Genomic DNA, 55,796 nt, shown 5'->3' on the forward strand with positions numbered 1-55,796 from the left:
GCTCTCCGACGCCGTGCGCGCCGACGCCGCGGGCGAGGAGTTCTCGGCGGCCCGGATGCGCGCCCGCATCGAGGAGACGCTGCTCGGGCCCGCGCTGCCCGAGGACCTCGTCCGGGTCTCGGCCCGGCTCGCGAGCGCGGGCTGGCCGCTGGCCCGCCCGGAGGAGCTCGCGGAGCCGGAGCGCCCGGCCTCCGAGCGCGCGGGACTCGTCACCCGCGTCGTCCGCTGGCTGCGCGCAGGCTACCCCTCGGGGCTGCCCGAGCAGGACTTCGTGCCGCTGCTCGCGCTGCTGCGCCGCCGGCTCTCCGACGAGGAGGTCGCGGAGGTCGCGGCCCGCCTCGCCGCGGAGGGCGGGCTGGCCACGAGCCGCGTCGACGTCGGCACGGCGATCGCCGGGGTCACCTCGGAGCTGCCGTCCGACGCGGACATCGAGCGGGTCCGGCTCTCGCTGGCCGAGCACGGCTGGCCGGAGGAGCTCGCGAGCTGAGCGGCCCGGTGCAGGCCCCTCAGGCCAGCAGCACGCGGTGCGGGTAGGGGTCGTGGCTGAAGCAGAGGATGATCCCCGCGGCCTCGAGGCGCTCCAGCTCGAGCGACGTGCGGTGGTGCGCCTCCGCGTGGTGGCTGATCAGCCGGGGGAGGAAGCGCAGCCGGTCGGACCAGGTCAGGAACTCGCGGCCCCAGGCCGCGTCGCCGGCCAGCAGCACGCGGCCCTCGACCAGAGCGCCGAGGTGGCCGCTCGCGTGCCCGGGCAGCGGGGCGATCACGAAGCGGCCGTCGCCGAAGAGGTCGTAGCCGGCGACGCCGCTGGGAGTCGTCGCCACCGGCTGGTCGTCGACGAGCGTCGCCGTGTCCGCCCAGGTCGGGATCAGCGCCGCGAACACGCCGTCGGTGATCCGGCTCCGCTCGATCGTCGCGAGCTGCCCGCGCGAGAGCACGAGCGTCGCGTCGGGGAACCAGCGCAGGCCTCCGACGTGGTCGGGGTGCAGGTGCGAGAGCACGACCGTGTCGATGTCGGACGGCGCGAGGCCGAGGGCCGCGAGCCGCCGGTCGATCGTCTCGTCGGCGCCGACACGGGCCGGGAGGATCCGCCGGTAGAGCGCGCCGACCGCGCCGGTGCCGCGCAGCGTCGGCGGGTAGCCGGTGTCGAAGAGCACGCGCCGGCCGCTCGGGTGCGTGTAGAGGAAGGCGGCGGAGGGGAAGGTGCGGCGGGCCGGATCGCCGCCGCGGAAGACGCGCGAGAGCGGGAAGCTCGTCTCGCCGCAGGCGAACACCTGGAGGCGCGGCTCACTCATGCGCGCTCCGGTAGTGCTCGCCGACCGTCCGCAGGCCGTCCGCGAGCGGCACGCGCGGCGCGTAGCCGAGCTCGGCGCGCGCCCGCGAGATGTCGAGCGTCTGCGCGTAGGCGAGCGTCGCGACCGTGTAGCGGGTGAACGGCGGCTCCGCGCCGCCCGGGAGCGCCGCGTACACGCGCTCGAGGACGACCGCGAGCGCGCTGAGCACCCCCAGGTCCACCGTCAGGTAGCGCGGCTCCTCGCCCGACGCCTCGAAGAAGCGGTCGAGCAGGTCGCCGAGCGGGGCCGGCTCGCCGTTGGTGATGTTGTAGACGCCGCCGGCTGCGACCGGGGCGTCGGCGGCGAGTCGGAGTGCGAGGGCCGCGTTCTCGACGCAGGTGATGTCGACCGGGTTGCGTCCGCCGTCGAAGAGCGGGACGCCGCGGCGCCGGCTCGCCGCGACGAACCGCGGGATCAGGCTCGGGTCGCCGACGCCGATCAGCCCGCGGGGCCGCAGGATCACCAGCTCCGGGATCCGGCCGGCGGCGTGCGCCTCCTGCAGCAGCCGCTCGGCGGCGATCTTGCTGCGGATGTAGAGGCTCATCCGGTTGCCGGTGTCGACGTCCTCCTCGCGGATGCCGAGCCGGTGGCGCCGGGCGGAGTAGATGCTCGGCGAGGAGACGAAGACGATCCGGCGGATCCCGCAGCGCTCGGCGAGGTCGATCATCGCCGCGGTGCCCGCGACGTTCGCCGCGTGGAACTCGCGCCAGCGGCCCCACGGGCTGGAGAGGGCGGCGGCGTGCACGAGCACGTCGGCGCGGACGTCGCGGGTCGCGAGCTCGGCGAGGTCCGCCTCGATCGTCTCGGCGCCGAGGGCGGCCAGCCGGGCGAGTGCGGCGGCGTTGCGGCCGGTCGCGAGCACCTCGTCGCCGGCGGCCAGGAACTCGGCGACCGCGTGGCCGCCGAGGAAGCCGGTCGCCCCGGTGATCAGGACGCGGCGGGGCCCGGGCTGCTCAGCGGAATCCCGGGCGTCAGCGGACATCGACGACCTCCGCGACGCCCGCGCGGCCCCAGCGCTTGCGGCCCCAGTACCAGAGCAGGATCCCGAGGTAGCCGAGCGCCTTGCCCTTGCGGATCGACATCCGGACGACCGCCTTCCGGTCCAGCCGCGCCTGCGCGCGCGGGATCACCCGGCAGACCTTCAGGTGCAGCTCCAGGTCCTCGTCGGTGTCGTCGATGCTCGAGCGCGGGAAGCCGCCGACCTCGAGGTAGAGGGCGGCGTCGATCGCGAGGTTCGAGCCGGCCGCCATGAACATCCGGTAGCGCTGGCCGGGCCGGCGGTAGAAGACGCCGGGGGCGTGCTCCATCAGGCGGATCATCGCCGTGCCGATCACGCCGTCGTACCAGCGGTAGACCGGCTCGTCGGTGCGCGGCACGAGCCGGCCGCCGATGAAGCGCGCGCCGCCGGCGACGTCCGCCTTGAGCCGCGCCACCCAGTCCGGGGCGGGCAGGCAGTCCGCGTCGGTGCGCGCGACCGTCGTGGCGCCGTGCGCGATGGCGTGGCGGAAGCCGGTGTCCGAGGCGGCTCCGGTGCCCTTCTGCGGCTCGTCGATCACGAGGACCGGACGGTCGGGCCGCCGGGTCCGGAACGCGTCGATCACCGCGCGGGAGCGGTCGGTGCTGCCGTTGTCGACGAGCAGCAGGGTGAAGCCGGGATCCGTCTGGTCGGCGAGGGCGTCGAGGGCGCCGCCGAGCAGCTTCTCCTCGTCGTAGAAGGGCACGACCACCCAGAACGCGCCACGATCCACGCCAGACCCCCCTTCCGTCCCGCCGGAGCCTAGCGCGAGCACGGGCGGCGTCATCGGCGCTATACAGGACCGTGGCCGCTGCGATCCCGCTCCTCCTGCCCGTGCGCGTGCTCGGCACCGGCGAGGCCCTGCCCGCGCGCGTGGTCCCGACCGGCGAGGTCGCCGCGCTCTGCGGGATCGACGCCGGCGAGGCGGCGCGCCGCTCCGGAGTCCTCACCCGGCACTGGCTCGCCGACGACGAGGACCCGCTCGAGCTCGGCCTGCTCGCCGCCCGGCGGGCGCTGGCCGCGGCGGGGATCGACGCGCGCGACGTCGACGTCGTGCTGAACGCCTCCGGAACCCAGCTGCAGGCGATCCCGGACGGCGGCGCGCTGATCGCCGCAGGCCTCGGCCTCGAGGACGTCTCGGCCTACAGCCTCAACGCGACCTGCCTCTCGTTCCTCTTCGCGCTGCAGGAAGCCGGCTTCCTGCTCGCGACCGGCCGCGCCGAGCGGGTGCTCGTCGTCTCGACCGAGGGCGGCAGCCGCGGCATCGACCTCCGCCAGCCCGAGAGCGCGCTGCTCTTCGGTGACGCGGCGGCCGCCGTCGTCCTCGGTCGGGCCGATCGGCCGGAGCAGGGCATCGTCACCTCGCGCTTCGAGACCCGCCCGAGCGGCGTCCGGCACGCCGAGATCCGCGGCTTCGGCTCGCGCATCCGGATCGAGGACGCCCCGGGGCGTCTCGACGACTTCCGCTTCGACATGCACGGCGGCGCGCTGCTCGTGGACGCCCTGCGGCACTTCCCGGCCTTCCTCGAGCGCGTGCGGCCCGGCCTGGGCGCGGGCCTGCCGGGCGTCGACCGCGTCGTGCCGCACCAGACCAGCAAGGCGGGCCTGGAGGGCATGGCGCGGCTCTGGGGTCGCGAGCGGATGGTGATCACCCTGCCCGAGGTCGGCAACACGATCGGCGCGGCGATCCCGCTCGCCCTGCACCGCGCCCGCGTCCAGGAGGGCGAGTCGGTGCTTCTGGTCGGCACCGGCGCGGGCACGCACTACGGAGCGGTGATCCTGCAGGCCTGAGAACGGTCGGATCGAGCGCTCACCAGGCCTGCCCCGCTCACCACGTGCTGACGGTCGTGCGGGTGATCACCCACTCGTCGCCGACCGGCACCAGCCGGCTGGTGAGCTGCAGCCGCCAGGTGGCATGCAGCGAGCCGATCGTCGCCTCGGTCAGCGTGCGTGAGACGAGCACCGGATGCGCTGCCGTGCCGGAGACCGCGCTCTCGACGTGGTCGATCGCGTGGTACTCCTTCAGGCCCTCGGCGATGTCGTCCATCCAGTCGAGCTTCGACTGCACGAGCCCGGTCGGGTGCTCGATCACGAAGCGGGTGTCGAGCAGTGCGTCGAGCACGGGGAGGTCGACGAACACCAGCGCGTCGAAGAGCTCGTCGTGCGCGTCGCGGGGCTCGGCCTCGCCCGGTGTCATGGCGCCCGGTGTCATGTCCTCCGGCATCACGGCGTCCTCCGCATCGAGGGCGGCGCGGTCGTCGCGCGGCGCACCAGCTGGGTCGGCAGCTGCACGTGCAGCGAGGGGGGAGTTCCGCCCGCCATCAGCGTGATCAGCATCTCGGCCGCCGTCGCGCCGAGCGTCTGCATCGGCTGGCGGATCGTCGTCAGCGGCGGATCGAAGCGGGCCGCCTCCGGCACGTCGTCGAAGCCGACCACCGAGAGGTCGCGCGGCACGTCGAGCCCGAGGTGCGCGGCCGTCTCGATGATCGCCAGGGCCGAGACGTCGTTCGCGGCGAAGACCGCGGTCGGCCGGTCGGCCAGGGAGAGCATCGTCGACGCCGGCAGCCGCGCCGTGTCGTGGTGGTAGCTGCCCACCCGGAGCAGGCGCTCGTCGAACGCGATCCCCGCCTCCGACAGGCCGGCGCGGTAGCCGGCCTCGCGCAGCCGGGCCGAGCGCAGGTCGACGCGGCCGGCGACGAAGCCGATGCGCCGGTGACCGAGGGCGACGAGGTGGCGCACCGCCTGGAGCGCGCCGCCGAAGCTGTCGGACTCGACGGTCGGCAGGTCGGCCCGGCCGGTGTGCGGGTCGACGGCGACGAGCGGGATGTCGGACGGGGCGCTGACCACCGTCGGCGTGACCATGATCGCGCCGTCGATCAGGGTGCCGCTGAGCCGGCTGAGCGAGCGCCGCTCCCAGCCCTCCTGCTCGCCCTCGTGCGAGCCGCTGTAGGCGAGCAGGTCGAAGCGCGACCGGCGCAGCACCGAGCCGACGCCCTTGAGGATCTCGGCGCTGAACGGCTCGAAGCCCGCGACGAGCACGCCGATCACGCCGGTGCGCCGCGAGCGCATGCTGCTCGCGACGAGGCTCGACTCGTAGCCGAGCTCGCGGACGATCTCGAGCACCCGGTTCGCCGTCGCCGGCGCGATGCCGTAGCGGCCGTTCACCGCCTTCGACACGGTCGCGACCGAGACGCCGGCGGCGGCGGCGACGTCGTGGATGGTCGGGCGGAGGCTCATGGGCTCGACCATAGACCCCGCCGCCCCGCCCCGTGCCGACGCCGATGAGAGCGCGTTCTCGTGAAATGGAAAATGGTTTCGAAAACGTTTGCCGTTCCCCGCGCCGGATCTGAGACTGAGCCTGCCCGCCCCCGGACGGGTGCACCCCGGCGCCGCTCTCCCTGGCGGCGCCTCTCAGCGAAGAGAACGGTTCGAACGATGAAGTTCACGAGAACAGCATTCAGGAAGACGGCGGTGGCCACCGTGGCCCTGCTCGGCGCGGCGGCGGCGCTCAGCGGCTGCTCCGCCCAGGACGCGGGATCCTCCGACGGCACCGTCGCGATGACCCTGTGGCAGAACTCCACCACCGGCCCCGGCCAGGAGTTCTGGGAGAAGACGATCACCGACTTCGAGGCCGCCAACCCGGGCGTCACCATCGAGTCGCAGGCCATCCAGAACGAGGACCTGGACGGCAAGCTGCAGACGGCGCTCAACTCGGGCGACGCGCCCGACATCTTCCTCCAGCGCGGCGGCGGCAAGCTCGCGGCGATGGTCGCCGGCGGCCTGGTCAAGGACCTCACCGACGGCGTCTCGGACCAGGCGCGCACGGAGATCCCCGAGGGCTCCTTCCTGGCGAACACGCTCGACGACAAGGTCTGGGCGATGCCCGTCGCCGTGCTCCCCGGCGGCCTCTTCTACAGCCAGGACCTCTTCACCGAGGCCGGTATCACCGAGACCCCGAAGACGCTCGACGAGCTCGACTCCGCGGTCACCGCGCTCAAGGGCGCCGGAGCGCAGCCGATCGCGCTCGGCGCGAAGGACGCCTGGCCCGCCGCGCACTGGTTCTACTTCTTCGCCCTGCGCGAGTGCAGCGCGGACACCATGGCCGAGGCGGCCGACTCCAAGGACTTCTCGGACGACTGCTGGCTGAAGGCGGGCGAGGACCTGCAGTCCTTCGCCGGCACCGAGCCGTTCAACGAGGGCTTCCTCACCACCGCCGCCCAGCAGGGCGCCGGATCCTCGGCCGGTCTCCTGGCCAACCACCAGGCCGGCATGGAGCTGATGGGCGCCTGGAACCCCGGCGTCATCGCCTCGCTCACCCCCGACGAGAAGCCCCTGCCCGACCTCGGCTGGTTCCCCTTCCCCGAGGTGGACGGCGGCGACGGCGCACCCGGCTCGATCATGGGCGGCGTCGACGGCTACTCCTGCTCCGCCGCGGCACCCGACGAGTGCGTCGACTTCCTGAACTACCTCGCGACCTCCGACGTGCAGAAGGAGTACTACGCCGCCTTCAACGCGCCGCCGGTGAACACCGTCGCGCAGGAGGCCGTCACCGAGCCCTACCTGAAGGACATCCTCGCCGCGTACAACTCGGCGCCCTACGTCTCGCAGTGGCTCGACACCGTCTACGGCCAGAACGTCGGCAACGCGCTGAACGTCGCCGTCGTCGACCTGCTCGCCGGCAAGAGCGACCCGGAGCAGCTCGTCGAGGCCGTCAACGCCGCCGCGGCCAAGGCCTGACCGTGACGACCACTGCGCTCCGCGAGGACGCGCGCCCCGAGGCTCCGGCGGCGAAGCGACGCCGCCGGGGCCTCGGCTGGTCGGGTCGCCTCGAGGTGGCGATCCTCGTCGGCCCGGCGCTGATCGTCTTCCTCGCCTTCGTGATCTTCCCGGTCGTGATGGCGGCGTACTACGGCTTCTTCAGCTGGCAGGGCTACGGCGTCCCGACCGACTTCGTCGGGTTCAAGAACTACCTGACGATCCTGCAGGACCCGACGTTCCACGAGGCGCTCAGCCACAACGGCACGATCGTGGTGCTCTCGCTCGTGCTGCAGGGGCCGGCCGCGATCCTGATCGCGCTGCTGCTCAACCGCAAGCTGCGCGGGCAGTCGATCATCCGCGTCCTGATCTTCGTGCCCTACGTGATCTCGGAGGTCGTCGTCGGCACCGGCTGGAGCCTGATGCTCCAGACCAGCGGCGCTGTCAACGGCTTCCTGGAGAAGGTCGGGCTCGGCGCGCTGAAGCAGGACTGGCTCTCGGACCCGGCGATCGCCATCTGGACCCTGATGCTGATCATCACGTGGAAGTACATCGGCTTCGCCGTGATCCTCTTCCTCGCCGGCCTCCAGGGCATCCCGGAGGAGCTGTCCGAGGCCGCGTCGATCGACGGCGCCTCCTACTGGCAGGTGCAGCGGCGGATCACCCTGCCGCTGCTCGCTCCGACCCTGCGGATCTGGGCGTTCCTGTCGATCATCGGCGCGCTGCAGCTGTTCGACCTCGTCTACATCATCTGGGGGCAGTACGTGTCCTCCACCGCCGGCACCTCGACCATGGCGACCTACCTCGTCACCAACGGCCGCAACGCCGGCAACTACGGCTACGGCAACGCGGTCGCCGTGGTCCTGTTCCTCGTCTCGCTGATCGTCGCGCTGCTCTATCAGCGCTTCGTGCTCCGGCGGGACACCGAAGGCGCACTGACCGGAGACAAGAAGTGACCGGATCGATCCTGATGGGAGCCGTGCGATGAGCACCCTGACCGCCGTGCCCCCGGGCACCAAGCCCCCCACCGCGACCACTCCGCTCGCGCCGCGGCCGCCGAAGCCGCGCCGCCGCCCGCTGGGTCGCGGCACGATCATCGCCTACGTCGTCGCGATCGTCGTGATCGCGCTGATGCTCGCGCCGGTCGCGTACATCATCATCGGCGGGTTCCGCACGAACGCGCAGATCACCACCGACCCCTCGGGCTTCCCCGCGCCGTGGAACGTGCAGAACTACCTCGACGTGATCACCGGCGGCATCTTCTGGCGCGAGGTCGGCAACTCGGCCATCGCGGCGGGGGCGACCACGCTCGGCGTCGTCGTGCTCGGGCTGATGGCGAGCTACGTGCTCGCCCGCTACAGCTTCAGCGGCCGGGGCGTGTTCTACGCGCTCTTCGCGGCCGGCCTGATGTTCCCGATGACCGTCGCGATCACCCCGCTCTACCTGGTGATCAAGAGCCTCGGCCTGATGAACTCGCTCGCCGGCGTCGTGCTCCCGCAGATCGCGTTCGGCCTGCCGACGACGATCATCATCCTGGTGCCGTTCCTGCGGGCGATCCCCGACGAGATCCAGGAGGCCGCCTTCATCGACGGCTGCAGCCGGATCGGCTTCTTCTGGCGGATGGTCGTCCGCCTGGCGATGCCGGGCGTCATCACGACGGGCATCCTCGCCTTCATCGCGAGCTGGAACAGCTACCTGCTGCCGCTGTTCATCCTCAACGACGAGTCGAGCTTCACCCTGCCGCTCGGCGTGCAGGCCTTCTCGTCGCAGTACTCCGTCGACACGGCGAAGGTGCTCGCCTTCGTGTCGCTGTCGATGATCCCGGCGCTGATCTTCTTCAGCGTCTTCGAGCGCCGCATCGTCGGCGGACTCACCGGAGCGGTGAAGGGATGACCGACATGACTGAAGCACTCACCCCCTCCGCCCGGGTCGCCGACCTGATCGGCCGGATGACGCTGGAGGAGAAGCTCACCCAGCTGGTCGGCTACTGGGTCGATCAGGGCGGCGAGGTCGTCGCGCCGCTGGCCGGCGAGATGGCCACCTCCACCGGCTACGCCGACGCGACCCGCGAGGGCATCGGCCAGCTCACCCGCGTCTACGGCACCCGCCCGGTCGACCCGGTCGAGCGCGCGCAGTGGCTGTGGGCCGAGCAGCGCCGGCTGGTCGAGGAGACGCGGCTGGGCATCCCGGCGATCGTGCACGAGGAGTGTCTGACCGGGCTGGCCGCGTGGAAGGCGGCGACCTTCCCGACTCCGCTGGCCTGGGGCGCCTCCTTCGACCCGGAGCTGGTCGAGGAGATGGCCGCGGCCATCGGCGGATCGATGCGCGAGCTCGGCATCCACCAGGGACTCGCGCCCGTGCTCGATGTGATCCGCGACCCGCGCTGGGGCCGGGTCGACGAGTGCATCGCCGAGGACCCGTACGTCGTCGGCACGATCGGCACCGCGTACGTGCGCGGCCTGCAGTCGACGGGCGTCGACGCGACGCTCAAGCACTTCATCGGCTACTCCGCCTCGCGCGGCGGCCGCAACCACGCGCCGGTGCACGCCGGACCGCGCGAGATCGCGGACGTGCTGCTCCCGCCGTTCGAGATGGCGATCCGCGACGGCGGCGCGCGCTCGGTGATGAACTCCTACGCGGAGATCGACGGCGACCCGGTCGGGGCGACCCCGGCCTACCTCACCGGCGTGCTGCGCGAGCGGTGGGGCTTCGACGGCGTGGTGGTGGCCGACTACTTCTCGGTCGCCTTCCTGCATCTCATGCACGCCGTCGCCGCCGACCTCGGCGAGGCCGCCCAGCTCGCGCTCGAGGCCGGCATCGACGTGGAGCTGCCGACGGGCGACGCGTTCCTCGCGCCGCTCGCCGAGCGGATCCGCTCCGGCGGCGCCGACGAGGCGATCGTCGACCGCGCGCTGCTGCGGGTGCTCGCGCAGAAGGAGCGGCTCGGCCTGCTCGACGCCCGCTTCGACGACGCGCCCGAGTCGATCGACCTCGACTCGCCCGCGCACCGCGACATCGCGCGGCGCCTGGCCGAGGAGTCGCTCGTGCTGCTGACGAACGACGGGGTGCTGCCGCTCGCCCGGCCGGGTGAGACGGCACCGCCGCGCCGGATCGCGCTGATCGGCCCGAACGCCGACAGCGCGCCGGCCCTGATGGGCTGCTACTCCTTCGCCAACCACGTGCTCGCCCACCACCAGGGAGTGCCGCTCGGCTTCGAGATCAGCACGGTGCGGGAGGCGCTCGCCGCGGAGTTCCCCGAAAGCGAGCTCCTCCTCGCCGAGGGCTGCTCGGTGGAGGGCGACGACCCCGCCGCCGACAGCGCCTCCGACGACACCGCAGGGATCGCCGAGGCCGTCGAGGCCGCCCGCGGTGCGGAGATCGCCGTCGTCGTCGTCGGCGACCGGGCCGGGCTCTTCGGCCGCGGCACCGTCGGCGAGGGCAACGACGTCGAGAGCCTCGAGCTGCCCGGCCGTCAGCGCGAGCTGGTCGAGGCGGTCGTCGCCACCGGGACGCCGGTCGCCCTGGTGCTGCTCACCGGCCGCCCCTACGCGATCGACTGGGCGATCCGCGGCGCCTCCGCTCCCGCGGCGGTGCTGCAGGCGTTCTTCCCGGGGGAGGAGGGGGCCGGCGCGATCGCGGGCGTCCTCTCGGGCCGCGTCTCGCCGTCCGGCCGGCTGCCGGTCTCGCTGCCCCGCTCGGCCGGCGCGCAGCCGTTCTCCTACCTGCACCCGATCCTCGGCGGGCCCTCCGACGTGACCAGCGCGGACAGCACCCCGGTGCTGCCGTTCGGGCACGGGCTGAGCTACACGGCGTTCAGCCGGTCGGAGCTGGCGCTGGAGTCGACCGGTCCCGAGGCGGGCGAGGCCCCGACCGGCGGCGCGTTCACCGCGACCGTGCGGGTGCGCAACACCGGCCATCGCGACGGCGTCGACGTCGTGCAGCTCTACGCGCGCGACGTGGTCGCCTCGGTCACCCGTCCCGTCGCGCAGCTGCTCGGCTACGCGCGGGTCGAGCTCGCGGCGGGGGAGGAGGCGCTCGTGCGCTTCGACGTCCCCTCCGCGCGGCTGGCCTTCACCGACCGCCGCGGCGTGCGCTCGGTCGAGCCGGGGCTCGTCGAGCTCTGGGTCGGGCCGGACTGCGCCACGAGGGAGGCGACCGCCTCGGTCGTGCTGACCGGCGAGGTGTCGCCGATCGGCGCCGAGACCCGGCGCACCGTGCTGACCGAGGTCGTGCGCGAGGACGCGCGGGTGGCGGTGCTCTGACAGCCGGGCCAGGCTGGGGCGATGAGCAGTGATCAGAGCAGCATCGATCAGAAGGCCACTCTCCTCCGCTATCTGCAGGAGGGCCGCGACGCCCTCCTGCAGAAGCTCGGCGGCCTGGGCGAGTACGACCTCCGCCGGCCGCTGGTGCCCACCGGCACCAACCTGCTCGGCCTGGTGAAGCACGTCTCGGGGACGGAGGCGGGCTACCTCGGCGCCGTCTTCGGCCGCCCGTTCCCCGAGCCGCTGCCGTGGATGGAGGAGGACGCCGAGCCGAACGCCGACATGTGGGCGACGGCCGAGGAGTCGCGCGAGCAGGTGGTGGAGCGGTACCGCCGGGTCTGGGCGCACTCCGACGCGACGGTCGCCGCGCTCGACCTCGACGCCCCGGGCGTCGTGCCGTGGTGGACGACCCGCGAGGTCACGCTGCACCGGATCCTCGTGCACCTCACCGCCGAGACGCACCGGCACGCGGGGCACGCCGACCTCGTCCGCGAGCTGATCGACGGGCGGGTCGGGCTGCGGACGCCGGGCGACAATCTGCCGCCCGTCCCCGCCGAGTGGTGGCCCGAGCACGTCGCCCGGCTGGAGGCGGTGGCGCGCGCGGCGGAGTAGCGGCGCTGCATCCCGTGGCGGATCCCCCGTACGGGTGGCACTCCGGCTGAGAGGACTCGTAGAGGCTCGGCTGACCGTCAGGTGTCGGTTAGCGTGAGTCGCGTGTCCCCGGAAGGGGGACGCGACCGCCGACGTCTGGAGACGACATGACCACCGCCCCCTCCCGCCGCACCGTCCCCCGCCGCACCCTCACCACTGCCGCCGCCTGGAGCGTCCCGATCGTCGCGGTCGCCGCCGCCGCCCCGCTCGCCGCGGCCTCGACCACCCCGCCGCCCGCGCCGTCGGTCCGCTCGGTCGAGTACACCTCCTTCACCGCCGAGAGCTTCCGCGACGAGCAGATCAACGTGAACCGCCCGCTCGCCATCGCGATCACCGGGCAGCTCACCGCCGGCGAGCTCGTCACCCTGACCGTCGCGCCGCGGATGACCCGCTCCGGCTCCGGCGATTCGCGCGCGACTCCGCTGCGCATCACCGCCGCCGACGGCCCCAACTTCTCGGTCGTCTCCTCGAGCGTCGGCTCCGACGGGTCGCAGACGCTCCTGCTGCGCACCAACCGGGACCTCGCCGACGGCTCGTACCGCAAGACCATCGCCTGGGTCCCGGTCGACGGCCGCACCCAGGAGCAGACCGCCGACCTGCTGCTGACCTGGCCGCTCGGCACCTACACGGCGCCGATCACGGTGATCGTCGCGGGCGTGTCCGGCAGCGAGCAGGCCTACACGCTCAACCGCACGCCGGTCGGCGGCGCGGAGGAGTAGCGGGAGGGGAGTCCTCGGGCCCTCCGTCAAGGGGGTGGGAGCGCCCAGCCCCGCGTCCTAGCGTCGGAAGTCGGCGCGGTCGTGCGCGCGCGAGAGGGGACCACGATGCAGAAGCTGTACTACGCGAGCGGATTCGTGCTGCTGGGGGACGCGGTCTGCACCGCGGTCGTCGAGTACGCCCAGGCCCTGGCGAACGTCGGGAAGTCCGACCTCGTCGTCGTCCCGGGGCTGTCCGACGAGGGGCTGCGCGGTGAGACCCGCCTGCTGCTCGGACCCGCGAGCCAGCTCTTCACCAGCCCGGCCCTCGACCGCGGCACCGACCTCGACGACGACGAGGCGGTCGAGTCCATGCGCGACAAGACGCGGCGGCTGCTGCCGGCCCGGCCCACCACGGAGGCCCGCGCGAGCGAGGACCACGACAGCGGCGGGGACTTCTTCTAGGCGCCGTTCACTTCTCGAGCGTCGTGCTCGGCCGCTCGCCGAAGCGGTGCGCGTACGAGGCCGAGAATCGGCCGAGGTGCGCGAAGCCCCAGCGGCGCGCCACCTCGGTCACGCTGACCTGGCCCGACTCCTTGGCGCGCAGCTCCTTGCGCACGGCGTCGAGCCGGATGCGGCGCAGGTAGTCGACCGCGGTGAAGCCGAACTCGCGGCGGAACTCGGACTGCAGGGTGCGCAGGCCGACGCCGCAGGCCTCGGCGATCGTCTCGGTGCGGATCGGCTCGTGCGCGTGCGCGTACATGAACTCGATCGCGGTGCGCAGGCGTCCGCTGCGGGGGACGGCGAGGTCCGTCGGCGCGGCGAGGGACTCGTGCGGGAACGTCTCGAGCAGCGCGACGGCGACGGCGCGGTCGGCCTCGCGGCGCAGCAGCGGCGAGCTGTCCACGTCGTAGATCACCCGGGCGACCGCGGCGACGGTGGCCGACCAGCGGCGCAGCGCCTCGCCCTCGGGGCGGGCGGTGGTGTCGAACAGCAGCGGTCCGCCGGCCGTGCCCTCCACCTCCTGGGCAACGCTCTCGAGGTAGCCGCCGTCGAAGTGGATGAGGTTCTGCCGGTAGTCGTGGAACTGGAACGCGTTCGGGCGGCCGGTGACGAAGATCGTCGGGCGGCCGTAGACCTGCCGCATCGGCTCGCCGTCGAGATCGGTGACGCCCTCGCCGGCCGTCAGCCAGGAGACGACGTACTCGCCCTCGGTCTGGATCCGGCCCTCGATCGAGCCGGCGAACTGGCTGCCGCGGAGGGTGACGTCGCCGTCGCCGACCGAGGTGTAGCGGTAGGAGAAGTCGTCGCCCGGCTCGACCGTGAAGCGGTGGCCGTTGTACACCGACTCGAGCAGTGCGCGTGCCTGCTCGAAGTCCCGCCCGCCGATGTCGGAGCGGATGACCTCGCCGTTCGAGTCGTCCATCGCGACCAGCGTCGCATGCGTGCGCATCGACGTCGAGCGTCGCTCCGCAGAAGTTCGCTGGGCGGATACGGCGCCGGGCGGGCACGGCGCCGAGCGGAGACGGCGCTAGGCGGCGATCCGGCGTCGGCGCGGTCCGAAGGCCTGCGTCATCGCGTGCACGGTGGCGCCGCGGAACTGCGAGAGCAGCACGACCGAGTGCCGCGCACCCGACTCGACGGCGAGCGAGAACGTGCCGCCCGCCGGAGTGTCCCACCAGGAGCGGATGTCGGCCGCGCGCAGCTGCACGGTCGGCTGCGAGCCGCCGAGGACCAGGACGCCCTCGGTCACGCAGAGCGAGCCGGTGACGCCGCGGAGCGTCGTGGAGCACGCGAAGACCGCGCTGCTGTGGGCGGGCCCGGCCAGCTGGAGGAAGTCGGGGGCCCAGAGGTCGCGATCGTGCGTCGTCGTCGTCATGCGCCTGCTCTCCCTCCCGCTCCCGGACTCCGCGGCGGGATCAGGCTGCGGCGGTGGCGACGGCGGAGTCCGGCTGCTGCGCCGGCTCGGGGACGATGCGCAGGCCGCGGCCGCTGTTGGCCTCCTCCATCAGCGCGCGCACCCAGGCGGCGTTGATGGCGGGGACGCGGCTGCCGTGGAAGGAGAACTGCAGCGGGATCGTCGGGTGCAGCCAGAGCGTCTGCCGGCCGGTGCCGTGCGCGCTCGACGCGTCCAGCTGGAAGGCGAAGGCCTCGTTGCGGCGGAACTTGTTGATCATGACGATCTGCAGGTGCGCCAGAGCGCGGTCGTCGATGTCGTGCGAGGTGGCCGGAGTGCCGTAGAGGAGAGCGCCCATGTGCGGAGCCGCCGTTCTGTGTGGGAGTCGCGGTGTCGGCCGCGACGGGACGTGGGGGAACCGGCGGAGCGCCGGGACGTCGTGCGGGTCGGAGGGGGCCGACCCACCGCCGGACTCGAAGGGCCCAGGCGGCGACTCCCTCTGCCGGGTGCCGGGCGGAGGGGGGAGTCGAGCGAGTGGTCGCAGGAACGACCGTTCTCCGAAGGTACGGGGAGCGGCCCTGGAACGGGGGCCGCTATCCGCTTTGCGAAGCAGCGCCCGGGCACCGCGGGCGGACTCCCAGGATCGTGGTGCCGGGCGCTCAGAACGCGTAGCGGACGCGGCAGTAGGGCAGGCGCTCGGCGAGCAGGGCGAGGAAGCGGTCGAGGGCCGCGCGCTTGAGCTCGCGGCGGTAGCGGATGTTCACGGCGCCGTTCTCGGAGACCTTCGACTCCTGCATGCGGGGCGCCCAGAGCAGGTCCTCGGCCTTCGGGTGCCAGCCGAGGTTGACCTCGTGCAGGCCGGCGTTGTGGGTGAGCAGGATCACCTCGGCGGCGAGCTGCGCCTTCGCCCGAGGGTGCAGGGCCGCGTCGAGCTGCTCGAAGAGCTCGGCCCAGTCGCGCTGCCAGGTCTCGGTGAGGATCACCGGCGAGAAGTTGACGTGCACCTCGTAGCCGGCGTCGACGAAGTCGTTGATCGCGGCGATCCGGTCGGCCATCGGCGAGGTGCGCACATCGGTGACCTTCGCCGTCTCGGCGGGCATCAGCGAGAAGCGGAGGCGGGTGCGGCCGAGCGGGTCCCACTCGAGCAGCTCGCGGTTGACGTACTTGGTGGCGAACGAGGCCTTGGCGGTCGGCGACATCCGGAAGAGGTCGCAGAGGTCGCGGACGTTGTCGCTCAGCAGCGCGTCGACCGAGCAGTCGCTGTTCTCGCCGATGTCGTAGACCCAGGCCTCGGGGTCGCACTGGTTCGCCTCGGTCTTCACGCCCTGCTTCGCGATGTGGCGGGCGAGGTGGCGCTGGATCTGCTCGATGTTCGCGAACACCGTGATCGGGTTGCTGTAGCCCTTCCGCCGCGGCACGTAGCAGTAGACGCAGGCCATCGCGCAGCCGTTGGCGGAGGACGGGGCGATGAAGTCGGCGGAGCGGCCGTTGGGCCGCGTGACGAGCGACTTCTTGACGCCGACGACGAGCGCCTCCGTCTTGATCCGCACCCAGCGCGCGACGTTCGCCTCGTCGCCGTGCACCTCCGGAATGTTCCAGTGCGAGTCGACCGGCACGATCTCGGCCGCCGGCCACCGCTCGACGATCTCCTGCCCGCGGGGCAGCTCGAGCGCGGCCGGCTCGGCGTAGATGCGCCGGACGTCGAGGAGGGCGCGCTGACGGAGGGTGCGCTGACGGGTGCCGGACATGCGTCCGTTCTACCGGCGACCACCGACAGGGCAGGTCGCGGCGCGAGTAGAGTCCGGCGCATGGACGCCGCCGTCACCGAGCTGCCGCCCGACTTCGTGCTCGCTCTCGAGGCCGTCGGCGCGGCGCTGGCCGCGATGGCCGCGGGCGATCCGGAGCCGTACCGCCGCTGCTGGGCCGACACCGCCGACTCCACGCTCTACGGCGCGTTCGGCACGATCGAGCGGGGCCGCGCGGCGATCGACGAGACGCTCGGCTGGGTCGCGAGCCGCTTCGCCGGCGGCGGGCTGACGCCGCACTACGACCTGATCCACGTCGCCGGCGATCTGGCCTACACGGTGGGCCGCGAGATCGGCGCGACGCGGATCGACGGGCGCGAGACGACTCCGCTGGTCATCCGGGTCACCCACGTCTACCGCCGCATCGACGGGCAGGGCTGGCGGATCGTGCACCGGCACGGCGACCACCCGCCGCGCCTGGAGCGCTGAGCGGGGCATCGCGGAGGATGGGGCGTCGCGGAGGATGGGCCGTCGCGGAGGATGGAGGCATGGAGCCGACCGCCGACCGCTACCGCCGCGCCGCCGTCGAACTGGCGCAGACCTCCGAGCTGCAGGTCGAGTGGGCGCTCGCCGTCGCGGCCGACGAGGAGCTGCTGGCGCTCATCGACGAGCTGCCGCCCGCGCACCGGCAGCCGTCGCTGCTGTTCTCGGTGGCGCGGCTGCTCGGGGCGCCGGCGGTGGACGGCCCGCGATTCGGGGAGTGGCTGCGGCGGGAGTGGCGGCGGGTCGCGCCGGTGGCGGTGGAGCGGCTCACCCAGACCAACGAGGCGCTGCGCTGCGCCCCGCTGGTGGCGGCGCTGGAGCGGATCACGGAGCCGGGGGAGCCGGTCGCGCTGGTCGAGATCGGCGCCTCGGCCGGGCTGTGCCTGGCGCCGGAGCGGTACTCGTACTCGTACTCGTACGCGTTCGCGGGGGCGGAGGGGACTGCTCGGCTGGGGCGCGGCGGGCCGGGGCGCGGCGGGCCGGTGCTCGAGTGCGCGGTGACTGGGGGAGCGGCGCCCTCCTGGCTCCCCGACGTGGCGTGGCGGCGCGGGCTGGACCTGCGTCCGCTCGACGTCCGCTCGGCGGAGGACCGCGCCTGGCTGGAGGCGCTGCTGCCGCCGGACCGGCCGGAGCGCACCGAGCGGCTCCGGGCCGCCGTGGCGACGCTGCGGGAGGACCCGCCGGAGATCGTCGCGGGCGACGCGGCGGAGGCGCTGCCGGGCGTGCTCGCCGCGGTGCCGCGGGGGCTGCGGACGGTCGTCGTGTCGCTCGGGACGCTGGTGTACCTGCCCTGGGCGGCCCGCGAGCGCGTGCTGTCGGCGGTCGAGGCGGCGGGCGCCAGCCTGGTGACGCTCGAGGCGGAGGCGCTGCTGCCGTCGCTCCGCGAGCGCGCCGCCGCGCTGACGGCGCCCGAGCGCACGCCCTTCCTGCTCGCGGCGGACGGCGCGCCGCTCGCGTTCGCCGCGGCGCACGGCGGCCGGCTGTCCTGGCTGAGCTGACGCCGACCGCGGGGGTCTCGATACGCCCTGCGGGCTACTCGACCAGCGTGTGGGCGGCACTCCACCTCGGGCGCACCGCAGCGGGGCATCGGCGCACGGCATCGCATCGTGCTGATCGAGTAGCCCGGGCAGCGGGCGTGTCGAGATCCTCCCGTCAGAACGGTGCGGGCAGGTCGACGAAGCGGGGCTTCGGTGGCGGGTCGGGCGGACGGCCGGGGAGCGGTGGCGGCCGGTTGCTGATGCGCCGGCCGGTGGGTGTGGTCCACACGATCGTCCCGTCGCTCTCCGTCCGGTAGGTCCACTGGTCGCCGTGCCGGACGTGGTGGTGCGAGGTGCACAGCGAGACGAGGTTCTCGAGGGAGGTCTCGCCGCCGTTGCGCCACTCGATGGTGTGGTCGGCTTCGCTGGTCGCGGCGGGGCGGGTGCAGCCGGGGAAGCGGCAGGTCTGGTCGCGCAGCTGGAGGTGCAGGCGCATCTGGGACGGCGGGACGCGCCAGGTGCGGCCGACGGAGGTGACGGCGCGGGTGTCGGGGTCGGTGAGGACGCGGCTGAAGGACGCGGCGGTGCGGATCAGCTCGCGGGCGATGTCCGCGGGGACGGGTCCGTAGCCGTCGAGTTCCGCGGGCGCGTCGTCGAGGCCGACGGCGGTGGACGCTGCGAGCGTGAGCCGCACTTCGGCGCGGATGCCGGGGACGAAGGTCGGGTCGGGCCGGTGCTCGGCGTTCGGGGTCGTGCCGGCGATGTCGCCGTCGCAGAGCAGGTCGACCGCGGCGTCGGCACTCAGCTGCTGGAGCGTGCGGGGATCGCCCATGTCGCGGAGGGTGCGGGCGATGCGCCGCAGTCGGTCGTAGGCGCCGGAGACGGCGGGCGCGGGAGCGAAGACGCAGAGCGTGGCCATTCCGTCGACGTCGGGCGTGACCCAGACCGCGCGGTCCTCGCGGGCGCGGGCGTGCCGCTGGGCGAGCGGATCCTCGTGCAGCTCCTCCCGCCAGCGGCGCAGGGCGCGGCGCAGCTGCGTGGTCGTCATGGTGAGAGCGGCGTCGGCGGCACGCCCGTCGAGTGCCGCGCGGGAGGCCTCGGGGAGGCTGCTCGCGGAGGCGCAGATCGCCTCGCCGACCTCCCAGAGGATCCGCGCGTCCCTCAGCAGCGCGCGGGTGAGGGGGAGGTGCTCCATCAGCATCTGCGCGGCCTCGAGCCGACGGGACACCTCCCGCTCGGACACGCCGAACGCTACGGCGAGCTCGGCACGGATTGAGCGCTCGACGAGGTCGCGCGTCTCGCTGCGCGTCGCGCCGCGGGCGAACGCCTCCGGGACGGTGAGCGCGATGCGGTAGCCGCGGTGCATCCGCTCCGCCGCTCGGAGGCGTGTCGGCGAGGCGGCGCGCTCGGCGGCCGCGGCGTCGTCGAAGCAGTCGCGCACCTCCGCGAGTGCTGCCGCGTTCTCGTCTTCTGACATACGAGTATTGAATCAAGGACCACCGACACCGGAGTGGGGAAAGGGGTCGATCGGGGACAGTGCCGTCGCATCGGGGGTTGGGGAGGAGGCTCGCTCCTGAATGTCTCGGCGAGGGTGGGTCTCGATACGCCCTCCGGGCTGCTCGAGCAGCAGGGGGCCGCCCCTGCGAGCTGCTCGAGCAGCAGGGAAGGGGCGCGCCGCTACAGGGCGTCGACGAAGAGCTGGGTGGCCTGGGGGACGTAGGAGGTGTTCGTCGACGGGTCCCAGCCGACGAGGGCGACGACGTCGCCGCCGACGCGGGTGGTGATGCCGACGAGGGTGAAGGGGGCGCCGCCGACGTCGCCGGTGACGGTCCAGCCGACGGCCTCGTCGGTGCCGGTGATCGTGGGCTCGGTCTGCTCGACGGTCGTCTGCACGGGCGTGCCCTGGAGGGCGAACAGCTCGGAGCCGTCGGCGCAGCGCTCGAGCGCGTCCTCGGCGGAGGCGACGAGGGCGGAGGCGGTGTCCGCGTCGCCGGTGCTCGCGACGACCGAGGTCATCGAGCGGTCGGCGCTCGTGCCGTAGGCGAGGCCCGCGTCGGTGAGCGTGTCGTCCGCGTCCCAGCCGACGCCGAACGGCGCGAGGCAGGAGGCGTCCGTCGCGGTGAGCCCCGGGTAGACCGAGCCGAGCATCTCCTCGGTGCTGGTGAACTCCGCGGGCACGAACTGGATGCCGTCGAAGATCGTGGCCAGCTCGGCGTCGGTGTGCTGCGGCAGCGCCTCGGCGGTCGGCTCCGGCTCGGCGGCGGTGGTGCAGCCGGTCAGCGCGAGCAGCAGGGCGCCCGCGAGGGCGAGTCCGGCTCGGGCGGCGGTGGTGTGCGTCATGGTGGTTCCCCCTCTGCTCCGCCCTGCGTCGGGGCGGAGGCGGCCCGAGGCTAGCAGAGGCCTCGGACACTCCCGCCGAACCGCCGGCCCGCCCCAGCCGCCCCGCTAGATCTCCGTGTGCCCCAGGTCCGCGTGCGCGAGCAGCCGGATCTCCGGCTCCGCGATCGACTCGAACTCCAGCACGACCACCTCGTTGCGCCCCGCCCGGGTGACCGGCGACGGCACGATCAGCGTGCGCTGCGGCCCGCGCCGCCAGTAGCGGCCGAGCAGGAAGCCGTTCACCCAGACCAGGCCCTTGCCCCAGTGCAGCGTGTCGAGGTGCAGATCGGCCGGAGCGTCGAGCTCGAACGAGCCGGAGGCGAGCCCCGGCCCGGCCGCGAACGATCCGCTCCCGGCCACCCGGCCGCACTCGGGCAGGCACTCGAGCGCCAGCGGCCGCGCGACCCAGCCGCGGAGCTCGACCCCGTCGAGCCGCACGCCGCCGATCAGCCCCTTGTGCTCGCCGATCCGCTCGCCGTAGTTCACCCGGCCCTGGTCCTCGACCAGGATCGCCAGCTCGCCGGTGCCGCGGGGGAGGGTGATCGCCCGCTCGTGGTCGTCGCGCGCGAGCACGCCGACCGGCACGCCGTCGAGCAGCACCCAGGCCCGGTCGCGCACCTCCTCGCCGACGACCAGCCGGGCGGGAGCCGCCCCGGCGTCGAGCGCCGTCGTGAACAGCACGAATCCGTCGCCCTGCCCGAGGTCGTCGAAGGTCGCCATCGTCTCCAGGCGCGTCGCCGGACCGAAGACCGCGTCGAGCCCGAGCAGCGCCGGGCCCGGCACGAGCGGCGCGGTGAGCGCCGGCGCCGGCGGGGACACCGCGGGCACCTCCTCCGGCACCGGCGCGTAGCGCGCGATGACCTCGCGGAAGGCCCAGTACTTCGCCGTCGGGTCGCCGCTCTCGTTCAGCGGGGCGTCGTAGTCGTAGCTCGTGGTGATCGCGGCGTAGCGGCCCTTGTCGTTCGCGCCGCTGGTCAGGCCGAAGTTGGTGCCGCCGTGGAACATGTAGATGTTGACGGATCCGCCGACCGCGAGCAGGGCGTCGAGCTCGCTCGCCGAGGCCGCCGCGTCGGTGGTGTGGTGCTGGGTGCCCCAGTCGTCGAACCAGCCGCACCAGAACTCCATGCACATCAGCGGGCCGGTGGGCTGGAACTCGCGCAGCGTCGCGAGGCGCTCGGCCGTGCGCGAGCCGAACGAGCCGGTCAGGTGCAGGCCGGGCAGGCTGCCGTCGGCGAGCATCTGCGGGGTCGGCTGGTCGATGGTGGTGAGCGGCACCGTGATGCCGCTGTCGCGGGTGACGCGGACCAGCTCGGCGAGGTACTCCTTGTCGGAGCCGTACGCGCCGTACTCGTTCTCGATCTGCACGAGCACGACCGGTCCGCCGCTGTCGATCTGGCGCGGGGCCACGATCGCGGAGATCCGGCGGAGGTAGTCGCTCACCGCCGCGAGGTAGTGCGGCTCGGAGCGGCGCACGCCCACCTCGGGGTCGCGGAGGAGCCAGGCGGGCAGGCCGCCGTTGCTCCACTCCGCGCAGATGTACGGGCCGGGGCGCACGATCGCGTGCAGGCCCTCGGCGGCGACCAGGTCGAGGAAGCGGCCGAGGTCGAGCCCGGCGTCCTCGCGCCAGGCGCCGCGCTGCGGCTCGTGCGCGTTCCAGGCGACGTAGGTCTCGATGGTGTTCAGGCCCATCAGGCGGGCCTTGCGGATCCGGTCGGCCCAGAGGTCCGGGTGGATCCGGAAGTAGTGCAGCGCTCCCGACAGGATGCGGTGCGGCCTGCCGTCGAGCTCGAAGTCGGTCGCGCCGATGGCGAAGCGGCTCTGGGCCTCGGCGGCCGGCGCGCCGGCCGGCGCAACAGTCGGCGCAGTGGAGTCGGGAGCGGTGGTCATGCGGGATCCCCCTCAGGATCATGAGACGGGTCGAGGCCGGCCGGAGGGATCCGACCGGCCTCGAACGCCGTGGGTGCTACTCGGAGACGGTGAAGCCCTGAGCGTTGCCGTACTCGACGAGCTTGCTCTGCCAGGCGGCGATGCCGTCGTCGAGGCTCGTCTTGTTCGCGTAGGCCTGGCCGACGGTGTCGCCGAAGACGCTGTTCGCGTAGACCTGGAAGGGCAGGTACGACCAGCCGGGACGGACGTCCGTCGAGGCCTGGGTCAGCACCTCGTTGATCTTCTGGCCGCCGAAGTACTCGGACTCGGCGCCGGTGAAGTCCGGGCTGCTGAGGTCGGCCGAGGTCGACGGGAATCCGCCGCTCTCGAGGAAGACGTCGACCGAGGCCTCGTCGCTGTTCAGCCAGCGCAGGAACGCGGCGGCCAGCGCCGGGTTCTCGCTCTGCTTGGTGACGGACTGGCCGCCGCCGCCGTTCTCGGCGCTGACGGCGGTGCCGTCGTAGGTCGGGATGGGCGCGACGGCCCAGTCACCGGAGGCGTCGGGGACGCTGGACTCGAGCACGCCGGGCATCCAGGCACCGGTGATCAGCGAGGCGATCGAGCCGTCGCCGAGGCCCTTGTACCACTCGTCGCCCCACGCGGGGGTGTCGGAGAGGAGGCCGCCCTCGACGAGCTGGTTCCAGACGCCGGTCCACTTCTCGGTGCCCTCGTCCTGGAGGTTCACGGTGACGTTCGTGCCGTCGGTCGTGAAGGGCTCGCCGCCCGCCTGCCAGATCATGCTGGTCGCGAAGCCGGCGTCGCCGGTGTCGGCGGTGATGAACTTCGACGGGTCGGCCGCCTGCAGCGCCTTGGCCGCGGCGATGTACTCGTCCCAGGTGGTGGGGACGGCGATGCCGTACTGGTCGAAGACCGTCTTGTTGTAGAACATCGCCATGGGGCCCGAGTCCTGCGGGAGGCCGACGAGCTTGCCGTCGATGGTGACGCTGCCCCAGGTGGACGCCGAGAACTCGTCCTCGAGGTCGTCCATCCCGTACTGGGAGAGGTCGAGCAGCGAGTCCGACAGCGCGAACTGCGGCATGGCGTAGTACTCGATCTGCACGACGTCGGGGGCGCCCGAGCCGGCCTTGATCGCGTTCTCGAGCTTGGTGTACTCGTCCTTGTTCGTGCCGGCGTTGACCAGCTCGACGTCGACCTTCGGGTAGGCCTTCTCGAACGCGGCGACCTGGGCCTCGGCGCTGGGGGTCCAGCTCCAGTAGGTGATCTTCCCGCCGGCCTCGAGGGCGGCATCGAGGTCGGCCGCGGTGCCGGAGGCGGTCGTGCCGCCGCCGGTGGTGCCGCCGGACGAGCAGGCGGCGAGCGAGCCCGCGGCGAGTGCTGCGGCCGCGACGACCGTCAGGGTCCGCCGGAGGGCGGAGTGGGCGATCTTCATGGTGATTCCCTTCACTTCTTCGTGCTGTGGGGTGGTGCGGGTGGAGTGGTGCGGGGCAGGACGCTCCGACCGGGGGGACGGGTTCGTGGGGGCTGTGACGCCGGAGGGCCTAGCCCTTGACGCTGCCGGCGCTCAGGCCGGACTGCCAGAAGCGCTGGAGGCCGAGGAACGCGACGACGATCGGGATGATCGTCAGCAGCGAGCCGGTGATCACGAGGTTGTAGATCGGCTGCGCGCTGACGCCGGTGGCCTGCGCGTTCCACTGGTTGAGGCCGACGGTGAGCGGGTACCACTGCGGGTCGCTCAGCATGATCAGCGGGAGGAAGTAGTTGTTCCAGGTCGCGACGACCGAGAACAGCAGCACGGTGACGATGCCGGGGGCGAGCAGGCGGATCGAGATGGTGAAGAAGGTGCGGAACTCGCCCGCGCCGTCCATCCGCGCCGCCTCGAGCAGCTCCGTGGGCACCGACTCGACCGCGTAGACCCAGACCAGGTAGAGGCCGAAGGGGCTGATCAGCGAGGGGATGATGATCGCCCACGGGGTGTTGGTGAGGCCGAGCTGGCTGAACATCAGGAAGGTCGGGACGGCGAGCGCGGTGCCGGGGACGGCGATCGCGCCGAGGACGACCGCGAAGACCGCCTTGCGCCCGGCGAAGCGGAACTTCGCGAGGCCGTAGCCGGCGAGCGTGGCGAGCAGCGTCGCGCCGCCCGCGCCGACGACCACGTAGAGCAGCGTGTTGCCGAGCCAGCGGAGGAAGATGCCGTCGCGGTAGGTGAGCGTCTCGGCGATGTTCTGGAAGAGGACGAAGTCGCCGTCGAACCAGAGGCCGAAGCTCGAGAACAGGCCGGCCTGCGTCTTGGTCGCGTTGATCACGAGCCAGGCGAGCGGCACGAGGCTGTAGAGGATGAACGCCGACATCAGCAGGGTGAAGGCGATCGACTTCTTCGGGGCGACCGAGGAGCCGCGGCGGGCGGGGCGCTTGGCCGGGGCGGCCTTCGTGGGGCGGGGTGCGGTTGCGATGGCCATCAGTTCTCCTTGCGCGCGCCGCGGAGCTGCACGACGTAGGCGATCACCGCGGTGATCACGCCCATGACGATGGCGACCGTGGCCGACGCGTTGTACTGCTGACCCGCGAAGGACAGGTTGTAGGCGTACATGTTCGGCGTGAAGTAGGTGGTGATGATGTTCGGCGCGAGCGTCCGGAGGATGTTCGGCTCGTTGAACAGCTGGAAGCTGCCGATGATCGAGAAGATCGAGGCGATGACGATCGCGCCGCGCAGGGCGGGCAGCTTGATCGAGCGGATGACGCGCAGCGGGCCGGCGCCGTCGATCTCGGCGGCCTCGTAGAGCTCGCCGGGGATGGTCTTGAGCGCCGAGTAGAAGATCAGCATGTTGTAGCCGACGAACTCCCACGTGACGATGTTGCCGATCGAGACCAGGATCCAGTCGCGCGAGAACGGCGCGATGAGGTCGGAGCCGAGCAGGTCGTTCACGTTGGCGGTGAGGCCGAAGTTGTCGCCGTAGATGAAGCCCCACATCAGGACCGCCACCACCGCGGGGACCGCGTAGGGGAGGAAGACGACGATGCGGAAGAAGCCCGTGCCGTGCAGCCGGCCGCTGTCGATCGCGAGGGCCGCGACCAGCGCGAGCACCAGCATCACCGGGACCTGGACGACCAGGAACAGCAGGACGCGGCCGAAGCCCTCCCAGAAGTTCGGGTCGCGGAAGATCGCGAGGTAGTTCTCGAAGCCCACGAAGGCGTTGCCGCCGATGAGCTGCTCGCGGAAGAGGCTGAGGTAGATCGAGTAGATCACCGGCGCGATGAAGACCAGCAGGAACACCACGAGGAAGGGGGCCACGAAGGCCAGGCCCTTCCACTCGCTCTTCGCCCGGCTGCGCGGGACGGCGAGCGGTGCGGCCGGCGGAGTGACCTCGCGCAGAGGGACAGGGGGAGACGTCGTCGTCATCGGCGGGATTCCGTTCGGGGTCGGTTCCGCCATGTTCACGTCAACATGGCAGAACGCCACCGTAGCATGGCGACGTCAACACGCGCACGATCCGTTAGGTTTCGATGGGGAAACGATGTTCCGCCGCCGGCGCGGGACTCGTGGAGGGACGGCATGGCGATCGAGACGAACGCGGCGACCGCCGTCCCGCGCCGACGGGGCGTGTCGATGGCCGATGTCGCACGGCGCGCGAACGTGTCCGGGCAGACCGTGTCGCGGGTGTCCAACGGCAAGCAGAACGTCGACACCGAGACCCGCGAGCGCGTCCTCGAGGCGATGCGCGAGCTGGGCTACCGGCCCAACAGCGCGGCGCGGGCCCTGCGCACCGGCCGCTTCCACAGCATCGGCGTGATCATGTTCACGCTGTCCTCCTTCGGCAACATGCGCACCCTCGACGCCATCGCGATCGCGGCGGCCGACGCCGGCTACTCGATCACCCTCATCCCCGTCTCGCACCCCACCCAGGGCGAGGTCTCGGTCGCCTTCCACCGCCTGAGCGAGGAGGCGGTCGACGGCGTGATCATCGTGGTCGAGGCGCACCTGCTCGACGAGGCCGACATCGTGCTGCCGCCCGACCTGCCCGTCGTGGTCGTCGACTCCGCGGGCGGCGACCGCTACCCGGTCGTCGACACCGACCAGGTCTCGGGCGCGCGCCAGGCGGTGGAGCATCTGCTGGAGCTCGGCCACCGCACCGTCCACCACATCGCCGGACCCGAGCGCTCCTACTCGGCCGAGCGGCGCCGCGAGGCTTGGGAGTCGACGCTGCGCGCGCAGGGCGCCCCCGTGCCCGAGGTGCTCGTCGGCGACTGGTCGAGCGCCTCCGGCCACCGCATCGGGAAGGTGCTGGCCGCGGACCCCTCCGTGACCGCGATCTTCGCCGCCAACGACCAGATGGCGCTCGGCGTGCTGCGCGCCCTGCACGACGCGGGCCGCGCGGTGCCGGGCGAGGTCAGCGTCGTCGGCTTCGACGACATGGAGGAGTCGGCGAGCTTCTGGCCGCCGCTGACCACCGTGCACCAGTCCTTCGGCGACACCGGGCGGCGCTCGGTGGACATCCTGCTGCGCGAGCTGGAGTCGGGGGAGCGCTCGGGCGTGACGCTGACGCCGACGGAGCTCGTCGTCCGGGAGAGCACGGGGCCGGCGCCGCGCTGAGCCGCGCTGCTGCGACCTGCAGCGCGGGCGATACTGTGAGGCTTCTCACCCGTCCTCGCTAAGGAGCTCCCATGTCGGTCGGCCTGCTCGCCGTCGTCGATGACATCCTCACCGCCGCCCTGAAGGCGAGCGCGAAGACGGCCGGTGTCGTCATCGACGACGCGGCCGTCACCCCGCAGTACGTCCAGGGGCTGACCCCGGCGCGCGAGCTGCCCGTGGTCGGGAGGATCGCGCTCGGCAGCCTCGTCAACAAGTTCGTGATCATCATCCCGATCGCGCTGCTGCTCTCCTCGTTCGCGCCGTGGGTGCTGCCGTACCTGCTGATCGTCGGCGGCGCGTTCCTCTGCTTCGAGGGCGCGGAGAAGGTGCTCGAGTGGTTCGGCGTGCACCACGCCGCCGGCGAGACGGAGGCGCGCGACGAGAAGAAGCTCGTCTTCGGCGCCGTCCGCACCGACCTCATCCTCAGCACCGAGATCATGCTGATCGCGCTCGACGGGCTCGACACCGACCTCGGCTTCGGCGGGACGCTCGGGGCGCTCGCCGTGGTCGGCCTCGGCATGACGCTGCTCGTCTACGGCGCGGTCGCGCTGCTGGTCAAGATCGACGACGTCGGGCTGCGGCTGATGAAGAACGCGGCGCGGGGCGTCCGGCGGTTCGGCGTGCGCATCGTCGCCTCGATGCCGGCCGTCTTCCGCACCATCAGCATCATCGGCACGCTCGCGATGCTCTGGGTCGGCGGCCACCTCGTCACCGCGAACCTGGCCGAGACCTTCTGGCACGGCCCGTACGACCTCGTGCACGTCGTCACCCACGCGGTCGAGGGCGCCGGCCCGGTCGTCGTCTGGATCGCCGACACCTTCGTCTCGATGATCTTCGGCCTCGTGCTCGGCCTGATCGTCGTCGCCGCCGTCATGGGCGTCCGCCGCGTGCTCAAGCGCGGCGAGCCGGCGCAGGCGCACTGACCACCGCATGCTGATCGAGCAGCCCGCGCCGCGGGCGTCTCGATATCCACGCGCTTCGGCGGGCGGGTCTCGATACGCCGCTCCGCGGCTACTCGACCACCATGAAGGCGGTCCGCGCCCCTCCCTCTGGTGATCGAGTAGCCCCGCAGGGGCGTATCGAGATCCCGCCCCTTCAGCGCTCCAGGTGCGAGTACTCCGGCAGGTCGATCGCGTCGGCCGGCGGCGTGAAGAACCGCCCCATCGTCCGCCCGATCACCGGCGTCGCCGCGACCTTCACCGCGAGCCCGAACGCCGCCACTCCGAGCGGCGAGACCGGATTCGCCACCCGCGGCACCCCCGGTGGCAGCGCCTGCGCCTGCTTCACGTAGGGTCGCATGATCCGCTCGTAGCCCGCGAAGCCGTCGCGCGGATCCACGTGCGCCGCGAGCTCGCCGGCGAGGACGTACGCGCCCGCGAGCGACAGGCTCGTCCCCATCCCGCTGACCGGCGAGGCGCAGTAGGCGGCGTCGCCGACCAGCGCGACCCGTCCGCTCGACCAGCGCGGGGCGTGCACCTGCCCGATCTGCTCGTAGTAGAGGTCGTCGGCCTCGTCCAGTCCGCGGAGGACGCGCTGCGCCTCCCAGCCGGCGTCGCCGAAGACCGCGCGCAGGTGCGCGCGCTGCTCGTCGATCGAGCGGCGCTCGGTGCTCGCGCGGTCGAGCCGTCGGTCGATCACCTGCGAGAGCGCGACGCGGAGCGTGCCGTGCGGGTCCGGGCGGAGGGTGATGCTGCGTCCGCCGGCCGCGCTGTACCAGCGCCACCAGTCGTCGTCCGCGGCGGTGCGCGGGATCGTGGCGTAGGAGGTCTCGAGGCCGAGCGAGCGGATCTCCGGCTCGGTGCCGAAGACGAGGCGGCGGGTGCTCGAGCCGATGCCGTCGGCGGCGACGACGAGGTCGAAGCGCTCGTCGGGGGCGTTCTCGAAGGAGACGGTGACGCCGGTGCCGTCGTCGCTCAGCTCGGTGATGCGGTCGCCGTAGCGGTACTCGGTGTGCTCGGCGGTGCTCTCGACGAGGAGCCGCGCGAGGTCGCCGCGGAGGATCTCCAGCTCGGCGGTCGCGCCGCCGCTGTCAGAGGTGCCGGCCGGGAACTCGGCGAGGGTGCGGCCGCCGCGGCCGACGAAGCGGGTGCCGACCTCGCCGGTCGTCGCGGCGCGGATGTCGTCCTCGAGGCCCATCCGGCGGGCGACCTCGCGGCCGGCGCCGCGGACGTCGACGTTCTGCCCGCCGAGCCGCAGGGCGGGCGCGCGCTCGACGATCGTCGTCTCGACGCCGTACCGGTGCAGCCAGAAGGCGAGGGCGGGCCCGGCGATGCTGGCGCCGGAGATCAGGACTCGGGTCATGGTCGCCTCTTTCGTTGATAATCAATGAGATTGGCAATCTACATCAGTATCGTGGAGCCATGACCGACAGTGCGCCCGATCTCGGCATCCGGACCCGCGTGCGCCAGGTGACGGAGCGGCAGAAGCTCTTCGAGCAGTCGCTGACCCGTGCGCTCGCGGTCGACGCCGTCGGGCTCGACGCGATGACGCACCTGATGTCCGCCGGTCCGCTGACGCCGACCGAGCTGGCCGGGCGCCTCGGCGTCTCGACGGCGGCGACGACCCTGGTGCTGAACCGCCTCGAGGCGGCCGGCCACGTCCGCCGCGAGCGCCACCCCACGGACGGCCGCAAGCTGATCGTGACCGCCGCGGACGAGTCGGCGCGGCGCGCGCAGGAGCGGGTCGCGCCCCTGATCGCCGGCGTCGAGGCGGTCGTCGCCGACCTCGACGAGGCGGAGCGCGCGACGGTGCAGGCGTTCCTCGACCGCCTGCTCGCGGTGTACGACGCAGCGACGGACTGACGCGCCGGCGTCCTGGCGGGCGTGGGTATCGATACGCCGCTGCGCGGCTACTCGACCAGCAGGGGAGGGCGCCGCTGGTCCAGCAGCAGGAGCGGGCCCCGGTTTCTCCCGGATGCTCGCGGACTCATGCTGATCAAGTAGCGCGCGCAGCGCGCGTATCGAGATCCACCTGCGTCAGAAGGACGAGTCTGAAGACCCTCCGTGCTGAGGACGGCGGGTCTCGATACGCCCCTGCGCGGCTACTCGACCAGCATGCACGGGGGCGACGAGCGGACCCGAGGCGGGGTCCGGCTGAGCTGGAGGGCCCGATCCGGGTCCGTTCGCGGGAGGTGGGGCATGCGAGTGGACGCGTGCCGGGCTCTGCTGGAGGTGCGAGGCCCGTTCCGGGTCCACTCGCGGCTTCATGCTGATCGAGTAGCGCGCGGGGCGCGCGTATCGAGATCCACCTGCGTCAGATCAGGGGTCTGCAGGCCCGCCGTGCTGAGCGCGGTGGGTCTCGATACGCCGCTGCGCGGCTACTCGACCAGCATGAGCGCGCCGCTTCGCGTCTACTCGACCAGCATGGAAGGTCCGCGTTCGCATGCTGCCGCGTCTTCATGCTGATCGAGTAGGCCGCGGAGCGGGCGTAGCGAGATCCACGTGTTCGGCGGGTGGGTCTCGATACGCCGCTGCGCGGCTACTCGACCAGCATGAGCGATCCGCTGCGCGGCTGCTCGACCGGCAGGCAGGGCGTCAGCAGCTGCGCGCGGAGTACCCGGCGGGGATCACCGTGGTGACGGGCGTGCCGTCGACGGTGGCCGTCGCGGTGACGGTGGCCTGGCCGGCGGGCACCGAGGCGGCGCGCGTCGAGAAGGCGGCGGAGGCGTTCTTGCCGGGCAGGACGCCGGTGAACTCCTTCGAGCCGTAGGCGGAGGCGACGGTCATCGAGACGGGGACCGACGCGTTGTTCTGCGCCGTGACCGTCAGGGTGACCTTGCCGGCGATGCAGCGGGTCGTCGCCGTCACCGCGACGGCGAGGGCGGCGGGCGCCTTCAGTGTCACGGTCACGGTCGTCGTCTGCGAGACCGTGCCGTCGGCCGAGGTGACCACGACGGTGCCGACTCCGCCGTTCGCGGTGGTCGGCTGCGTCACGCGCACCCGGGCCGCCGAGTCGGTGGCCACCGCGGTGAGCACCGGCATCGTCGTGCCGTCGACGGTCACGGCGTAGGAGCCGCGGGCCGGATCGAAGCCGGCGACGCCGACTCCGTTCACGCGCAGGGCGCCGAGGGTGGCGACCGCGGCGGGCGAGGCCACCGACTCGTACAGCTTCGTCTCCGACACGATGAGGTGCGTGTTGGCGTAGGCGTTCATCACGACGCGGAAGGCCTTGGCCGTCACCGGCGCGAAGGTCGCGGACAGCGTCGGCGCGGTGCCGTCGGCGGGCGCGGCCAGCGCGACCGCGGACTCGTAGCCGGGGACCGCGGTCCAGGTCGTGCTCGAGGCGCCCTGGTACTGCAGCTGGTAGCTCTGCGCCCAGCTGGTGCCGCCGTCGCGCTGGAACTGCACCGACACCTGCTGCACCTGGCGGGTGGCGGGGAAGGTGTAGGTCAGGCTGCTCTGCGCGGCCTTGGTGCCGCTCGTCCAGTTGGACCAGCCCTTGTCGCCGTCGACGCCGTTGCGGGTGCGCTCCGGTCCGTAGCCCGACTCCGACGAGGTCGCGGTCGCGACGATGCCCGCGTCGGGGTTGAAGTTGCGGAGGGTGCCCGCGGTGACCAGCACCGTCAGTGTGGCGGGGAGGGTCTGGCCGTCGGCCGTCGCGGTGCCGGAGATCGTCACCGATCCGGGCGCCGCGAGCGAGGCGGTGGTCAGCGGCGTCCAGTCCCAAGCGACCGGCACCGCGAAGGTGCTGGTCGAGGCGCCGACGCGGGCCGGCACGGTCGTGGGAGCCGCGGCCTGCACTGCGGCGACGGAGGCTCCGGCGGCGACGGTGAGGGACGCCGGGTCGGTGGCGGTGAGGCCGCCGACGTCGACGAGCGCGGTGACGGGGATCGACTGGCCGAAGAGGTCGGTCGCGGTGCCGGTCACCTCGACGCGGCCGGCGGCGGCGTAGGCCGAGTCGGCCGGCCGCTGCCAGGTGACGGCGACCGGTGCGCCGGTGCCCCAGGCGTACTGCGGCGCGATCGAGGCGGGCAGGGTCGGCGCGACGCCGACGGTGGTGCGGACGGCGACCGTCTGCGCGGCGGACGGGGCGAGGTCGCGCGGCGTCCAGGACTGGTTCGCTCCGCCGTTCGAGCCGTAGACGCCGACCGCGGTGTTCTCGGTGCTGGACTGGCCGTTGACGTCGAGCGAGAGGCCGATCGACTCGTTGACCAGCGTGTAGGCGGTGCCGTCGGTGGTGCTGACGATCCAGCGGGTGGCGGCGTCGGCCTTGGCGGCGTCGACCGAGAGCGTGCGCAGGTCGGTGCCGGCGCTCGTGGCGCCGAGCACGCGGCCGTCGCTGCTCTGCAGCATGACGCGGCGGGTGGCCTCGCGCTCGCCGGGGGCGACCTCGCGGACGGTCCAGCTCTGCTTCGCGGCGGCGGTGGAGTCGGTGGCGAGGGTGGTGATCGTGGTCGCGGCGCCGGTGGGGTTGCCGGTCAGCGCCTTGCCGCTCTGCGTGCCGACCAGCTGGTAGCGGTGGCCGTCGCGCAGCGCGGGGGCGGAGTCGGCGACGCCGGAGACGCCGTCGATCGAGAAGGAGGTGACCGACTTGGCGGGCACCGTGACGGTCGCGGTGCGCGACTCCCGGTCGATGGTGACCGCGGGCTTCGCGACCAGCGCGTTGCCGGTCGGCGCGGCGGCCGAGGCGGCCTGCGTCGTGACGTAGGGGGTGACCGTCGCGCCGGCGGCGATGCTGCCGAAGCGGGAGAGGTCGAGCACGACGGTCTTCGCGGTCGCGCCGGTGTTGGTGTGCACGACGGTCGCGCCGCTGCCGTCGCCGCGGACGGCGGCGGTGGAGGAGGTGTCGTTGGTGGGCATCAGGTGGTCGCCCTCGTGGACGAACTTGGTGAAGTTGCGGATCGTGTTGAACTTCGAGTTCGTCTCGACGCCGCAGACCGGGGCCTTGGTGGAGTCGCCGCCGGCGTCCGCGACGCGGCGCGCGGACTTCCAGACCTCGGCGCCGCCCTCCTGGTACGGCGTGCAGTCGAGGTCGATGAAGATCGAGCCCCAGTTGAGGTTCTCGCCCTTCGGGCTCATGTTGTAGAGGTCCTCGACCGGCTGCCAGAGCACCCAGGCCTTCGGCTCGAGCTCGCGGAGGTCGTCGTTGATGCGGCCCGCGATGCCGAGGCCGTTCTCGATGTTGACCGGGTCGTAGCCCGCGACCCAGTTGCCCTCGATCTCGCTCATCCAGAGGTCCTTGTCGGCCTGCTTGGCGAGGTCGCGGACGGCGAGGCGGTCGGAGGTGCCGTAGGTGTGCACGTTCATCCGGTCGACCTCGGCGCGGACGGCGGCGGAGTAGGCGGCCCAGTTGGTCTTGAAGATGCTGGGGTTGGTCTCGTCCATCGCGGCGATGCCGGCGTCGCTCGAGGAAGCGGCGAGGGCGGCGGCGACGTCGGGGATCAGGTCGGCCTGGCGGGTCGGGCCCATGTGCATGCCCTCCTGCCGTCCGCCGGTCGGGACGCCGTTGGTGAGCTGCGTGCCCCAGTAGTTGGTGTTCGGCTCGTTGAACGGGTCGAGGGTGTCGAACTCGATGCCGTACTCGTCCTCCATGTGCGCGGTGACGGTCGCGAGGTACTGCGCGAACTTCGCCTCCGCGGCGGGCTTCAGCTGCTCGCTCGAGGCGTTGAAGCCGCCGGAGACGTAGCCGCTCTCGGTCATGAAGTAGGGGGCGGAGTTGGCGAACGCCTCCCAGTGCGAGATCTGCTTCTCCTCGGCGAGCTTCTCGACCCACCAGCGCTGCGTCTCGTCGCTCGTCCAGTCGTAGGAGGAGGCGTCGCCGGCGTTCCACTTCGCCAGGAGCGCGTCGCGGTCGGCGTAGTTCGTGCTGGTGCCGCCGTAGGTCGCGGCGTCGCCGGCCGGGTTCTGCTTCCACCAGCCCTCGACCGCGCCGCCGGGGCGGAGGTAGTCCTTCACGTCGGAGGCGTTGCCGCCGCCGATGTTGTAGCGGGCGATGTTCAGGTCGAGGCCGTCGTCGCCGAAGACCTTCTGGTAGAGCTCCTCGCGGAGGGCCTCCGGGTAGTTCCCGGTGGCGTTGGCGAACCAGACCAGGCTGGTGCCCCAGCCCTCGAACGACTCGCCCGCGGCGGCGGGGTTGGGGGTGATGCGGAAGGCGTCGGCGGCCTGCGCGGGGGCGGCGGCCGCGGGGAGCGCGAGCAGCGCTCCGGCGGCGAGGGCGGCGCTCGTGGCGAGCGCGGCGATCCGGCCCGCCTTCCGGCGAGTGCGTCTGGCAGTGGACATGGACATCGATGCGTCTCTCTTTCAACTCTGAAAGGGGAGCTGTTCACGTGAACACGCCCGTGGCCTCCGACCCTACATGTTGACGTCAACAGGCGGAAGGGCCGCGGGCGGGCGGAGGGGCGGCGCTCAGACCGTGCGCGGGCGCTCCCGGAACGCCTCGGGCTCGCACTGGATGGTGGCGTGGTCGATGCCGTGGTCGTCGTGCAGGACGGCGAGCACTCCGGCGAGGGCCTCGCGGTAGTCGGCGTCGGGGGCGACGACGATGTGGCCGGTCGCGCTCTCCATGCCGGAGGTGATGGTCCAGACGTGCAGGTCGTGCAGGGCGAGCACGCCGGGGACCGCGCAGACGTCGCGCTCGACCGCGGCGAGGTCGACGTGCGCGGGCGCCGACTCCATCAGGATCCCGAGCGCCTGGCGGGTCAGCGACCAGGTGCGCGGCAGGATCAGCAGGCCGATCAGCACGCCGACGATCGGGTCGGCCCAGGCCCAGCCGGTGGTGAGCAGCACGATCGCGGCGAGGATCACGCCGACCGAGCCGAGTGCGTCGCCGAGCACCTCGAGCGAGGCCCCGCGCAGGGTGATGCTCTCCTTCGCGCCGGCCGAGAGCAGGCGCAGGCTGACCAGGTTGACCGCCAGGCCGATGATCGCGGTGATCAGGAGCGGCGCCCCGGGCACCGCGGGCGGCTCGGCGAAGCGGCGGACCGCCTCCACGATCACGAAGCCGGCGACGCCGAAGAGCAGCACGCCGTTCGCCAGCGCGGCGAGCACCTCGAGCCGGTAGGAGCCGTAAGTGCGGGCCTTCGCGGCGGGGCGCGCGGCGAGCGAGATCGCGGCGATCGACATCCCGAGCGCGATCACGTCGGTGCCCATGTGCGCGGCGTCGGAGATCAGCGCGAGCGAGCCGGTCGAGACGCCGACGACGAACTCGACGACGGCGAACGCGGCGGTGAGAGCGAAGGCGAGGACGAGCGGGCGGCGGTGGCGGGCGGCGGCGGAGCCCGCAGAGCCGGCGTGCCCGTGGTCGTGTCCCATGCGACTCCCTGCACTCCGCTCGCCGCGACGACCGCGGACGTATTGTCGTATGCACACTCTTGCACATATCGGGCACGATGCGAAGGCCCGGTCGGAGAGCCGGACGGGGTCGGGCGTGCGTCAGCGGTGCGAGGCCGCGTCCGCGTCCCAGAGGGCCTCGAGCGGGTCGTCGGCGTCCTCTCCCGCGAGGAGCTCGGCGTGCCGGCGCTCGGCCTCCTCGGCCGAGATCTCGCCGAGGTCCGCGGAGGCGCGCAGGGCCGCGGCCCGGCCGCCCTCGCGGGTGAGGAACGGGTCCTCGGGGGTCGCATGCCGGACGCCGTCGCGGGCGTCGAAGGCGCGCGCCGTGACGCCCGTGACGGCGGGGGAGGAGGCGAGCAGGGCCATCGCGACCCGGTCGGCCGCCTGCCAGGCCGCCGCCGACGAGCCGCGCTCGGCGATGATCGGCCCGTCGGGGGTGCCGATGGTCAGCTGCTCGATGTCGGGGAGGAGCCGGAGGATGCGCGCGGCGGCGTCGAGCGCCTCGGCGGGCACGGAGTCGACGGGGCCGGAGAACAGCGGCGTCCAGTCCTCGGTGGGCAGGCGGTGCCTCCAGGTGTCCATCCGCGCCTCCTCCGTGATCGTGTCCGTGATCGTTCACGGCGCCGTCGCACCGTGCTCGTGCAGAAAGGCTAGAGCGGGCCCCGGCCCCGGTCGACCCCCGAATCGGGTGAGTGCGCTTTCCGGATCAGGCGGGTACTCGCGCGGCCGCGCGCACCGGTGGGACCGTCCCTCCGGGCGACCTGTCGAGCTGTGCTGGCGCTGTGCCGCGCGGAGCGCGGGTGGGTGCCTGCGGCGTGATGCCTGGTCGATCCACGTGCCCCGGGGTGACCCCGGAGAGGACGGTGCAGCGCGTGCCCCGTCCGCCTCGCCCGGAGGGGCGGCGCCGCCCAGCCTAGGCTGGAGCGCACGAGGCGGGGGGTCGTCGTGCACGGACGGGACGCGGTCGTCGAGGCGCTCGCGCACGCGTTCCTCGGCGCGGAGTGGACCCCGGCCGCACTGCGCGCCGCGCCGCCGACGCGCTCGGCGCCCGCCGCCGCTGGCTCGGGCCGCTGGTCACCGCCGTGCTCGTCGCCTTCCCGCACCCGCCGCTCGACGCGCCGCGCGAGCTCGCGCAGGTGATCGCGGGGCTGCTCCCGGAGCGCGCGCAGCCGGTGGTCGCGCACCTCGCGCCGGTCGCCGCGCGGGCGCTGCCCTCCTCCTCCCCGGTGCCGGCGATCGACGGGCGGGACGACCTCGCCCGGCTGCTCGGGCTCACCCCCGCGCAGCTCGACGGCTTCGCGGACCTCGGGCAGTGGAACCGCCGGACGCCCGCCGGCGCTCCGCGTCCCGGCGCCCTGCAGAACTACGACCACGTCTGGCGGCAGCGGCCGGGTCGCGCGCCGCGGCTGCTCGAGGTGCCGCGCTCGCGACTGCGCGCGGTGCAGCGGAGCGTGCTCGACGAGATCATCGGCCTGGCGCCCGTGCATCCGGCCGCGCACGGCTTCGTCCCGGGGCGCAGCGCGATCACCGGGGCGGCCGTGCACGCGGGCTCGGCGATGCTGATCACCCTCGATCTGCAGCGCTTCTTCGCGCAGGTGACCGCGGCGCGGGTCTTCCGGCTGCTGCGCGGCGAGGGGCTGCCCGAGGCGGTCGCCTACGCGCTCACCGGGCTGTGCACGCACGCGGTGCCGGTCGCCGCGATCCACCGGATGCCCGCGGGCGGAGAGCCGGAGGAGCGGGCCGCGCTCCGCCGCTCCCTCGCGCTCGCGCACCTGCCGCAGGGCGCGCCGACCTCGCCCGCGCTGGCCAACCTGGCGCTGCGCCGCCTCGACGCGCGGCTGACCGGCTACGCCGAGGCGGCCGGCGCCCGCTACACCCGCTACGCCGACGACCTCGCCTTCAGCGGCGACGCGCGGTTCGCCCGGCGGGCGGAGGCGTTCGCGCGCGGGGCCGCCCGGATCGTCGAGGGCGCGGGCTACGCGGTGAACCCGCGGAAGACGCGGCTGCGCCCCGCGTCCACCCGGCAGAGCGTCACCGGGATCGTCGTCAACGCGCACCCGGCCGTCCGGCGGGCCGACATCGACCGGCTGCACGCGATCCTGCACAACTGCGCCGTGCACGGACCGGCCGGGCAGAACCGCGCGGTTGTGCCGGACCTCCGGGCGCACCTGCTGGGCCGGATCGCCTGGGTGAGCGCGGTGCACCCCGGCCGCGGGGCGCGGCTCCGCGCGGTGTTCGAGCGCGTCCGGTGGCCGGAGCCCCTCGATGGTGCGGAGCCGCGGCCGTAGGATGCAGCGGTGCCCGTCACCCTCCCCGCTCCGCGAACGATCGACCCCGCCTCCGTCCCCGCCCTGCGCTGGGGCGTGATCGGCACGGGCATCGCCGACGCGTTCGTCGCTGCGATCCACTCCCGCTCGACCCAGCGCGCCGTCGCCGTCACGGCGCGCGACGCCGAGAAGACGCGCGCCTTCGCCGAGAAGCACGGCATCGCGACCGTGCACGCCACCGTCGAGGAGCTGGTCGCCGACTCCGGGATCGACGCCGTCTACATCGCCACTCCGCATCCGCTGCACCGCGCCCAGGCGCTCGCCGCGATCGCCGCCGGCAAGCACGTGCTGATCGAGAAGCCGATCGCGATGTCGGCGGACGAGGCGCGCGAGATCACCGACGCGGGCCGCGCGGCCGGCCTGCTGGTGATGGAGGCGATGTGGGCGCGCTACCTGCCGCAGGCCGACGTCATCCGCCAGGTCGTCGAGAGCGGAGTGCTCGGCGAGCTGCGCCTGGTCACCGCCGACTTCGGCTTCTCCGTCCCGGTCGATCCGACCGGGCGGCTCTGGGCGAAGGAGCTCGGCGGCGGCGCGCTGCTGGACGCCGGGGTGTACCCGATCTCGTTCGCGTCCTCGGTGCTCGGCGCGCCCGTCTCGGTCGTCGCCTCCGGCACCGTCGACCCGTCCACGGGCGTCGACGCGAGCGCCGACCTGCTGCTGACCACCGGCTCCGGCGCCCGCGCGCTGCTGTCGACCTCGCTCCAGACGTCGCTGCCGGTCGAGGCGATGGTGCTCGGCTCGGAGGGGCGGCTCGCGGTGCACAGCCCGTTCTTCGGCCCGAGCGGCGTGACGCTGACGCTCGGCAGCATGAGCTCGGGACAGGACTCGGAGGTCTGGACCGACGAGGGGCCGTGGCCGTACGGCGCGCTGTCCTTCCAGGCGACGGCGTTCGCCTCCTACGTCGCCGCGGGGCTCGTGGAGTCCCCGGTGCACCCGCACGACGAGGTCGTCTCGGTGCTGGCGACGATCGACGAGGCGCGGCGGCAGGTCGCGGCGCAGGCTGAGGCCGTGCCTTCCTCCCCGGCCGCCGCCTCCGCCCCGGCCGTCTGATGCGCATCCTCACCTGCCTGCACACGATGGAGGTGGGCGGCAGCCAGATCAACGGGATCGAGCTGGCCGGGCGGATGGCCGCGCTCGGGCACGAGGCGGTGGTCTACGGACCGGACGGCGATCTGCGGCCGCTGGTCGCCGAGCTCGGGCTGGACTGGGAGGAGGCGCCCGAGAAGGGGCCCCGCCTGTCCTTCCGCAGCATGGCGCGGCTGCGGCGCATCGTCCGCGAGCGGCGGATCGATCTGATCCACGCCTACGAGTGGGCGCCGACGATGGACGCCGCCTTCGGGCCGCACCTGATCGACGGCGTGCCGGTGGTCACCACGGTGCTCTCGCCGGAGGTGCCGGACTTCGTGCCAGCGGCGTTCCCGATGATCGTCGGCGTGGTCGAGCTGCTCGAGGAGGAGTCGCGGCGCCGGCCGGTGCTGCACCTGATCGAGCCGCCGGTGGACACGGAGCTGAACGCGCCGGTCGCGGAAGCGGCGCGGGTGGCGGAGCTGCGGGCGCGCTTCGACGTGGCGGAGGGCGAGATCGCGATCGTCACAGTGGCGCGGCTGGTGGTCGATCTCAAGCGCGAGGGGATCCTCGCGGCGATCGAGACGGTCGGCGCGATCGGCGACGAGCACCGCCTGCGGTTGATCGTCGTCGGCGACGGCCCGGTCCGCGGCGAGCTGCAGGCCGCGGCCGACCGCGTGAACGCGGGGCGCTCCCGCGACCTGGTGACGCTGACCGGGCAGATGCTCGACCCGCGCGACGCCTACGCGGTCGCCGACATCGTGCTCGGCATGGGCAGCAGTGCGCTGCGCGGGATGGCGTTCGCGAAGCCGCTCGTCGTGCAGGGCGAGCGGGCGTTCTGGCGGCTGCTGACACCGGAGTCGCTGCCGTTCTTCCTCGAGGGCGGCTGGTACTCGCTCGGCGACGGCGTCGACGGGCCGGGGCGCCTCGCCGGGATCCTGGCGCCGCTCGCGGAGGACGCGGAGCTGCGCGACCGGCTCGGCGCGCTCGGGCGCGAGGTGGTCGTCGAGCGCTTCAGCCTCGCGGCGGCGGCGCGCACCCAGGCCGCGATCTACGCCGAGGCGGTGGCCGCGCGGAGCACGCTGCCGCGGCGGCTGCGCGCGCTGGCCCACCCGGCGGTGCGGTACGCGGCGTACCGGCTGCACCCCGTGAAGCGGCGCGTGCTGGGGCTGCTGGGGCGCTGATCCGGTGCTGACCGAGCGCTGATCCGGCGCTCGTCGGCGCGGATCCGGGCGATCCCCGACAGGTGTTGCCCACGCGGTCGAATCCGTCAAGGGTCTCCTCCTGGCCGCTGAGCGCGTCCTACATTGCAGTCATCCGGCCGCATCCGGAGCACGACAGACGACTCCGGCGCGGCCTCCGACGACGGGGGAGGACGCCATGTCCAGAGACGACGTGATGCCGGGCCGCTTCGCCCGCTTCGTGAAGTGGGTGCACCGCGCCGACGGCTGGGAGCCGCAGTACCTGCGCGGCCGCGTGCTGGCGAAGACCGACGGCGCGTGGATCGTGGCCGTCGACGGCCAGGAGACCCGCGTGGCGAAGAAGGAGTGGAGCGTGTACCGCTGAGACTGCCCGATCGCCGGACGGCGGAGATCCGGGAGACCGGTCCGGGAGTGTTCGTGCTGGAGCTGCGCCGGACCCGCCGCCGGCCGGCCGAGGAGCTGGGCCTGCTGCTGCGCGACCGCGGCCGGTGGATCGCGATCGGCCCGGAGGGCGTGCTCGCCTCCGCGGAGAGCTTCGACGAGGCGCTCGCGACGCTGCAGCCGCCCTGCTGATCGAGTAGTCCGCGGAGCGGGCGTATCGAGATCCGGCGCGTTCGGAGGGCGGGTCTGCAGGCCCCGCGTGCTGATGGTGGTGGGTCTCGATACGCCCTGCGGGCTACTCGACCAGCATGTGGGGGGCGCAGCCTACCCCCGCCGCCGGATCCGCCACGGCAGCGCGAGCCAGATCCCGACGATCAGGACCGCCGTGATCGACGCCATCGTGATCGCCAGCGGTCGCGTCGTGACGACGTCGAAGATCAGCAGCACTGTGCCCGTGAGCACGAGGGCCACCGCCATCAGCGTGAGGCGCAGCAGGACGTCCGCCGCGCGAACCAGGGTCCGCTTCGCCCGGCGGCGGAACAGCTCGCGGTGCAGGCTGACCGGCGCGAGCCCGAGGAGGGTCGCGAGCACCGAGCCGCTGACGAGCACCAGGTAGACGTCGGTCTGGAAGAGATCGAGGTCCTCGAAGCGCTGCTGGAAGGCGATCGCGAGCAGGAACCCGGTGAGGATCTGCGTGCCGGTCTGGATGACGCGGAGCTCCTGGAGGATCTCGGCCCAGTTGCGGTCGAGCCGCTCGTTCTCGGTCTCGTCCCGGCCGTCGCCGGGGAGGTCGTCGCGGAGCGGATCGGCGGGGGAAAGCGGCACCGTTCCATTCTGCCCGGCGGCGTCCGTTCGCCCGGTGTTCGCCCGCTCGCAGCATGCGGCTCTGGTGCCGTCGCGCGCGAGGAGGGAGGGTGGTCGCATGACGAAGCGCTGGTGGCTCCCTCTCGCGGCGGTGGCCGCGACCGGTCTCGCCGTCGGCGGGGCGACGCTGTTCAGCTGGACGATCAGCGAGACGCAGTTCGACCGGCCCGACCCCGGCTTCGACCGGCTGACGGCGGAGGTCGCGGCCCTGCCCGGCGTGAGCGCCCCGGAGTCCGCGCGCTGGGTCGAGGCGCCCGTCTTCGCCGACCCGACCTCCTGGATCGGTGTGGACGTCGACCGGGCCGGCCTCGCCGCGCTGCTCGACACCGCCTGCGCGACCGAGTACGCCGACCCCGTGTCCTGGTCGGTCCGGGTGCGGACGGACGGCGGCACCGCGCTCGGAGTGAGCAGCCCCGCGGACGAGCGCCCGGCCGGCGCGCGCTGCCCCGACTTCGGCGTCGATCCCGCGGGACTGCTCGGCCCGCTCGACGGCGTCGCGGACGGCCTCGAGCTGCAGGCCGCGGTCCGCGAGGGCGTCGGCGGCGAGGGTTCGCGCTTCTCGCTCATCGCGCTCGAGGACCCCGCGGGCGTCGTCGACCTCCTGCCGCTCGTCGCCCGCGCCGAGGACCTCCGGGACGCCGGGGGAATCGCCGCCGGGAGCCTCGTCGAGATCAGCGGCTCGACGCTGAGCGTCCTCGTCCGGCCCGGCGAGCAGGAGCGCTACGCCCGGCTGCTGGCCGAGCTGATCGAGCGGCACGGCGTGACGGGCTACTTCGACAGCAGCGACGGCACGCAGAGCGACGGCGTCGACAAGATCCAGGTCACCGCCCCGGAGGCCGAGCACGCCGCGATCGAGGAGGCGCTGCGCGAGTCGGGGCTGTCCATCGCCGAGCTGCCGGTGCGGTTCCTGCCCGCGAGCTGAGCAGCCCGCAGGCTGGATCTGCAGCAGGCTCCGGCTACAGGTGCAGCAGGCTCCAGTCGATGATCACGGCCAGCGCGGTGAACAGCGCGGCGACCGCCCCGACCGCCTTGCCGGCCCGGTCGAGGTCGCTGCGCGGCCCCGGCCGCATGTCCGCGACGACGCGCAGCAGCGCCCCGAGCAGCGCGATCACGGTGACGGCCAGTATCCAGACCTTCAGCGAGACGTGCGAGTCGACGTCGAGCAGGGTGAGGGTCACCACCGGAACGAGCACGGCGAGGAACGACACGACGACCAGCAGGACGCCGCGCCGCGTGAGGTCGGTGGGGCCGTAGGAGCCGGCGCTCAGCCAGGCGCGGAGGGGGCGCCGGGGGGCGGCGGCGAGGATTCCGGCTTCGGTGGTCCCGTCGGCTGCGGCCGCGTGAGTCCCGCCGGTTGCGGCCGCGTGAGTCCCGCCGGTTGCGGCCTCGTGGGTCCCCATGCCGTCGGTCCCGTGGGTCTCGGCCTCGCCGGTCGCACGGGTCCCGGCCTCGTCGGTCCCGCCGGTCGCGGCCGGAGCGGAGGCCTGGTGCGCGCTCTTGCTCACGGACGGGGCTCCTGAGGTGGGTGCGGGAGTGGCCCCGCCGCGAACGCAGAGGGGTCGGTCGAGTCTGACAACGCGCGCGGCCCGGCGGAAGAGCCGCTTGCGGACGTGTCCGCTTGCGGACAGGAGGATCGTGATTGCTGCCTTCTAGCTGATTTGATCCGTCGTCGGTTCTTCATCGACGGTGTCGGCTGCACCTTCCGCGCGCCGTCGAAGCGCGCCCTCGGCGAGGCGAAGTGAGAGCTTGTCGGCGATCGCCCGCCCACGACCGGCCGTCTCATCTCCGAGCCGCCGTGCAGCTCCTATGCCCCCGGCGCCGGTCTCGAGCACCCTGTCCCGAACTTCGTTGGCGGCAGCGAGCCAGCCCCGTGCATTCGCCGTCTCCCGCAGCCGTTCCAGTCCGAGGTGAACTTGAAAGACGACGACATCGCTCGCGAGGACATTGCAGGAGTCGACGACCGCGCGAGCGGACAAAGGATTCATGAGGACCTTCGAGTTCGCGCTGCTGATGGCAGCGTCCATCCGGTCGATCAGGCGCTCCGTGCTTCGGGCGATCCGCTGGAGGCGGTCCTTGCGAGCTGCCTGAAGACCGAGACGGTGGTGATCGAGGTCATCGGGGGAGGAATCGAGAACGCGGTCCAGCTCGAGGAGCGCACTCGCTTCTTGAAGTTGAAAGCAACGGGCGAGCACTGCGAGCCACTCCCGCACTTTCGGCTCGACTTCGCGAGTCGTCCGGGCGACGTCGCCGAGCTTCGTCACACCTTCGGTCTTCTCGGCGAGAACGTCGAGTTGCAGTAGTGCGTAAGCCTGCGTACGCGCGAGAGAGAGCGACGTCGACTGCACCTTCGACCACGTCACATCTGAAACCCGACCGGTCGTCTCGCGAATGGACATCGCCTCTTCGATGACCAGATCGACGCCGATCATGTCGGCGAGCACTGCATCTTTCTGACCGCGCATCAGATCGTCGACCTTCTGGTCGATGACCGAGAGGTACTCGTTGATCTCGTCGATCGACTTCTGCATCGAGGCCTGCGCCATTAACCCGGCAACGCTGCTCAGGGCGGCGGGATTGGTCAGCAGTGCTGCAGGACCGGTGGTAGCGAACTGGACTATCCCTTTGATGCGGCCGTCCGTTCCTTGCACGACGCCCATACCGAGCCCGGTCTTGGTGCTCACCATCTGGCCGTGTTTATGAAGTGCGGCGGCGGATTCCTCGGTGAGCTTGACCCATCGGCCCGACCCGGCAGCAATGGCAGACGCCGCATGGATCGCCGAGGATGCGGCACCGACGGCGGGGCGAAGGCGATCAAGTCGAAGATCGCTGGAGGACAAGCCGGCAGTGCTGAGGAATCGCTCGACCGCTGAGGGCTCACCGATGACAGCGATACCGTCAGCATCTTGAATCAACTGGATCTCGTCGTCCATCGTCGGCGCCTATCGAATAAGAGGGGTGCTCCGCGATCGGGAGTGGTCACATCTCATCACGTGTCGAGCAGCGACGAGAAGGATGCGTCTCCACGTCTGACGAAGGATCGCGAAAGCCCATCGCGAGGGGGCCCCGCTCCTCGCATCCATCGACTCGCCCGGGAAGGCTCGTTCTCGGGGTGGAGAACGCGCCTTCTCGGGCGACTCGGCGGCCGTCTCGAGCGAGTCAGTGGCGGGTGGGCTTCAGGGCGCAGAGAGAGGGGCCGCCCGGTCGGCGGGACGGGGGCGCGAGGCGCTCCGTCCGGGCCGACCGGGCGGCCCCGGTCGTCAGGCTGTGATCAGCGGCAGGCCGTCAGGCTCGCCACTCCGTCGGACAGGGTGCCGGTGCCGCCCAGGAGCACGACGCTGGTGGCGCCGAGGCTCTTGATGTCGTCGAGGACGGGCTGGGGGACGCAGTCGGGCTTCACCGTGTAGAGCGGGTTGCGGGTGAAGCCGGCGGCGGCCGCTCCGGAGAGGGCGTCGGGGAACTTCTCGCCGGTGGCGAGGTAGACCGTCGACGCGGCGGTGAAGGCGGCGCGGTTGAGCTGGACCGAGGTGTCGTAGCGGTCGACGCCGCCGATGCGGATCGGCGTGATGCGGAACGAGTTCTCGATGCCGGTGCTGACCGAGAGCGGGTCGCCCGCGATCGTCAGCTTCTTGACGCCGAGGCCCTGCACCAGGGAGCGGGTGGTGTCGTCGACGGCGCTGAGTCCGCCGTTCACCAGGAGGACGGGGGCCCGGACCGAGCCGGCCGCGGCGGCCGCGGCGAGGGCGTCGGGGAACTTCTCACCGGTGGCGAGCCAGGCCTGCGAGGAGCCCTTCGGGAACGCGGCTTCGACGAGCTTCGCCGCGGTGTCGTAGCGGTCGACGCCGCCGATGCGCTGGACCTCGCCGGTCTTCGCGTAGGCGGCGAGCTCGGTCACGAGGCGGTCGCTGACGCTCAGGTTCGAGCCGACGACGACGATCTTGCTCGGCTTGAGGCGGCGCAGCTCGTCGCGGACCGGCTGCGTCATCGAGTCCTGGTCGACCAGCAGCAGCGGGCCGTTCTGCTTCGCGGCGGCGGGTGCCGCGGCGAGGGCGTCGGGGAAGTTGCCGCCGGTGGCGATGAAGACGACCGGCACGTTCGCCTTGAACGTCGCGGCCGAGACCTTCGCGGCGGTGTCCTGGCGGTCGACGCCGGCGATGCGGGTGACGACCACGGGGCCACCGGGCGTGGGGGTGGCGGTGGGCGTGGCAGTGGGCGTCGCGGTGGGCGTGGCCGTGGGCGTCGCGGTCGGCGTCCCGGTGGGAGTGGCCGTCGGAGTCGCGGTGGGCGTCGCGGTCGGGGTGCCGGTGGCGGTCGGCGTCGGCGTGGGGGTCGACCCGTCGTCGCAGGACGCCGCAGTGACGCGGTAGGTGTACTGCACGTTGGCCGAGCTGCCCGCCCAGACCACGAGGGTGTCTCCCGTCGTGACGGGCACCGAGTCGAAGGCGAACGGGCCGCCGGTCGCCGGAACGGTCGTCTGGTCGGCGGTGACGCCGTTGACGGCGAGTCCGAGGGTCGTGGTCCCCGTGCCACCGACCGGGCCGCCGGTGTCGCCGGCGACGACGGCGCTGACCGGGGCGCCGTCGGTGCAGGTGACGTCCGTCGAGGCGGCGGGCGCGGCGGCGGCGCTGAGGGCGGGCGTGAGGCCGACGGTGCCGGCGATCACCGCGGCGGCGATCAGGGCGGCCCGTGAGCGGCGCGGGGCCCTCACAGTGCCACCACCGCGGCGGGGAGCGTGCAGGAGAGGTGGAGCGATGACGACATCGTGTCGCCTTTCTCGAGAGGGCGGATCGGGCCGCTCCGGTCCCTCGGCGCGATCCCTCCTCCCTCGCGGACGCGGCATCGCGGGCGGGGGTGTCGGGAGTCGACGAGGGAAGGGATCGGTCCTCGAAAGCTAGCGAGGGGCCGGCGGCCGAGGCAATGGCAAGCGGCGCGCGGTGCCCCTGATGGGGGGCGTCCAACGTGCCCGCCTCGGCGGACCCGGGAGCGAGGGCTCGCGCGCCCGGACTTCGAGGGAGCGGGACGCGGACGCGCGGCCGGATAGTGTCGTCGGGCACGGCAGCCGAGTCCGCCGTCGTGATCACGGAAGAGGCGCCCATGGCCACCCCCGGCACCCCCAGCACCCCCATCAGGCCCAGCAGCCCGACGAGCATCGCGAGCACGGCAGCGTGAGTGTCGGGAGCATCGCCGAGCTGCGCGCCGCGCTCGCCGTCGGGGCCGTCTCGGCCGTCGAGGTCGCCGCGGACCGGCTCGCCGCCGTCGCGGCGCAGTCGGGCACGGTCGTGGCGTGGGACGAAGAGGCGGTCCTCCGCGCCGCCGCCTCGGTCGACGAGCGCCGGCGGCGCGGGGAGCCGCTCGGGCCGCTCGCGGGGGTCCCGGTCACGGTCAAGGACTCGTTCGACGTCGCCGGGCTCGACGGCAGCGTCGGCACCGCGGACAGCGTGCACCGCTCCGTCGCGGACGCCCCCGCGGTCGCCGCGCTGCGGGCCGCGGACGCCGTGATCCTCGGCAAGACGAGCGTGCCGCCGTTCCTCGACTCGTTCGACACCGCCAACGACGTGCACGGCCGCGCGGTGAACCCGTGGGGCGCGCAGCTGACGGCGGGCGGCTCCTCCGGCGGGTCCGCCGCGGCGGTCGCGTCCGGGCTGTCCTGGGGCGACCTCGGCAGCGACCTGACCGGCTCGATCCGGGTGCCGGCCGCCTGGAACGGCGTCTGCGGGCACCGGCCGAGCAGCGGAGTGATCTCCAAGCGCGGGCACCTGCCCTGGCCGGTCGGCACCCGGCTCGAGCCGTCCGCCTCCGTCGCCGGGCCGATCGCCCGCAGCGCCGACGACACCGCGGCGCTCTTCGCCGTGCTCGCCGGGTCGACCGCAGCCGGACCGTGGCGGCTCGCCCTCCCCGAGCCGCGGTCCTCTCGGCTGAGCGAGCTGACCGTGGGGCTGTGGCTCGAGGAGGAGGGCGCCCCGGTCGACGACGAGACGGCGGCGGCGCTGGTGACCCTCGCCGACCGCCTCCGCGAGGCCGGTGCGACGGTCGTCGATCTCGGCCCCTCCGTGCTCGGCACCGCGGAGGCCGAGGCGCTGTTCGACCGGCTGGTCCTGCACGAGATCGCCTACCCGGGCGGCTCGGGCGCTCCGATCGCGCAGGTCTGGGCCGACTGGGACGAGCAGCTGCGGCTGCGCGATCAGTGGGAGCGGGACATCGCCGGGGTGGACGTCGTGCTCGCGCCTGCGGTGCCGTTCGCGGCGCCCGCCTTCCCGCTCGCCGAGGCCGACCGCCGGGTGATCGGCCGCTGGAGCTGCATGGCGAACCTCGCGACCGGCCCGTCGACCGTTCTCCCGATCGGGCTCGGAGCGGCCTCGGGCCTGCCGCTCGCGGCGCAGCTGATCGGCGCGCACGGCGCCGACCTCTCGACCCTCGGCGCGGCCCGGCTGCTGGCCGCCGAGGGCCTGGTGCCGCCGACGCTGCGGGCGCCGTCACTCTGACGCGGCGCTCTGACGCTGCCCCTCACCCACGGCGACGCTCACGCCCCCCCCGACTCGGGAGCGTCGGCCGCCCGCGAGATGCCACCTATGAGCCCGACACGCCGAGGAATCGCCTCACAGGTGGCATCTCGCGGAGGCCCCGTCAGCGCCCCAGCACCCGCGCGTACACGCGGAGGTAGTCGTCGACCATCCGCTCGACGGCGAAGCGCCGGAGGGCCGTCTCGCGGACGAGCGCGCGGTCGAGCAGGCGGGCGCGCGGCACCGCGGCGACCGCCTCCGCCGCGGACTCGACGACGAAGCCGCTGACGCCCTCGTCGACGATCTCGGGCATCGAGCCGCGCCGGTACGCGATCACGGGGGTGCCGCAGGCCATCGCCTCGACCACCGAGAGGCCGAACGGCTCGTCGAAGCCGATCGGGTGCACCAGCGCGAGCGCCGAGCCGAGCAGCGCGGCGCGGTCGGCCGGCCCGACGGAGCCCGCGTAGACCACCCGGTCGCCGTCGATGTGCGGCTCGACCTCCTCGCGCCAGTAGCGCTCGTCCTGCACGATGCCCGCGATCACGAGGCGCAGGCCCGCGCCCGCCGCGATGCGGATCGCCTCCGCCGTGCCCTTGTCGGGGTGGATGCGGCCGAGGACCACCAGGTCCTGACCGCCGGCCGCCGAGAACGGCAGCTCCGACAGGTCGATCCCGTGGTGCACCGTCGCGACGTAGTCGAGCTCGGGCGAGCGGTCGCTCTCCGAGATCGAGACCAGGTTCGCGGTCAGGGGGTGCCGCAGCGCCTCGCGGTACGCGGGCAGGATGCCCGGGCCGGAGAAGCCGTGCACCGTCGTCACCAGCGGCACCGGCCACTGCGCAGCGAGCGCGAGCGGCAGCCAGTCGAGGTGGTTGTGCACGAGGTCGAACTCCCGCGAGCGGGCGAGCGCGTGCGCGATGTGCAGCGACTCCTGCACCCGCCCGTCGGCACCGGACTCGGCGTAGCCCTCCGGCACGACGCTCGAGAGCCGGCCGGCGGTCGCGGAGTCGCCGGTCGCGAGCAGCGTCACGTCCACCCCGCGGCGCACCAGGCCCTCGGTGAGCAGGCTCGCCACCCGCTCCCACGGCCCGTAGTGCCGCGGCGGGGTGCGCCAGGCGACGGGCGCGAGCATCCCGACGCGCAGGCCGCGCAGGACAGGCGGGACAGGCGTGCCCGTCACGCCGCGGCCGCCTGCGCGAGCTCCGCGCGGCGGACGACGAGCGACGTGTGCAGGGCGGCGATGGTCGACTCCGCGCCGCGGTTCTCGTTGCGGCCCGTCGGGGTCAGTCCGTCGTAGCCGGCGCCGGTGAGCGGGTCGATCATCACGGTCCCGGAGTCGTTCACCCCGCGGAACCAGGCCCAGCACGCGGCCAGGCCGTCGCGCCAGAGCGGGTCCTCCTCGATCGTCAGCGCGCGGGCGCAGGCGGCCGCGAGCGCCGCGACCTCGATCGGCTGCTGGTCGAAGAGCGCGCCGGTCTCGCCGGGGCCGCGGCCCGCGACTCCGCAGACCGACAGGCCGTTCTCGCCGGACTCGAGCGCGAGCAGGAACGCCAGCTGGTGGAAGCCGCGGGTGAGCAGCACGGGGTCGCCGAGCGCCGCGCCGGCCGCGAGCAGCGCCTCCGGGACGCAGCCGTTCGCGTAGCGCAGCCGCGGCTCCGGCCAGGGCCAGTCGGCCTCGGCGGCATCGTGCAGCAGCGCGGAGCCGTCCGCGACGAGCTGCGCGGCCGCGGCGTTCTCGGGATGCGCCGCGAGCACCTCGACCGCGCCGAGCACGGCGGAGGTCATCGCGCGCAGGTGCGGCGAGCGCCGGGCGGCGAGGCGCAGGAACAGCCGCGACCCGCGGTGCCGGGTCAGGGGCAGCTCCGCCCGCGCCGCGACGACGCCGGCGGCCCAGACGGCGCGGCCCCACCAGTCGCCGAGCGACGGCTCCTCCGGCGAGTCGCCCTCGGCCGAGACCCGGTTGCGCACCGCGCCGTCGGCGGCGGTCGCCCGCTCGAGGAAGCGCAGGTACTGCTCGGTCAGCCGCCTCGTCACCTCGGACTGCTCCGGCTCCTGCACGACCACGATCAGCGCGCGCGCCACGTCGTCGACGCAGTAGCCGTGCTCGCGGCGAGGCACGTCGAGCAGCGCGTGCTCGAAGAGCCCGCCGGCGTCGGTCAGCGCGTCGAGGTGGGAGTAGGGGAGCGCGGGCGAGAGGACCTGCGCAGGCGTCACGCCGCCCGCTCCACCCGGAGGCGCTCGACCAGGTCCAGGTAGCGGCTGGCCGCGGCGGGCCAGGACAGGGTGCTGCCGGACAGCACGTCGAGATCGGGCGCGGCGACCGTGGTGCCGGCGAGCACTTCGCGCAGGGCGTCGGCCATCGCAGCGGGGTCCTCGTGCGCGACGGTGCGGCCGCGGTTCCCGGTCAGCAGCTCGAGCGCGTGCGGGAACGCGGTCGCGACGACGGGGCGGCCGGCGGCGAGCGCCTCCACCAGCACGCCGGAGGTGACCTGGTTGCGGGAGTCGTAGGGGAGCAGCACCGCGTCGGCCTGCGCGACCGCGGCGGCGAGCTGGGCCGGGTCGAGGTAGCGGCCGTCGAGGACGACCTGCTTCTCCAGCCCGAGCTCGGCGACGAGCGCGGCGAGCGACTCGCGGTACGCCTCCCCGTGCGAGGCGACGACCTTGGGGTGGGTCTGCCCGAACACCGTGTAGCGGGCGTCGACCCCCGCGTCGCGCAGGAGCGCCGTGGCGCGGATCCCCCACTCGATGCCCTTGCCGGGGCCGATCAGGCCCCAGGTGATGATCTGCGGGGTCGCGCTCGAGTCGGCGGCAGCGGCGGTGCGCTCGGCGCCGCCCGTCCAGACCGGCACGCCGTGGGCGATGACGCCGACCTTGCGGGTGTCGACGGAGTAGCGGCGCTCGAGGATCTCGGCGGCGACGGCGGTCATCACCACGACCGCGTCGGCGAGGGCGGCGACGCGCTCCAGCACCGAGCGCTGCGTGTCGCTGGGCGTCTCGAGGACGGTGTGCAGCACGACGATCGCCGGGACCGTGAGCTGCTCCATCAGCGCGAGGACCTCGTCGCCGTCGGGGCCGCCGAAGATGCCGTACTCGTGCTGGATCACGGCGACGTCGGTGCGGCTGAGCTCGGCCGCGGCGTCCGCGATGCTCGCCGCATCGCCCGCGACCAGCTCGGCGACGACACTCCGGCCGACGGCCGAGCCGGGGACGGCGAGCTCGTCCATCACCCGGACGGTGCGGATCGTCGCGCCGTGCTCCGCCGTCAGGGCGTCGCCGAGCGACTGGGCGAAGGTGGCGAGGCCGCAGCGGGTCGGCGGGAAGGTCGAGAGCATCCCGATCGTCGTGCCGCCGCCGTGGGCGAAGGGGAGGTGCTGCGTGGGGGGAAGGGGGTGCGCCATGCTGACTCCAGCCGCGGTCGTGCGGCGCCGGGGGAGCGACCGCGAACGGGCGAGGCGACTGCCGGCCGGCACCCCTCGCGGGATCATCGCAGCCTGCGGATCCGGTCCATCGCCGGCGGACCGGTTCTGAGTGACGTCACCCTAGAGGGGGCGGATGAACATTCGGGGGCGACTTCGTTCTCCGGCCATCGAGATGCCGCTTGTGCACACTTCTCACGGCGTGTCGTGCTCATAAGTGGCATCTCGCGGCGGGGATCAGATGCGGGGGAGCGTCAGGGCGGCGGCCACCAGGGCCGCGCAGAGGAGGGCGACGGCCGCCAGGGCGGCGCCGACGCCCAGGGGTGCGGCCAGCAGAGGGGTCGCCAGGACCGCGAGGGAGGCGGGTACGACGAGGGCCGCGCGGAGCGGGCGGCGCTCGCCGAGCGGCAGGTGCACCGCCCACAGCGTCAGCAGGTACGCGGCCACCGGCACGGCGACCGCGCCGCCGACCACGGTGTCGCTCGCCTCCAGGTGCCCGGCCGTCGCCGCGACCGCCACCTCGAGCCCGGCTCCCAGCCCGCCGAGCGCCGCGAAGATCACGAAGTGCGCGTACCCCCAGGCGAAGGAGAGGCCGCGCCGCCGTTCGAGCAGCTCGCCCGAGGGATGCAGGAACGACAGCCACCAGAGCGCGAAGACGATCACCAGCGCGCAGGCCGCGACGAGCACGAGCGCGGAGCTCACGCCCGACTCCGTCACCGCCTGCTGCACTCCGGTCACGGCCGCGAGCACGCCCTCGCCGAGCAGGATGATCGTGAACAGCCCGTAGCGCTCGGCGATGTGGTGCGGATGCCAGCTCGACTCGCCCGCGCGCAGCGCCCAGAGCGGCACCGCCAGCTCGAGCGCCGCCAGCACGACGAAGCTCACCACCCCGTACTGCTCCGGCAGCAGGAGCCGCAGCAGCCAGCCGACCTGCACCATCGAGAACCCGCCGGCGCTGCGCAGCGCCGAGACCCGCTGCTCCGGCGACGACACCGCGACCCGCAGCCACTGGCTCACCAGAGCGAACCGCATGATCGCGTAGCCGACCGTGATCGCCGTGAAGTCGCCCTCCTCGAACGCCGTCGGCACGCCCGCCGCGAGCACGAGCACGCCGCCCATCTGCGCGAGCGTGAGCAGCCGGTAGGGCACGTCGTCGGTGTCGTAGCCGGAGGCGAACCAGGTGAAGTTCATCCAGGCCCACCAGATCGCGAAGAACACCATCGCGAAGGGGAGGACCGTCTCGCCGAGGTGCCCCTCCTCCGTCGCGTGCGCGAGCTGCGCGGCGATCTGCGCGATCGCGACGACGAAGGTCAGGTCCACGAGCAGCTCGAGCGGCGACGACACCCGGTGCGGCTCGTCGACGGCGCGCGGGCGCATCCGGACGCGGAGGAGGGTCATGCGCTCATCCTGCACCCGCGCCGCGTCGCCGCTGGAGCCGGACGGCAGACGTCCCGCGACGTGTGACCGATGCGAGGACAGCGCTCGATCCTGCGAGAACGTTCATTCTCCATGCTCTTGCATCAACCTCGGCGGGACCGTACGGTGATCACCAAGCAACCCGATGCTGATTGATCTGCTGCGTGCCGACAGTGCTCACCCGAGAGCAGGCACGTCCCCTCTTCATCACCCTCCTCCGGCGACCCGAATCGCCTGCGGAGTGGCTTCGGCGCGCCTCCCCACCCCCCCCGAAGCACCCGAAGACTGAGGATCCTGGCCTTGACCGCGCACTCCGCGGGCGTCCTGCCCGCTGAGCCGCCGACCCCTGCGCGGAACACCCCGCCGCGCACGGCCGACGAGCTCACCACACCCCTGCCCGCCCCCTTCACCACCCGCTCCGCCGCCTCGACCGAGGCGATGCCGATCGGCTACGCCCCGACCCGCGAGCGGTCCTGGGCGCGCACTCCGGCCCGCACCGCGCCGGCCGCCCCCGCGGCGCCGGCCGCCCCGCCGGTCCGCGAGGGACGCCACACCTCGAAGCCCGTCGGCCGCCTGGTCGCCGTCCTCCCCGCGCACGACGAGGAGGAGGGGATCGCCGCCGCGATCCTCGGCCTGCAGACCCAGACGTCGCCGCCGGACCGGATCGTCGTCGTCACCGACAACTGCACCGACCGCACCGCCGAGATCGCGCTCGCGCACGGCGCCGAGGTCTACGCCACGACCGGCAACACGGCCAAGAAGGCCGGCGCCCTGAACCAGTTCCTCGAGGTCCTGCTGCTCGAGCTCGAGGACGAGGACCTCGTCCTGGTGCAGGACGCGGACTCGGCCCTCGACCCGGACTTCCTCGCGATCGCGCGCCTGAAGATCGGCATCGCGCGGATCGGCGCCGTCGGCGGCGTCTTCCGCGGCACCCCCGGGGGCGGGCTCGTCGGCCACCTCCAGCGCAACGAGTACGCCCGCTACGCCCGCGACGTCCGCCGCCTGAACGGCAAGTGCCTCGTCGTCACCGGGACGGCCGCGGTGCTGCGCGGCGCGCTGCTGCGCGAGATCAGCCGCGCCCGGCGCGACGGGCGCATCCCCGCCGGCGACGGTCGCGGCGGCATCTACGACACGACGGTCCTGACCGAGGACAACGAGCTCACCTTCGCCATCAAGCACCTCGGCTACGAGGTGCTGAGCCCGGCGGGCTGCACGCTCGTCACCGAGATCATGCCGACCTGGCGCGAGCTCTGGAACCAGCGGCTGCGCTGGAAGCGCGGCGCCGTCGAGAACTGCGTGCAGTACGGCCTCACCCGCGTCACCTGGCCCTACTGGGGTCGCCAGCTGCTGACCATGGCCGGCTGCTTCGTGACCTACGTCTACCTCGCGACCGTCGTGTACGCGCTGGTGATGGGCGGGCTCTCGATCCAGCCGTTCTGGCTCGCCGTCACCCTGATCTTCGTCGTCGAGCGCGTCGTCACCGTCCGTGACCGGGGCTGGAAGCACATGCTGCTCGCCGGCCTGATGTACGAGCTGTTCCTCGATCTGTTCCTGCAGATCGTCCACACCAAGGCCTACCTGGACGCGCTGACACGACGTCAGCGCGCCTGGTGATCGAAGGAGAAACCCATGTACAACAACCTCTCGTCCTCCGCCGGAGCCGGACTGGGCGCCGGAGCGCTCGCCGCCACCGGTTTCGACTCGCTCTGGTGGGGGCTCGCGGCGTTCGCGCTCATCGCCGCCGGCACCGCGGTGATGCGCATCGTGCCCCGACGTCGCGGGGAGCACAGCTGACGCGCGGTCGCCCGGATCAGCGCACGACGGCGGCGGTCGCCGCGGAGGTGCGCACGGCGCTCGTCCAGCCGGTCTTCGTGCCGGTGACCGAGACGGTGATCCGGGTCCCGACCACCGAGGTGGTCGGGACGTAGGTCGCCGCCGTCGCACCGGAGATCGCGGTCCCGTCCGCCCGCCACTGGTACTTCACGGCGACCGGGGCCGGTCCCCAGGTCCCCGTCTTCGCGGTGAGGGTCGAGCCCACCTTCGCCGTCCCCGTGATCGTCGGAGTCGGCGCGGTCAGCGTCCCCTTCGCCACGACCGCGGTGGGCGGCGCGGTGCGGCTCTCCGCCGGGTAGCCGGCCTTCGTGCCCGTGACCGTGACGGAGATCCGCTTGCCGACGGTGCCGCTCGTCGGCGTGTAGGCCGCGGCGGTCGCTCCGCTCAGGGCGACGCCGTCGGCGCTCCACTGATAGGCGAGCGCGACCGGCGCGGGCGTCCAGGCGCCCGGCTGCACCGTGAGGGTCGAGCCGACCTTCGGCGTCCCCTGGATCGACGGAGTCGGAGCGCCGAGTGCCGCCGGTGCCTCGGACCGGTAGACGGCCACATGGTCGACGCTCATCGTGCCGCCCGAGGACTTCGGGGTGCTCGCGCTGTCGCAGCCGCACACCCCGTTCGGCAGGCCCCCGCCGATGGCGAGGTTCAGGATGAGGAAGTAGTCGTTGCCGATGGCCGCGCTCCACGCCTCCGCGCTCAGGCCGGCCTGCTCGACGGTGTGCCGCACCTCGCCGTCGACCAGGAACTGCAGCCGCTCCTGCCCTGCGACGCGCCGGTCGACCAGGGCGGAGTAGGTGTGGAAGGCGGTCAGGCAGCCCGCGCAGTCCTGCAGGCCGCTCGTGAGACCGTACGGCTCGTCGCACTCGCCCGCGTCGACGAGGTCGCAGTGGAAGGTCTGGATGACCTGCGAGGTCCCGTTGACCGCCTCGAGGATGTCGATCTCGCCCGTCCGCGGCCAGTCGATCGCGCCGTTCTCGTCCAGACCGAGCGCCCAGAACGCCGGCCAGTAGCCGGTCGCCTGCACGGGGTTCGGCTGGCGGATCGACGCGGTCATCAGCAGCTGGCCGCCCGCCGGAGCGGAGAAGGACGTGTCGCGCGTGATGATGCGGCCCGACGTCCAGGCCCCCGCCTGATCCCTCAGTGCACGGACGGCGAGGTTCCCGGCGCCGTCGAGGAACACGTTGGCCGTCGAGTCGGTGGTGCGGTCGACGGCGCCCGTGCCCCAGGTGCCGAGCTCGTGGATCCACGCCGGACCGACGGGACTGCCCGCGGCGCCGTCGAAGTCGTCCGCGAAGACCGTCGTCCAGCCCTCCGCAGCGGCCGGAGCGGCCAGGGCCACGGCGGCGGCGGGTGCTGCGCTCTCCGCGGCGTCGGCCGACCCGCCGATCGCGCCCAGGAGCGGCATCGCCACGGCGAGCGCCGCCAGCGCGGCGAGGCCGGTCATGATGCGGCGCACGGCGACCTCCAGGGGAACGGTGGAGCGAGGTGGTCCCGATCGCGCCGGTCGTCAGGCTAGGAGCGGGGGTCCCGCGCGAGTCCCTCCCGCGGCGGGGGACAAGGACGGAACGAATCCTCGCGTTCCGCCCCGCTTACGATGGTCCGGATGACGATCGACCAGGCGACCGCCACGACCCGGCGCGGAACGACCCGGCGCGGGACGACTCCGTCCGGGAGCGACCGCGTCGTCCTCGCCCGCCGCATCGGCCTCGGCCTCGCGCTCGTCGCGGCCGCCGCGCTCCTCCGCGTCCTCTCGCCCGACGCCGCCGGCGA

General features: G+C 73.3%; 52 protein-coding genes (2 of these 52 running past the window's edge). 24 read left to right on the forward strand and 28 right to left on the reverse strand.

The features are described from left to right. Positions 1–487 carry the 3' portion of a DUF3349 domain-containing protein gene (locus GTU73_RS02395; RefSeq protein ID WP_160086648.1) on the forward strand. Its footprint begins 182 nt before the window's first position, so 487 of the gene's 669 nt are visible here — the last part of the coding sequence; the start codon falls outside the window, past its left edge; its stop codon occupies positions 485–487. A gap of 19 nt (positions 488–506) precedes the next feature. Here GTU73_RS02395 and GTU73_RS02400 read toward each other — a convergent pair whose 3' ends face one another. Genes GTU73_RS02400 through GTU73_RS02410 form a run of 3 tightly spaced genes read right to left on the reverse strand, consistent with a single transcriptional unit; the run spans position 507 to position 3,079 of the window. After that, entirely contained in the window at positions 507–1,292 is a 786-nt protein-coding gene (locus GTU73_RS02400; RefSeq protein WP_160086650.1) for an MBL fold metallo-hydrolase, read from the reverse strand. Next, a complete protein-coding gene (locus tag GTU73_RS02405; protein WP_160086652.1) occupies positions 1,285–2,313 on the reverse strand; it encodes an NAD(P)-dependent oxidoreductase in 1,029 nt (342 codons plus the stop codon). Before GTU73_RS02405 ends, GTU73_RS02400 begins: the two co-directional genes overlap by 8 nt. Next, positions 2,303–3,079: a glycosyltransferase family 2 protein gene (locus tag GTU73_RS02410; protein WP_160086654.1), complete on the reverse strand. Its 777-nt coding sequence runs from the start codon at positions 3,077–3,079 to the stop codon at positions 2,303–2,305. Before GTU73_RS02410 ends, GTU73_RS02405 begins: the two co-directional genes overlap by 11 nt. A gap of 71 nt (positions 3,080–3,150) precedes the next feature. Between GTU73_RS02410 and GTU73_RS02415 the strand changes: the two genes are divergently transcribed. Beyond that, positions 3,151–4,137, forward strand: coding sequence for a 3-oxoacyl-[acyl-carrier-protein] synthase III C-terminal domain-containing protein (locus GTU73_RS02415; RefSeq protein WP_160086656.1), 987 nt, complete (start codon positions 3,151–3,153; stop codon positions 4,135–4,137). Between the two features lie 37 nt (positions 4,138–4,174). On the opposite strand, the gene GTU73_RS02420 is transcribed toward GTU73_RS02415, so the two are convergent. Both GTU73_RS02420 and GTU73_RS02425 read right to left on the reverse strand, forming a co-directional pair. Beyond that, positions 4,175–4,570, reverse strand: a complete 396-nt coding sequence (locus GTU73_RS02420; RefSeq protein WP_160086658.1) for a nuclear transport factor 2 family protein — start codon at positions 4,568–4,570, stop codon at positions 4,175–4,177. Further along, on the reverse strand, positions 4,570–5,583 hold the full coding sequence (locus GTU73_RS02425) for a LacI family DNA-binding transcriptional regulator (RefSeq protein ID WP_160086660.1): 1,014 nt from the start codon (positions 5,581–5,583) through the stop codon (positions 4,570–4,572). Before GTU73_RS02425 ends, GTU73_RS02420 begins: the two co-directional genes overlap by 1 nt. A 198-nt stretch (positions 5,584–5,781) precedes the next feature. On the opposite strand from GTU73_RS02425, the gene GTU73_RS02430 reads away from it, so the two are divergent. From GTU73_RS02430 to GTU73_RS02460, 7 genes are all read left to right on the forward strand, one after another. Further along, a complete protein-coding gene (locus tag GTU73_RS02430) occupies positions 5,782–7,083 on the forward strand; it encodes an extracellular solute-binding protein (RefSeq protein ID WP_160086662.1) in 1,302 nt (433 codons plus the stop codon). A 2-nt stretch (positions 7,084–7,085) separates the two neighbouring features. Further along, complete coding sequence (locus tag GTU73_RS02435) at positions 7,086–8,057, forward strand: sugar ABC transporter permease (RefSeq protein ID WP_244231742.1); 972 nt, start codon at positions 7,086–7,088, stop codon at positions 8,055–8,057. A 28-nt stretch (positions 8,058–8,085) separates the two neighbouring features. Continuing rightward, the gene (locus GTU73_RS02440) at positions 8,086–8,994 is read left to right on the forward strand and encodes a carbohydrate ABC transporter permease (RefSeq protein ID WP_160086664.1); all 909 of its coding nucleotides are present in this window, start codon (positions 8,086–8,088) and stop codon (positions 8,992–8,994) included. Between the two features lie 5 nt (positions 8,995–8,999). Continuing rightward, positions 9,000–11,363: a glycoside hydrolase family 3 N-terminal domain-containing protein gene (locus GTU73_RS02445; RefSeq protein WP_160086666.1), complete on the forward strand. Its 2,364-nt coding sequence runs from the start codon at positions 9,000–9,002 to the stop codon at positions 11,361–11,363. A 21-nt stretch (positions 11,364–11,384) separates the two neighbouring features. Next, complete coding sequence (locus GTU73_RS02450; protein WP_160086668.1) at positions 11,385–11,975, forward strand: DinB family protein; 591 nt, start codon at positions 11,385–11,387, stop codon at positions 11,973–11,975. 146 nt (positions 11,976–12,121) lie between these two features. Continuing rightward, a complete protein-coding gene (locus GTU73_RS02455) occupies positions 12,122–12,733 on the forward strand; it encodes a hypothetical protein (protein WP_160086670.1) in 612 nt (203 codons plus the stop codon). A 105-nt stretch (positions 12,734–12,838) separates the two neighbouring features. Further along, the gene (locus GTU73_RS02460) at positions 12,839–13,174 is read left to right on the forward strand and encodes a hypothetical protein (RefSeq protein ID WP_160086672.1); all 336 of its coding nucleotides are present in this window, start codon (positions 12,839–12,841) and stop codon (positions 13,172–13,174) included. Positions 13,175–13,181: 7 nt separating this feature from the next. Here GTU73_RS02460 and GTU73_RS02465 read toward each other — a convergent pair whose 3' ends face one another. From GTU73_RS02465 to GTU73_RS02480, 4 genes are all read right to left on the reverse strand, one after another. Then, complete coding sequence (locus GTU73_RS02465) at positions 13,182–14,162, reverse strand: AraC family transcriptional regulator (protein WP_160086674.1); 981 nt, start codon at positions 14,160–14,162, stop codon at positions 13,182–13,184. Between the two features lie 78 nt (positions 14,163–14,240). Continuing rightward, on the reverse strand, positions 14,241–14,588 hold the full coding sequence (locus GTU73_RS02470) for a hypothetical protein (protein WP_160086676.1): 348 nt from the start codon (positions 14,586–14,588) through the stop codon (positions 14,241–14,243). Positions 14,589–14,628: 40 nt separating this feature from the next. Further along, a complete protein-coding gene (locus tag GTU73_RS02475; RefSeq protein ID WP_160086678.1) occupies positions 14,629–14,964 on the reverse strand; it encodes an ATP-dependent DNA ligase in 336 nt (111 codons plus the stop codon). A 301-nt stretch (positions 14,965–15,265) separates the two neighbouring features. Next, positions 15,266–16,354, reverse strand: a complete 1,089-nt coding sequence (locus GTU73_RS02480; protein ID WP_160086680.1) for a spore photoproduct lyase family protein — start codon at positions 16,352–16,354, stop codon at positions 15,266–15,268. A 60-nt stretch (positions 16,355–16,414) separates the two neighbouring features. Between GTU73_RS02480 and GTU73_RS02485 the strand changes: the two genes are divergently transcribed. After that, on the forward strand, positions 16,415–16,840 hold the full coding sequence (locus GTU73_RS02485) for a DUF4440 domain-containing protein (RefSeq protein WP_160086682.1): 426 nt from the start codon (positions 16,415–16,417) through the stop codon (positions 16,838–16,840). Positions 16,841–16,899: 59 nt separating this feature from the next. Next, positions 16,900–17,892, forward strand: coding sequence for a DUF2332 domain-containing protein (locus GTU73_RS02490; protein ID WP_160086684.1), 993 nt, complete (start codon positions 16,900–16,902; stop codon positions 17,890–17,892). A 154-nt stretch (positions 17,893–18,046) separates the two neighbouring features. Here GTU73_RS02490 and GTU73_RS02495 read toward each other — a convergent pair whose 3' ends face one another. The 6 genes from GTU73_RS02495 to GTU73_RS02520 form a co-directional block, all read right to left on the reverse strand. Further along, positions 18,047–19,348 (reverse strand): HNH endonuclease signature motif containing protein, encoded by a 1,302-nt coding sequence (locus GTU73_RS02495; RefSeq protein WP_160086686.1) that lies wholly within the window; start codon positions 19,346–19,348, stop codon positions 18,047–18,049. Positions 19,349–19,548: 200 nt separating this feature from the next. Then, positions 19,549–20,211: a hypothetical protein gene (locus GTU73_RS02500; protein WP_160086688.1), complete on the reverse strand. Its 663-nt coding sequence runs from the start codon at positions 20,209–20,211 to the stop codon at positions 19,549–19,551. A 105-nt stretch (positions 20,212–20,316) separates the two neighbouring features. Then, positions 20,317–22,137, reverse strand: coding sequence for a beta-galactosidase family protein (locus GTU73_RS02505; protein ID WP_160086690.1), 1,821 nt, complete (start codon positions 22,135–22,137; stop codon positions 20,317–20,319). A 76-nt stretch (positions 22,138–22,213) separates the two neighbouring features. Next, a complete protein-coding gene (locus GTU73_RS02510; RefSeq protein WP_160086692.1) occupies positions 22,214–23,566 on the reverse strand; it encodes a sugar ABC transporter substrate-binding protein in 1,353 nt (450 codons plus the stop codon). Positions 23,567–23,675: 109 nt separating this feature from the next. After that, the gene (locus GTU73_RS02515; RefSeq protein WP_123444435.1) at positions 23,676–24,593 is read right to left on the reverse strand and encodes a carbohydrate ABC transporter permease; all 918 of its coding nucleotides are present in this window, start codon (positions 24,591–24,593) and stop codon (positions 23,676–23,678) included. Further along, the gene (locus tag GTU73_RS02520) at positions 24,593–25,534 is read right to left on the reverse strand and encodes a sugar ABC transporter permease (RefSeq protein WP_123444496.1); all 942 of its coding nucleotides are present in this window, start codon (positions 25,532–25,534) and stop codon (positions 24,593–24,595) included. Before GTU73_RS02520 ends, GTU73_RS02515 begins: the two co-directional genes overlap by 1 nt. Before the next feature lie 153 nt (positions 25,535–25,687). Between GTU73_RS02520 and GTU73_RS02525 the strand changes: the two genes are divergently transcribed. Continuing rightward, entirely contained in the window at positions 25,688–26,725 is a 1,038-nt protein-coding gene (locus tag GTU73_RS02525) for a LacI family DNA-binding transcriptional regulator (RefSeq protein ID WP_160086694.1), read from the forward strand. A gap of 71 nt (positions 26,726–26,796) precedes the next feature. Next, positions 26,797–27,687, forward strand: a complete 891-nt coding sequence (locus tag GTU73_RS02530) for a DUF808 domain-containing protein (protein ID WP_160086696.1) — start codon at positions 26,797–26,799, stop codon at positions 27,685–27,687. A gap of 172 nt (positions 27,688–27,859) precedes the next feature. Here GTU73_RS02530 and GTU73_RS02535 read toward each other — a convergent pair whose 3' ends face one another. After that, the gene (locus GTU73_RS02535; protein WP_160086698.1) at positions 27,860–29,065 is read right to left on the reverse strand and encodes an FAD-dependent monooxygenase; all 1,206 of its coding nucleotides are present in this window, start codon (positions 29,063–29,065) and stop codon (positions 27,860–27,862) included. 59 nt (positions 29,066–29,124) lie between these two features. On the opposite strand from GTU73_RS02535, the gene GTU73_RS02540 reads away from it, so the two are divergent. Continuing rightward, on the forward strand, positions 29,125–29,565 hold the full coding sequence (locus GTU73_RS02540) for a MarR family transcriptional regulator (protein WP_160086700.1): 441 nt from the start codon (positions 29,125–29,127) through the stop codon (positions 29,563–29,565). Between the two features lie 732 nt (positions 29,566–30,297). Here GTU73_RS02540 and GTU73_RS02545 read toward each other — a convergent pair. From GTU73_RS02545 to GTU73_RS02555, 3 genes are all read right to left on the reverse strand, one after another. Further along, positions 30,298–33,981 (reverse strand): glycoside hydrolase, encoded by a 3,684-nt coding sequence (locus GTU73_RS02545; RefSeq protein ID WP_160086702.1) that lies wholly within the window; start codon positions 33,979–33,981, stop codon positions 30,298–30,300. A 126-nt stretch (positions 33,982–34,107) separates the two neighbouring features. Then, complete coding sequence (locus tag GTU73_RS02550) at positions 34,108–35,013, reverse strand: cation diffusion facilitator family transporter (protein ID WP_160086704.1); 906 nt, start codon at positions 35,011–35,013, stop codon at positions 34,108–34,110. A 120-nt stretch (positions 35,014–35,133) separates the two neighbouring features. Continuing rightward, positions 35,134–35,613: a hypothetical protein gene (locus GTU73_RS02555; RefSeq protein ID WP_160086706.1), complete on the reverse strand. Its 480-nt coding sequence runs from the start codon at positions 35,611–35,613 to the stop codon at positions 35,134–35,136. A 419-nt stretch (positions 35,614–36,032) separates the two neighbouring features. On the opposite strand from GTU73_RS02555, the gene GTU73_RS02560 reads away from it, so the two are divergent. The 5 genes from GTU73_RS02560 to GTU73_RS02580 all read left to right on the forward strand — a co-directional run bounded on the left by GTU73_RS02560 (position 36,033) and on the right by GTU73_RS02580 (position 40,198). Beyond that, complete coding sequence (locus GTU73_RS02560; protein ID WP_160086708.1) at positions 36,033–37,319, forward strand: reverse transcriptase family protein; 1,287 nt, start codon at positions 36,033–36,035, stop codon at positions 37,317–37,319. A 9-nt stretch (positions 37,320–37,328) separates the two neighbouring features. Next, on the forward strand, positions 37,329–38,408 hold the full coding sequence (locus GTU73_RS02565; protein WP_160086710.1) for a Gfo/Idh/MocA family oxidoreductase: 1,080 nt from the start codon (positions 37,329–37,331) through the stop codon (positions 38,406–38,408). Next, positions 38,408–39,607: a glycosyltransferase gene (locus tag GTU73_RS02570; RefSeq protein ID WP_160086712.1), complete on the forward strand. Its 1,200-nt coding sequence runs from the start codon at positions 38,408–38,410 to the stop codon at positions 39,605–39,607. The genes GTU73_RS02565 and GTU73_RS02570 overlap by 1 nt, the downstream gene beginning before the upstream one ends. Before the next feature lie 196 nt (positions 39,608–39,803). After that, the gene (locus tag GTU73_RS02575) at positions 39,804–39,989 is read left to right on the forward strand and encodes a hypothetical protein (RefSeq protein WP_160086714.1); all 186 of its coding nucleotides are present in this window, start codon (positions 39,804–39,806) and stop codon (positions 39,987–39,989) included. A 47-nt stretch (positions 39,990–40,036) separates the two neighbouring features. Further along, positions 40,037–40,198: a hypothetical protein gene (locus GTU73_RS02580; RefSeq protein WP_160086716.1), complete on the forward strand. Its 162-nt coding sequence runs from the start codon at positions 40,037–40,039 to the stop codon at positions 40,196–40,198. Between the two features lie 132 nt (positions 40,199–40,330). On the opposite strand, the gene GTU73_RS02585 is transcribed toward GTU73_RS02580, so the two are convergent. Then, on the reverse strand, positions 40,331–40,831 hold the full coding sequence (locus GTU73_RS02585) for a DUF6328 family protein (protein ID WP_160086718.1): 501 nt from the start codon (positions 40,829–40,831) through the stop codon (positions 40,331–40,333). Between the two features lie 97 nt (positions 40,832–40,928). On the opposite strand from GTU73_RS02585, the gene GTU73_RS02590 reads away from it, so the two are divergent. Further along, the gene (locus GTU73_RS02590) at positions 40,929–41,792 is read left to right on the forward strand and encodes a hypothetical protein (protein ID WP_160086720.1); all 864 of its coding nucleotides are present in this window, start codon (positions 40,929–40,931) and stop codon (positions 41,790–41,792) included. A 34-nt stretch (positions 41,793–41,826) separates the two neighbouring features. On the opposite strand, the gene GTU73_RS02595 is transcribed toward GTU73_RS02590, so the two are convergent. The 3 genes from GTU73_RS02595 to GTU73_RS19445 all read right to left on the reverse strand — a co-directional run bounded on the left by GTU73_RS02595 (position 41,827) and on the right by GTU73_RS19445 (position 45,575). After that, entirely contained in the window at positions 41,827–42,375 is a 549-nt protein-coding gene (locus GTU73_RS02595) for a hypothetical protein (RefSeq protein ID WP_160086722.1), read from the reverse strand. Between the two features lie 144 nt (positions 42,376–42,519). After that, positions 42,520–43,800 (reverse strand): hypothetical protein, encoded by a 1,281-nt coding sequence (locus GTU73_RS02600; protein ID WP_160086724.1) that lies wholly within the window; start codon positions 43,798–43,800, stop codon positions 42,520–42,522. A gap of 338 nt (positions 43,801–44,138) precedes the next feature. Next, complete coding sequence (locus GTU73_RS19445; protein WP_160086726.1) at positions 44,139–45,575, reverse strand: cell wall-binding repeat-containing protein; 1,437 nt, start codon at positions 45,573–45,575, stop codon at positions 44,139–44,141. 457 nt (positions 45,576–46,032) lie between these two features. Here GTU73_RS19445 and GTU73_RS02610 point away from each other — a divergent pair, with 457 nt between their 5' ends. Further along, positions 46,033–47,349, forward strand: a complete 1,317-nt coding sequence (locus GTU73_RS02610; protein ID WP_160086728.1) for an amidase family protein — start codon at positions 46,033–46,035, stop codon at positions 47,347–47,349. Between the two features lie 142 nt (positions 47,350–47,491). Here GTU73_RS02610 and GTU73_RS02615 read toward each other — a convergent pair whose 3' ends face one another. The 4 genes from GTU73_RS02615 to GTU73_RS02630 all read right to left on the reverse strand — a co-directional run bounded on the left by GTU73_RS02615 (position 47,492) and on the right by GTU73_RS02630 (position 52,178). Then, on the reverse strand, positions 47,492–48,544 hold the full coding sequence (locus GTU73_RS02615; RefSeq protein WP_244231743.1) for a glycosyltransferase family 4 protein: 1,053 nt from the start codon (positions 48,542–48,544) through the stop codon (positions 47,492–47,494). After that, the gene (locus tag GTU73_RS02620) at positions 48,541–49,578 is read right to left on the reverse strand and encodes a glycosyltransferase (RefSeq protein ID WP_160086730.1); all 1,038 of its coding nucleotides are present in this window, start codon (positions 49,576–49,578) and stop codon (positions 48,541–48,543) included. The genes GTU73_RS02615 and GTU73_RS02620 overlap by 4 nt, the downstream gene beginning before the upstream one ends. Then, entirely contained in the window at positions 49,575–50,762 is a 1,188-nt protein-coding gene (locus tag GTU73_RS02625) for a glycosyltransferase (RefSeq protein WP_160086732.1), read from the reverse strand. The genes GTU73_RS02620 and GTU73_RS02625 overlap by 4 nt, the downstream gene beginning before the upstream one ends. 255 nt (positions 50,763–51,017) lie before the next feature. Further along, on the reverse strand, positions 51,018–52,178 hold the full coding sequence (locus GTU73_RS02630; RefSeq protein WP_160086734.1) for a low temperature requirement protein A: 1,161 nt from the start codon (positions 52,176–52,178) through the stop codon (positions 51,018–51,020). A gap of 318 nt (positions 52,179–52,496) precedes the next feature. Between GTU73_RS02630 and GTU73_RS02635 the strand changes: the two genes are divergently transcribed. Together GTU73_RS02635 and GTU73_RS18915 are read left to right on the forward strand one after the other, a co-directional pair. Then, the gene (locus tag GTU73_RS02635) at positions 52,497–53,810 is read left to right on the forward strand and encodes a glycosyltransferase family 2 protein (RefSeq protein ID WP_244231744.1); all 1,314 of its coding nucleotides are present in this window, start codon (positions 52,497–52,499) and stop codon (positions 53,808–53,810) included. Between the two features lie 15 nt (positions 53,811–53,825). Beyond that, positions 53,826–53,990 (forward strand): hypothetical protein, encoded by a 165-nt coding sequence (locus GTU73_RS18915; RefSeq protein WP_164874589.1) that lies wholly within the window; start codon positions 53,826–53,828, stop codon positions 53,988–53,990. A 16-nt stretch (positions 53,991–54,006) separates the two neighbouring features. On the opposite strand, the gene GTU73_RS02640 is transcribed toward GTU73_RS18915, so the two are convergent. Continuing rightward, positions 54,007–55,482, reverse strand: coding sequence for a family 16 glycosylhydrolase (locus tag GTU73_RS02640; RefSeq protein ID WP_160086736.1), 1,476 nt, complete (start codon positions 55,480–55,482; stop codon positions 54,007–54,009). A gap of 147 nt (positions 55,483–55,629) precedes the next feature. Here GTU73_RS02640 and GTU73_RS02645 point away from each other — a divergent pair, with 147 nt between their 5' ends. Next, a protein-coding gene (locus GTU73_RS02645) for a permease (protein ID WP_160086738.1) crosses the window boundary here: on the forward strand, positions 55,630–55,796 show its beginning. Its footprint extends 898 nt past the window's final position; only the first 167 of its 1,065 coding nucleotides appear in the window; it begins with the start codon at positions 55,630–55,632; its stop codon lies beyond the right edge, outside the window.

Origin of the sequence: Rathayibacter sp. VKM Ac-2804 (assembly GCF_009866655.1) — a bacterium.
Taxonomy (GTDB): domain Bacteria; phylum Actinomycetota; class Actinomycetes; order Actinomycetales; family Microbacteriaceae; genus Rathayibacter.

Bases quoted from the DNA above. Each gene is read 5' to 3' on its own strand.
- GTU73_RS02400 (WP_160086650.1), bottom strand. From the start codon at position 1,292: ATGAGTGAGCCGCGCCTCCAGGTGTTCGCCTGCGGCGAGACGAGCTTC.
- GTU73_RS02405 (WP_160086652.1), bottom strand. From the start codon at position 2,313: ATGTCCGCTGACGCCCGGGATTCCGCTGAGCAGCCCGGGCCCCGCCGC.
- GTU73_RS02420 (WP_160086658.1), bottom strand. From the start codon at position 4,570: ATGCCGGAGGACATGACACCGGGCGCCATGACACCGGGCGAGGCCGAG.
- GTU73_RS02425 (WP_160086660.1), bottom strand. From the start codon at position 5,583: ATGAGCCTCCGCCCGACCATCCACGACGTCGCCGCCGCCGCCGGCGTC.
- GTU73_RS02430 (WP_160086662.1), top strand. From the start codon at position 5,782: ATGAAGTTCACGAGAACAGCATTCAGGAAGACGGCGGTGGCCACCGTG.
- GTU73_RS02440 (WP_160086664.1), top strand. From the start codon at position 8,086: ATGAGCACCCTGACCGCCGTGCCCCCGGGCACCAAGCCCCCCACCGCG.
- GTU73_RS02445 (WP_160086666.1), top strand. From the start codon at position 9,000: ATGACTGAAGCACTCACCCCCTCCGCCCGGGTCGCCGACCTGATCGGC.
- GTU73_RS02450 (WP_160086668.1), top strand. From the start codon at position 11,385: ATGAGCAGTGATCAGAGCAGCATCGATCAGAAGGCCACTCTCCTCCGC.
- GTU73_RS02455 (WP_160086670.1), top strand. From the start codon at position 12,122: ATGACCACCGCCCCCTCCCGCCGCACCGTCCCCCGCCGCACCCTCACC.
- GTU73_RS02460 (WP_160086672.1), top strand. From the start codon at position 12,839: ATGCAGAAGCTGTACTACGCGAGCGGATTCGTGCTGCTGGGGGACGCG.
- GTU73_RS02465 (WP_160086674.1), bottom strand. From the start codon at position 14,162: ATGCGCACGCATGCGACGCTGGTCGCGATGGACGACTCGAACGGCGAG.
- GTU73_RS02470 (WP_160086676.1), bottom strand. From the start codon at position 14,588: ATGACGACGACGACGCACGATCGCGACCTCTGGGCCCCCGACTTCCTC.
- GTU73_RS02475 (WP_160086678.1), bottom strand. From the start codon at position 14,964: ATGGGCGCTCTCCTCTACGGCACTCCGGCCACCTCGCACGACATCGAC.
- GTU73_RS02480 (WP_160086680.1), bottom strand. From the start codon at position 16,354: ATGTCCGGCACCCGTCAGCGCACCCTCCGTCAGCGCGCCCTCCTCGAC.
- GTU73_RS02485 (WP_160086682.1), top strand. From the start codon at position 16,415: ATGGACGCCGCCGTCACCGAGCTGCCGCCCGACTTCGTGCTCGCTCTC.
- GTU73_RS02490 (WP_160086684.1), top strand. From the start codon at position 16,900: ATGGAGCCGACCGCCGACCGCTACCGCCGCGCCGCCGTCGAACTGGCG.
- GTU73_RS02495 (WP_160086686.1), bottom strand. From the start codon at position 19,348: ATGTCAGAAGACGAGAACGCGGCAGCACTCGCGGAGGTGCGCGACTGC.
- GTU73_RS02500 (WP_160086688.1), bottom strand. From the start codon at position 20,211: ATGACGCACACCACCGCCGCCCGAGCCGGACTCGCCCTCGCGGGCGCC.
- GTU73_RS02505 (WP_160086690.1), bottom strand. From the start codon at position 22,137: ATGACCACCGCTCCCGACTCCACTGCGCCGACTGTTGCGCCGGCCGGC.
- GTU73_RS02510 (WP_160086692.1), bottom strand. From the start codon at position 23,566: ATGAAGATCGCCCACTCCGCCCTCCGGCGGACCCTGACGGTCGTCGCG.
- GTU73_RS02515 (WP_123444435.1), bottom strand. From the start codon at position 24,593: ATGGCCATCGCAACCGCACCCCGCCCCACGAAGGCCGCCCCGGCCAAG.
- GTU73_RS02520 (WP_123444496.1), bottom strand. From the start codon at position 25,534: ATGACGACGACGTCTCCCCCTGTCCCTCTGCGCGAGGTCACTCCGCCG.
- GTU73_RS02525 (WP_160086694.1), top strand. From the start codon at position 25,688: ATGGCGATCGAGACGAACGCGGCGACCGCCGTCCCGCGCCGACGGGGC.
- GTU73_RS02530 (WP_160086696.1), top strand. From the start codon at position 26,797: ATGTCGGTCGGCCTGCTCGCCGTCGTCGATGACATCCTCACCGCCGCC.
- GTU73_RS02535 (WP_160086698.1), bottom strand. From the start codon at position 29,065: ATGACCCGAGTCCTGATCTCCGGCGCCAGCATCGCCGGGCCCGCCCTC.
- GTU73_RS02540 (WP_160086700.1), top strand. From the start codon at position 29,125: ATGACCGACAGTGCGCCCGATCTCGGCATCCGGACCCGCGTGCGCCAG.
- GTU73_RS02545 (WP_160086702.1), bottom strand. From the start codon at position 33,981: ATGTCCACTGCCAGACGCACTCGCCGGAAGGCGGGCCGGATCGCCGCG.
- GTU73_RS02550 (WP_160086704.1), bottom strand. From the start codon at position 35,013: ATGGGACACGACCACGGGCACGCCGGCTCTGCGGGCTCCGCCGCCGCC.
- GTU73_RS02555 (WP_160086706.1), bottom strand. From the start codon at position 35,613: ATGGACACCTGGAGGCACCGCCTGCCCACCGAGGACTGGACGCCGCTG.
- GTU73_RS02570 (WP_160086712.1), top strand. From the start codon at position 38,408: ATGCGCATCCTCACCTGCCTGCACACGATGGAGGTGGGCGGCAGCCAG.
- GTU73_RS02575 (WP_160086714.1), top strand. From the start codon at position 39,804: ATGTCCAGAGACGACGTGATGCCGGGCCGCTTCGCCCGCTTCGTGAAG.
- GTU73_RS02590 (WP_160086720.1), top strand. From the start codon at position 40,929: ATGACGAAGCGCTGGTGGCTCCCTCTCGCGGCGGTGGCCGCGACCGGT.
- GTU73_RS02600 (WP_160086724.1), bottom strand. From the start codon at position 43,800: ATGGACGACGAGATCCAGTTGATTCAAGATGCTGACGGTATCGCTGTC.
- GTU73_RS02625 (WP_160086732.1), bottom strand. From the start codon at position 50,762: ATGGCGCACCCCCTTCCCCCCACGCAGCACCTCCCCTTCGCCCACGGC.
- GTU73_RS02630 (WP_160086734.1), bottom strand. From the start codon at position 52,178: ATGACCCTCCTCCGCGTCCGGATGCGCCCGCGCGCCGTCGACGAGCCG.
- GTU73_RS18915 (WP_164874589.1), top strand. From the start codon at position 53,826: ATGTACAACAACCTCTCGTCCTCCGCCGGAGCCGGACTGGGCGCCGGA.